Annotated in this window: 45 protein-coding genes (1 of these 45 running past the window's edge); 8 read left to right on the top strand and 37 right to left on the bottom strand. The window is 70.1% G+C overall.

The annotated features are described in order from the left end of the window. A protein-coding gene (locus ACWTSU_RS04955) for a glycoside hydrolase family 3 N-terminal domain-containing protein (protein ID WP_455138772.1) crosses the window boundary here: on the bottom strand, positions 1–103 show its start. It extends 2372 nt beyond the left edge of the window; 103 of the gene's 2475 nt are visible here — the first part of the coding sequence; its start codon is at positions 101–103; its stop codon lies off the left edge, out of view. An 87-nt stretch (positions 104–190) separates the two neighbouring features. Further along, on the bottom strand, positions 191–649 hold the full coding sequence (locus ACWTSU_RS04950; RefSeq protein WP_455138771.1) for a hypothetical protein: 459 nt from the start codon (positions 647–649) through the stop codon (positions 191–193). A 451-nt stretch (positions 650–1100) separates the two neighbouring features. Between ACWTSU_RS04950 and ACWTSU_RS04945 the strand changes: the two genes are divergently transcribed. Together ACWTSU_RS04945 and ACWTSU_RS04940 are read left to right on the top strand one after the other, a co-directional pair. Next, complete coding sequence (locus ACWTSU_RS04945; protein WP_455138770.1) at positions 1101–1811, top strand: LytR/AlgR family response regulator transcription factor; 711 nt, start codon at positions 1101–1103, stop codon at positions 1809–1811. After that, entirely contained in the window at positions 1808–3127 is a 1320-nt protein-coding gene (locus tag ACWTSU_RS04940) for an ATP-binding protein (protein ID WP_455138769.1), read from the top strand. Before ACWTSU_RS04945 ends, ACWTSU_RS04940 begins: the two co-directional genes overlap by 4 nt. A gap of 1 nt (position 3128) precedes the next feature. Here ACWTSU_RS04940 and ACWTSU_RS04935 read toward each other — a convergent pair whose 3' ends face one another. The 3 genes from ACWTSU_RS04935 to ACWTSU_RS04925 form a co-directional block, all read right to left on the bottom strand. Further along, a complete protein-coding gene (locus ACWTSU_RS04935) occupies positions 3129–4502 on the bottom strand; it encodes an ATP-binding protein (protein WP_455138768.1) in 1374 nt (457 codons plus the stop codon). A gap of 81 nt (positions 4503–4583) precedes the next feature. After that, positions 4584–5084 (bottom strand): GtrA family protein, encoded by a 501-nt coding sequence (locus ACWTSU_RS04930; protein WP_455138767.1) that lies wholly within the window; start codon positions 5082–5084, stop codon positions 4584–4586. A 1-nt stretch (position 5085) separates the two neighbouring features. Next, entirely contained in the window at positions 5086–7548 is a 2463-nt protein-coding gene (locus tag ACWTSU_RS04925; RefSeq protein ID WP_455138766.1) for a glycoside hydrolase family 3 C-terminal domain-containing protein, read from the bottom strand. 248 nt (positions 7549–7796) lie between these two features. Between ACWTSU_RS04925 and ACWTSU_RS04920 the strand changes: the two genes are divergently transcribed. Beyond that, positions 7797–9032 carry an MFS transporter gene (locus ACWTSU_RS04920; RefSeq protein WP_455138765.1) on the top strand — a complete coding sequence of 412 codons (1236 nt, stop codon included), beginning with the start codon at positions 7797–7799 and terminating at the stop codon, positions 9030–9032. A gap of 243 nt (positions 9033–9275) precedes the next feature. Here ACWTSU_RS04920 and ACWTSU_RS04915 read toward each other — a convergent pair whose 3' ends face one another. From ACWTSU_RS04915 to dnaE, 14 genes are all read right to left on the bottom strand, one after another. Next, positions 9276–10322 (bottom strand): hypothetical protein, encoded by a 1047-nt coding sequence (locus ACWTSU_RS04915; RefSeq protein ID WP_455138764.1) that lies wholly within the window; start codon positions 10320–10322, stop codon positions 9276–9278. Positions 10323–10864: 542 nt separating this feature from the next. Then, positions 10865–12157 (bottom strand): acetylornithine/succinylornithine family transaminase, encoded by a 1293-nt coding sequence (locus tag ACWTSU_RS04910; protein WP_455138763.1) that lies wholly within the window; start codon positions 12155–12157, stop codon positions 10865–10867. 22 nt (positions 12158–12179) lie between these two features. Further along, complete coding sequence (gene argB / locus ACWTSU_RS04905) at positions 12180–13055, bottom strand: acetylglutamate kinase (protein ID WP_455138762.1); 876 nt, start codon at positions 13053–13055, stop codon at positions 12180–12182. Positions 13056–13288: 233 nt separating this feature from the next. Further along, entirely contained in the window at positions 13289–14575 is a 1287-nt protein-coding gene (gene argJ, locus ACWTSU_RS04900) for a bifunctional glutamate N-acetyltransferase/amino-acid acetyltransferase ArgJ (RefSeq protein WP_455138761.1), read from the bottom strand. A gap of 54 nt (positions 14576–14629) precedes the next feature. Next, positions 14630–15706, bottom strand: coding sequence for an N-acetyl-gamma-glutamyl-phosphate reductase (gene argC / locus ACWTSU_RS04895; protein WP_455138760.1), 1077 nt, complete (start codon positions 15704–15706; stop codon positions 14630–14632). A gap of 382 nt (positions 15707–16088) precedes the next feature. Then, entirely contained in the window at positions 16089–17270 is a 1182-nt protein-coding gene (locus tag ACWTSU_RS04890) for a hypothetical protein (protein WP_455138759.1), read from the bottom strand. A 278-nt stretch (positions 17271–17548) separates the two neighbouring features. After that, positions 17549–18148 carry a DJ-1 family glyoxalase III gene (locus ACWTSU_RS04885; protein ID WP_455138758.1) on the bottom strand — a complete coding sequence of 200 codons (600 nt, stop codon included), beginning with the start codon at positions 18146–18148 and terminating at the stop codon, positions 17549–17551. A 75-nt stretch (positions 18149–18223) separates the two neighbouring features. Next, positions 18224–18682, bottom strand: a complete 459-nt coding sequence (locus ACWTSU_RS04880) for a fructose PTS transporter subunit IIA (RefSeq protein WP_455138757.1) — start codon at positions 18680–18682, stop codon at positions 18224–18226. Positions 18683–18807: 125 nt separating this feature from the next. Continuing rightward, positions 18808–19863, bottom strand: coding sequence for a Holliday junction branch migration DNA helicase RuvB (gene ruvB, locus ACWTSU_RS04875; protein ID WP_455138756.1), 1056 nt, complete (start codon positions 19861–19863; stop codon positions 18808–18810). Next, entirely contained in the window at positions 19863–20495 is a 633-nt protein-coding gene (ruvA, locus tag ACWTSU_RS04870) for a Holliday junction branch migration protein RuvA (protein WP_455138755.1), read from the bottom strand. The genes ruvB and ruvA overlap by 1 nt, the downstream gene beginning before the upstream one ends. Further along, on the bottom strand, positions 20492–20998 hold the full coding sequence (ruvC, locus tag ACWTSU_RS04865) for a crossover junction endodeoxyribonuclease RuvC (protein ID WP_455138754.1): 507 nt from the start codon (positions 20996–20998) through the stop codon (positions 20492–20494). The genes ruvA and ruvC overlap by 4 nt, the downstream gene beginning before the upstream one ends. A gap of 67 nt (positions 20999–21065) precedes the next feature. Beyond that, complete coding sequence (locus tag ACWTSU_RS04860; protein ID WP_455138753.1) at positions 21066–22868, bottom strand: nitrilase-related carbon-nitrogen hydrolase; 1803 nt, start codon at positions 22866–22868, stop codon at positions 21066–21068. Positions 22869–23300: 432 nt separating this feature from the next. After that, on the bottom strand, positions 23301–23681 hold the full coding sequence (locus ACWTSU_RS04855) for a desulfoferrodoxin (protein ID WP_455138752.1): 381 nt from the start codon (positions 23679–23681) through the stop codon (positions 23301–23303). Between the two features lie 180 nt (positions 23682–23861). After that, positions 23862–27692, bottom strand: coding sequence for a DNA polymerase III subunit alpha (gene dnaE / locus ACWTSU_RS04850; RefSeq protein ID WP_455138751.1), 3831 nt, complete (start codon positions 27690–27692; stop codon positions 23862–23864). Between the two features lie 440 nt (positions 27693–28132). Here dnaE and ACWTSU_RS04845 point away from each other — a divergent pair, with 440 nt between their 5' ends. After that, positions 28133–28981 carry a histidinol-phosphatase HisJ family protein gene (locus ACWTSU_RS04845; protein WP_455138750.1) on the top strand — a complete coding sequence of 283 codons (849 nt, stop codon included), beginning with the start codon at positions 28133–28135 and terminating at the stop codon, positions 28979–28981. Positions 28982–29095: 114 nt separating this feature from the next. Here ACWTSU_RS04845 and ACWTSU_RS04840 read toward each other — a convergent pair whose 3' ends face one another. The 3 genes from ACWTSU_RS04840 to ACWTSU_RS04830 form a co-directional block, all read right to left on the bottom strand. Then, entirely contained in the window at positions 29096–29971 is an 876-nt protein-coding gene (locus ACWTSU_RS04840) for a MurR/RpiR family transcriptional regulator (protein ID WP_455138749.1), read from the bottom strand. A gap of 46 nt (positions 29972–30017) precedes the next feature. Continuing rightward, a complete protein-coding gene (ligA, locus tag ACWTSU_RS04835) occupies positions 30018–32192 on the bottom strand; it encodes an NAD-dependent DNA ligase LigA (protein WP_455138748.1) in 2175 nt (724 codons plus the stop codon). 280 nt (positions 32193–32472) lie between these two features. After that, positions 32473–33690 (bottom strand): MFS transporter, encoded by a 1218-nt coding sequence (locus ACWTSU_RS04830; RefSeq protein WP_455138747.1) that lies wholly within the window; start codon positions 33688–33690, stop codon positions 32473–32475. A 286-nt stretch (positions 33691–33976) separates the two neighbouring features. Between ACWTSU_RS04830 and ACWTSU_RS04825 the strand changes: the two genes are divergently transcribed. Together ACWTSU_RS04825 and ACWTSU_RS04820 are read left to right on the top strand one after the other, a co-directional pair. Continuing rightward, positions 33977–34282 (top strand): type II toxin-antitoxin system RelB/DinJ family antitoxin, encoded by a 306-nt coding sequence (locus tag ACWTSU_RS04825; protein ID WP_455138746.1) that lies wholly within the window; start codon positions 33977–33979, stop codon positions 34280–34282. Further along, on the top strand, positions 34272–34712 hold the full coding sequence (locus tag ACWTSU_RS04820) for a type II toxin-antitoxin system VapC family toxin (RefSeq protein WP_455138745.1): 441 nt from the start codon (positions 34272–34274) through the stop codon (positions 34710–34712). Before ACWTSU_RS04825 ends, ACWTSU_RS04820 begins: the two co-directional genes overlap by 11 nt. A 107-nt stretch (positions 34713–34819) precedes the next feature. Here the strand turns inward: ACWTSU_RS04820 and brnA are convergent, their stop codons facing one another. The 8 genes from brnA to ACWTSU_RS04780 all read right to left on the bottom strand — a co-directional run bounded on the left by brnA (position 34820) and on the right by ACWTSU_RS04780 (position 45789). Beyond that, positions 34820–35074, bottom strand: coding sequence for a type II toxin-antitoxin system BrnA family antitoxin (gene brnA, locus ACWTSU_RS04815; protein ID WP_455138744.1), 255 nt, complete (start codon positions 35072–35074; stop codon positions 34820–34822). A 13-nt stretch (positions 35075–35087) separates the two neighbouring features. After that, positions 35088–35354, bottom strand: a complete 267-nt coding sequence (locus tag ACWTSU_RS04810) for a BrnT family toxin (protein ID WP_455138743.1) — start codon at positions 35352–35354, stop codon at positions 35088–35090. A gap of 141 nt (positions 35355–35495) precedes the next feature. Continuing rightward, positions 35496–36563, bottom strand: a complete 1068-nt coding sequence (locus tag ACWTSU_RS04805; protein ID WP_455138742.1) for an LPXTG cell wall anchor domain-containing protein — start codon at positions 36561–36563, stop codon at positions 35496–35498. A gap of 82 nt (positions 36564–36645) precedes the next feature. Then, complete coding sequence (locus ACWTSU_RS04800; protein ID WP_455138741.1) at positions 36646–38538, bottom strand: InlB B-repeat-containing protein; 1893 nt, start codon at positions 38536–38538, stop codon at positions 36646–36648. A 378-nt stretch (positions 38539–38916) separates the two neighbouring features. After that, positions 38917–40287 carry an ATP-binding protein gene (locus ACWTSU_RS04795; RefSeq protein WP_455138740.1) on the bottom strand — a complete coding sequence of 457 codons (1371 nt, stop codon included), beginning with the start codon at positions 40285–40287 and terminating at the stop codon, positions 38917–38919. A 211-nt stretch (positions 40288–40498) separates the two neighbouring features. After that, positions 40499–43105, bottom strand: a complete 2607-nt coding sequence (locus tag ACWTSU_RS04790) for a heavy metal translocating P-type ATPase (protein ID WP_455138739.1) — start codon at positions 43103–43105, stop codon at positions 40499–40501. Between the two features lie 49 nt (positions 43106–43154). After that, positions 43155–43478, bottom strand: coding sequence for a metal-sensing transcriptional repressor (locus tag ACWTSU_RS04785; RefSeq protein ID WP_455138738.1), 324 nt, complete (start codon positions 43476–43478; stop codon positions 43155–43157). 163 nt (positions 43479–43641) lie between these two features. Next, positions 43642–45789, bottom strand: a complete 2148-nt coding sequence (locus ACWTSU_RS04780; protein WP_455138737.1) for a zinc ribbon domain-containing protein — start codon at positions 45787–45789, stop codon at positions 43642–43644. A gap of 268 nt (positions 45790–46057) precedes the next feature. Here ACWTSU_RS04780 and ACWTSU_RS04775 point away from each other — a divergent pair, with 268 nt between their 5' ends. Continuing rightward, positions 46058–47356 (top strand): L-cysteine desulfidase family protein, encoded by a 1299-nt coding sequence (locus ACWTSU_RS04775; RefSeq protein WP_455138736.1) that lies wholly within the window; start codon positions 46058–46060, stop codon positions 47354–47356. A 22-nt stretch (positions 47357–47378) separates the two neighbouring features. On the opposite strand, the gene ACWTSU_RS04770 is transcribed toward ACWTSU_RS04775, so the two are convergent. From ACWTSU_RS04770 to ACWTSU_RS04745, 6 genes are all read right to left on the bottom strand, one after another. After that, the gene (locus tag ACWTSU_RS04770; RefSeq protein WP_455138735.1) at positions 47379–48371 is read right to left on the bottom strand and encodes a VanZ family protein; all 993 of its coding nucleotides are present in this window, start codon (positions 48369–48371) and stop codon (positions 47379–47381) included. After that, positions 48372–48500, bottom strand: coding sequence for a hypothetical protein (locus ACWTSU_RS04765; protein WP_455138734.1), 129 nt, complete (start codon positions 48498–48500; stop codon positions 48372–48374). A 198-nt stretch (positions 48501–48698) separates the two neighbouring features. Beyond that, complete coding sequence (locus ACWTSU_RS04760) at positions 48699–49493, bottom strand: LOG family protein (RefSeq protein ID WP_455138733.1); 795 nt, start codon at positions 49491–49493, stop codon at positions 48699–48701. A gap of 295 nt (positions 49494–49788) precedes the next feature. Then, positions 49789–52149: a ferrous iron transport protein B gene (feoB, locus tag ACWTSU_RS04755; protein WP_455138732.1), complete on the bottom strand. Its 2361-nt coding sequence runs from the start codon at positions 52147–52149 to the stop codon at positions 49789–49791. Positions 52150–52553: 404 nt separating this feature from the next. Continuing rightward, complete coding sequence (locus ACWTSU_RS04750) at positions 52554–52931, bottom strand: hypothetical protein (RefSeq protein ID WP_455138731.1); 378 nt, start codon at positions 52929–52931, stop codon at positions 52554–52556. A 111-nt stretch (positions 52932–53042) separates the two neighbouring features. Continuing rightward, positions 53043–53897, bottom strand: a complete 855-nt coding sequence (locus ACWTSU_RS04745; RefSeq protein ID WP_455138730.1) for a DegV family protein — start codon at positions 53895–53897, stop codon at positions 53043–53045. A gap of 195 nt (positions 53898–54092) precedes the next feature. Here ACWTSU_RS04745 and ACWTSU_RS04740 point away from each other — a divergent pair, with 195 nt between their 5' ends. Further along, complete coding sequence (locus ACWTSU_RS04740; RefSeq protein WP_455138729.1) at positions 54093–55892, top strand: 1-deoxy-D-xylulose-5-phosphate synthase; 1800 nt, start codon at positions 54093–54095, stop codon at positions 55890–55892. Between the two features lie 5 nt (positions 55893–55897). On the opposite strand, the gene ACWTSU_RS04735 is transcribed toward ACWTSU_RS04740, so the two are convergent. Continuing rightward, positions 55898–57358, bottom strand: coding sequence for a DUF2130 domain-containing protein (locus tag ACWTSU_RS04735; protein ID WP_455138728.1), 1461 nt, complete (start codon positions 57356–57358; stop codon positions 55898–55900). Positions 57359–57671: the final 313 nt, after the last annotated feature.

Genomic DNA, 57671 nt, shown 5'->3' with positions numbered 1-57671 from the left:
CGCTCCCCGACGGGGCGCCCTGTTCGCTGCAGCCCGCGAGGCCCATGAGTCCCGCCGCGACGGCTGACGTGGCCAAAAAGCCCCTGCGTGTGATACCTCTCATGACTCCTCCTCTGTATTGCGCTCTCTGGGGACGGGGCGCGGCCGTCCGGAGGGCCGCGACGAGGCCCGCCCCCGCTGTCTCATCTCGCTAGCCGTAGAAGTCGAACTGGATGGTGTCGAAGTCGGCGATGCCAAAGTCTGCGGCGTTGCCCTCGAGAGTCGCCTGGTCAACGACCGTAAGTGCAATGTCACCGCTTGAGAGGTGCAGCGTGATCTCAGACTCCGTGCCCTCCCAGGTGCCCTCGTCCGAGGGCAGGTCGGCATGGGCCTCGAGCGGCTCCACGGTGCAGGTGCCGTCCTGCTCGAGGTTGATGTCGAGCATCTGCTCCTTGGCAGACGTGTTCCCATAGATCGTGTTCCCCGTCGTCGAGACCGAGCCACGCCACTGTCCCCAGTAGGCGGCAAACGCGTCGAATCCGCCCGACTGCGAGGTGGTGGCGTCGTCACCCGTGGTGTTCGGTGTGGCCGCCTGGCCACCGTCGCAGCCGATCAGCGGCGCGCTCAGTGCGCATGCAAGGGCGCCGACCACAAGGAACTGCTTCTTCATGACTTCTCCTCCCTGGGCATGCCCGCCGATATCGGACGAGCCCTCTTGTCGTGGCTCCATTCAAGTACGGTCCCGCCCCGGACCGGGAACTTTGACCTGAAACGTCCGCGGCGTGTCCTGTGTGGTCACGGGCGGGCGCCGAGCGACGGTAGTATCCCCGAGTCAGCTCCCGCAAGCGCACACATGAGGTACATATGGACTAACATCATGCTTGAACTACACGTCTGAGCTGCGGTTGGTTTAGATATCCCAGGCACATCAACCGGGAGCTGCCGCGACGCGAGGCGCCCCGCCCCACGTCCTGAAGTGTCATCAGCCCGTCCTGTCCGGTCGTCGGTCGACCCTCTTGGCCGTCCCCCGCACCGGCAGACGGTCATGTCGGGGCCGTAGGCGCGAAACGGTATGATCGAGAGGGGATGCTGGGGCCACAGGACCACGGGAAGAGACCGGGATGATTCACACGCTCATCGTCGAGGACGAGGCGGAGGAGGCAGAGCGCCTCATCAGCTACGTGCGTCGCTACGGAGAGGCCCACAACGAGACCTTCCAGGTCACCTGGCTCAGGTCTGCCATGGACATGCTCTCCGAGAAAGCGCGCTACGACCTCGTCCTGCTTGACATCAACCTGCCCGGAATCAACGGCATGGAAGCTGCGCAGCTCATGCGCCTCTTCGACGAGGTGACACCGATCGTCTTCGTGACCAACCTCGCCCAGTACGCGGTCAAGGGCTACGAGGTCGGCGCCACCGGTTTCATCGTCAAACCCGTGACCTGGGGCAACCTCTCGCTCAACCTCGACCGGGTGATGCGCTCGATCCGCCAGAACGCTGGTCGCTCCGTCATGGTACCCACCGAGGACGGGCTTCGCGTGGTCCCCCTCAGTTCAATCGTCTACGTGGAGGTAACGGGACACCGTCTCACCTACCATCTCGAGAGCGACGCGCAGCTCGAGACGCGCGGGTCTCTCGGCCAGCTCGAGGAGGAACTCGCCGGCGCGCCCGTCGTGCGCGTGGCCAAGAGTTGCATCGCCAACATGGACAAGGTCTCGCTCGTGCGCGGACAGGGCCTCCAAATGTCGAACGGCGAGGTGCTGCGCATATCACGATCTCGCAAACGCGAGGTATTGGACGCCGTAACGGACTACCTGGGTGGTCGCAGGTGAACACGTTTCTTGCGCAGTGGTGGTCACTCGAGCCGCTCGTGCAGCTGCTGGTGCCGCTGGTCCTTCTCTGTCTGCGATTGCCGAGACGCTCGCGCACCGCCCTACGCGCGGGTGCCGTGCTCGTCGCGCTGCTCGCCCTGACGGTCGCTCCGCTCGCGACAGGAGCCGTTACGGGACTGGGGACGCTTGAGTCCTTCGTGGTCTTCTCGGCGCTGCTCGCCGTCTTCGTTGGCGCGGTCCTCTTCGTCTTCGACGTGCGCCCGTGGACGGCGCTGTTCTGCGCCACCGCGGCCTACACGTTGCAGAACATCGCGAGCGGCGTCCTGCTGCTGACGAAGATGCTCGTCACTGGCCGAGCGCTCGCGATACCCGACGAGCCGGTCGCGAGCCTCATCACCGTCGGTGTGCCGCTCGCAGTCTACCTGGGCGGCTACTGGCTCTTCGTCCGTCGTGTCACCGTAAAGGGCCTGCTCGACGTCGAGAACCGCCTTATGCTCTCTATGTTCGCCGTCGTGGTCGTCACGGTCATCGGATTCGACATCCTCATCAAGAGCGTCACCCTCGTGGGCATCCCCTTCCGCTACCTCGTGCTGCTGCGCCTCGTGCACCCCATCGTCTGCGTGTTCGTACTCTTCGCCGAGTACGAGCTGCTCTACGCCAAGCACGCGGACGACGAGCGCGCCGAGACCGAGCGGCTGCTCGCCGAGCGCGAGCGCCAGTACCGCCTCTCCCGCGAGAACATCGAGGCCATCAACATCAAGTGCCACGACATCCGCCACCAGATCCGCCAGCTCGCCGACGGCGGCGCGGCCGTGGACGGCGCCGTGCTCGCCGACATCGCGCGCGAGGTTGACGTCTACGACTCGTCCGTCGAGACCGGCAACGAGGCTCTGGACACCATCCTCACCGAGAAGGGCCTCACCTGCTCGGGCGAGGGCATCGTGCTCACGGTGGTGGCCGACGGCGCGGCGCTCGGCTTCATGGCGCCGGCCGACATCTACGCGCTCTTTGGCAACGCGCTCGACAACGCGATCGAGGCCGCGCGCGCCGTGGCCGACCCGGAGCGGCGCGCCATCTCGATCTCGGTGCGGCGGCGCGGCAACATGGTGGCCGTGAGCGTGGAGAACTGCTGCGCCGCCGAGCCGCGCTTCTCCGCCGAGGGGCTGCCGCTCACCACCAAGGCCGACACGGCCAACCACGGCTTCGGCGTGCGCTCCATGCGCGCGATCGCGCGGCGCTACGGCGGCTCGCTGCACGCCGGGGCGCAGGACGGCGTCTTCTACCTCAACGTCCTTCTCGCCGACCCGCGCGCGTGAGTCAGCGGCACAGGCTCCATTTCCAGGCGGGAACCACATGCACGCGCCGACCGGAACCCAAGTCGACCTCCCCCTCCTCACGCAGCGAGATCACCGTGCCCTCGCTGAGCCCCGTTCGCTCCATCGCGGCCCCGAGCGATCCGAGCTCGCGATTGCGCGTCCTGGGAGACCCCATGCCCGCTGTTACCTGTATGAGCTCATAGGGCTCCGAAGCGAGGGCATCGCCAACGAGAAAGTCAACCTTCTCGCGACGTGCACCGGGCACCGTGTAGGACGTGACCGTCTCGGCCCTTCCCGATCCCGTCCTGCGAAGAAGCTCCGCGAAGACCGCCGTCTCGAGACGCTTTCCCAGATCCTGCTGGTTGGCTCGCGAGCAGGCGTACGCCATGCCCGCATCGACCGCATAGACCTTGCTCGCGGCCGTCGTGCTGGGCGCGAGCGACGTGGCGTACTCGGGTAGGAGCGTGAGCAGGTGGGCCTGGCAGAAGAGGCGCACCGTCTCGCTGACCGTCTCCCACGACGTCCGGTAGCCGACCGCCCGTAATGAGTCGACGAGGTTGTTGACGGACAGCTCGCAACCCGTGTTGCGAAGACCGAAGAGCGCGATCTGGTTGGCGAGCGCGATGCCCACCCGCTCGTAGCGCTCGACGACGTCCCGCGCCGTCACGTCGCGCAGATACGACTGAAGGAGCGCGATGCGTTCCCCCGCGCTCATGCGCTGAACGCCGGGAAAGCCTCCGATGACGAGGTAGCGGTCATAGGCGGCCTCGAGCTCGACCCGCACTTGCGGCGAGACCGCGCCCACGCGCGCGAGCTCGTCCGACGGAGGGGCCTCGACACCCTGGAAGGCGCAGAACTCCCGAAACGAGAGCGGGCCCAGCGGGTGCTCGAGCGAACGGCCGCGGAAGCGAGACGCGATCTCGTCAGCCGAGAGCTTCGAGGACGAACCCGTGATGACGAGCGTCACGCGCTCGTGCTCCGCGACACGCTGGCAGAAGCCCTGCCAGTCATCGGCCTCCTGGACCTCGTCGAGGAAGAGGTAGCAGCCCTCGCGACGCGCGACCGGCACCTGTCGCCACCACTCCTCGACCACGTCGGAAAGCAGCGTGGACGGGGCCGGGCGGAGCCTGTCGTCGGCAAAGTTGAAGTAGAGAATGCGATCGCGAGAGACCCCGGCGGCGAGCAGCCGATTGATGAGCTGAAACGCGAGGAACGTCTTGCCGCAGCGACGAATGCCGGTGATGATGTGGACGAGATTGAAGGGCGCGGGTTCGGGCAGGCTCCCCACCACGTCCGTGCGCTCGACGGTCTCGGGGATGACAAAGGCGCGCGCCTCCTGAACGAGGGCGGCGTAGTCCTGACTTGTCGGGGACATACGGCCTCCAAACTTCTCGTCGTTGACGAGAAGTTTAGCAGATTACTTCTCGCCATTGGCGAGAAGTTCGTGGAAGCGCGCCTACCTCGACGGCATCACCCAGAACTTGAGCAGCGGGTAGCTCACCACCACGGCGAGCAGCGTGTTCACCACGCTCGCCACCGTGGCCGCCACGCCCGCGTCCAGGCCCCAGCCCTGGCACAGCGCCGTCACGCGCCCGGGCAGCACGAGGTTCACCACCACGATGACCACGGCCAGCGCGACGAAGCGCGGCGCGGCGGTCGAGAAGGACGCGTCGCTCCGGAACACCCAGCGCTTCTGCACCACGAAGTTGACCGCCTGCGCGAGCACCTCGGCCACGAGGAAGGTGAGGAAGGCGCCAAGCCCGCCGGAGCCGGGCGCGCTGTAGTCAAACAGCAGCAGCGAGAAGGGCTCAGTGATCCCAAGCGCCCCCACGAACACGGCCGTGCCCACCCACGTGGCCACGAGGCGCGTGATGGTCGAGACGTTGGACAAGACGTTGAACAGCACGAACTCCCAGAGGTCCGGGTGGCGCTCGCGCCAGCTCCCGAAGACTCCCATGCTAGGCCCTCCCCTCGTCGCCGTCCTGCCGGGCGAGAAGCGCGCGCAGCCGCGCGGAGCGCACGGCGTAGGCCGCGGCGGCGCCGACGAGGCGCACGAGGCCCACCACCCAGAAGCCGCGCAGCTCGCAGACGATGGCGTCGACCATCCCCATGCTCACGCGCCCGCCCGTCATCTTGGCTATGGCCCGCAGCGGCATGCCGTGGACGAACGCCACGTTGAGGTCGGGCCGGCCGCTCGCGAGGCTGCGCCGCCAGAGGCCGCGCACCACGGCGCCGATGGCCCAGCCGATCGGGCTTCTCCCGTGGCCGAGCTCGCCGAGCGTCAGGTTGCGGTCGACGCGCACGCGCCCGTCGGGCGGCTCGTGGCCGAGCAGCGCCGCGAAGGGGCCGTCTCCCACCGAGCGCACCTTGCCCGTGTGGTAGGGCCCGAGGTCGAGCCCTCGGTACGGGTCGGGCGCCCCGGTGCCGGCGAGCTCAATCGCGCGCACGAGGCGCACGTCGCGGCTCGAGGCCCCCGCGCGCAGCTCCCAGCGGCCGCCCTCGACCTCCCAGCGCCCGGTCCGGACGTTCCAGTGCTCGAAGGCGCGCCGGTCCACGCGCACCGTGACGCGCACCGACTCCCCGGGATCCAGCTCGACGCGAGCGAAGCCGGCGAGCTGCTGCAGCGGGCCGAACACCGCCCGGTCGCGCCGCGCCACGTAGAGCTGGACGACCTCGGCCCCGCGGACGGAGCCGTCGTTGGCGACCGTGAGGCTGACCTCGGACGGGATGCCGTCGTCGCCCAGCTCGCCGAGCTCGAGGCCGGGCCCGGGATACGAGAAGCTCGCGTACGAGAGGCCGAAGCCGAACGGGAACGCCACCGGCTCGCCCACGGTGTCGAAGTAGCGGTAGCCCACGTACGGTCCCTCGCGGTACTCGGCCACGCGGCCGCGCGCAGGGTAGCGCTCCGCGCCCGGCACGTCCTCGTAGCGCACCGGCCAGGTCTCGGCCAGGCGCCCGGAGGGGCACACCCGCCCCGTGAGCACGTCGAGCGCGGCCGCCCCGCCCGCCTGGCCGCCGAGGCCCAGCAGCACGAGCGCGGCCGCGTCGTCCAGCCAGGGCACCTCGACCGGGGCGCCCGCCGAGAGCAGCACCACCGTGCGCGGGTTGGCGCGCGCCACCTCGGCGAGAAGCGCGACCTGGTTGTCGTTCAGGCGCATGTCGAGCCGGTCCACGCCCTCGCTCTCCTGGGCCTCGGTGAGCCCCAGGCAGACCACGGCCACGTCGGCGCGTGCCGCGAGGCGGGCCGCGTCGGCCGCGAGCGCCGCGTCGGGGACGCCGTCGCGGCGGTACCCCGGCTCGAAGCCCACGAGTTCGAGGTCCGTCTCGCCGATCGCGTCGAGCACGGACTCCACGCGCGTCGCATTGACGGCCGACGAGCCGGCGCCCTGGTAGCGCGGGGTGCGCGCGAGGTCGCCGATCGCGGCCACGCGCGCGCGGGCGGCGAGCGGCAGCAGGTCGCCCTCGTTCTTGAGCAGCACCGCGCAGCGCGCCGCGGCCTCGCGCGCGAGGGCGTGGTGGGCCTCGGCGTCGAAGGTGGTGCCGGCATGCGCGGCTGGGTCGGTCGCGAGAATCAGCTCGAGCGCCTCGTCCACGCGCGCGTCGAGCACGTCCTCGGGAAGGCGCCCGTCGCGCACGGCGGCCGCGAGCTCGAGCACCGAGTCGGCGCCGGGGTTGGGCATCTCGAACGTGGAGCCGGCCGCGACGCCGGCCACGTGGTCGTTGGAGCCGCCCCAGTCGGTGACCACCGCGCCGTCGAAGCCCCACTCGTCGCGCAGGACGTCCTGGAGCAGATGGCGGTTCTCGTTGGCGTAGGTGCCGTTGACCAGGTTGTAGGAGGTCATGATCGTGCGGGGCCGCGCCTCGCGCACCACGCGCTCGAAGCCCGAGAGGTAGAGCTCGCGCAGCGTGCGCTCGTCGAGGACCGAGTCGCTCGTCATGCGGTTGGTCTCCTGGCTGTTGGCGGCGAAGTGCTTGGGGCAGGCGGCCACGCCGCGACTCTGCACGCCCCGCACGAACCCCGTCGCCAGCGCGCCCGACAGCAGCGGGTCCTCGGAGTAGTACTCGAAGTTGCGGCCGCACAGCGGGTTGCGCTTGGTGTTGAGGCCGGGGCCGAGCAGGACGTTCACGCCCTGGGCGGCGGCCTCCTCCCCCATCGCGGCGCCCTCACGCTCCAGCAGGGCCGGGTCCCAGCTCTGCGCCATCGTGGCGGAGGTGGGGAAGCACGTGGCGGGCTCCGACGGGTTGAGGCCCAGGTGGTCGGCCGCGCCCGCCTGCTTGCGCAGGCCCGAGGGGCCGTCGGAGAAGCGCAGCGCGGGGATGCCGAGCGCGGGGTAGGCGCGCGTGGTGAACTCGGTCTCGCCCGAGAGCAGCGCGCACTTCTGCTCGAGCGTCATGCGGGCGATGAGGTCGGCGTGTCTCATGGCACCTCCGTGGCCGATGGGTTCGCTACCCTGAACGGTAGCAGCGCGGGCGCCGCGGCGGGGCGGGGCGGCGCGAACCGCGCGCCCGCCGGCGCCTCCGGTCGGGCCGGACGGCGGGCGGTGGGGCTCGCGGCCTTCTCGCCCTTCTCGCCGCGGCGACCCTGACCCACTCCTTACCTCGCGCGCTCCCGCCACGCGGCCCGGACGCCTAGAATTGAGGAGTTGTGCGGAATCGAGGAAGGTGTGCCATGTCCCAGCAGAAGCTGACGCGCGCCGAGAAGAGCTGGATCGTCTACGACGTGGGCAACTCCGCCCTGGTCCTTCTCGCCACGAGCGTCATCCCCATCTACTTCAACTACCTCGCCGAGCGCGAGGGCGGCGGCTCGGTGGTCGTTGCCTGGAGCTACGCCGAGACCGTGGCGTCGCTGATCATCGCGCTGCTCATGCCCGTGCTCGGCTCGATCGCCGACATGCAGGGCATGAAGAAGCGCTTCATTGCCGGGTGCGTGGGCACGGGCGCGGTGGCGTGCGTGGCCATGGGCCTCGTGCAGACGGCGCTGGCGTTCCTCGTCATCTACGTGATCTCGTCGGTGGCGCTCAACTCCTCGATGGTCTTCTACGACGCGCTGCTGGTGGACACCACCACCGACGAGCGCATGGACGAGGTCTCCAGCCAGGGCTACGCGTGGGGATACGTGGGCAGCTGCGTGCCGTTCATCGCGTGTCTGGGCGTGGTGCTGGGCGCCGACGCGCTGGGCATCACCATGCAGACCGCGATGCTCATCGCCTTCGTGATCACGGCGGCCTGGTGGGTGGCCTTCACGGTGCCACTGATGCGCAACGTGCGGCAGGTGCACTACAAGCCGCGCGCGCCGCACGCCGTGAGCCGCGCGCTCTCGGGCCTGGGCGCCACCGTGCGCGAGATCTGGGCCAACAAGGCCGTGCGCTACTACATGATCGCGTACTTCTTCTACATCGACGGCGTGCACACGATCATCAAGCTGTCCACGAGCTACGGCACCGACCTGGGGATCGACTCCACGCAGCTGGTGCTGGCGCTTCTGGTGACGCAGTTCGTGGCGTTCCCGAGCGCGATCATCTACGGGCGGCTGTCCACGCGCTTCGGCACGCGGCGGATGCTCCTGGTGGCCATCGCGGCGTACTTCGGGATCACGCTGTTCGCGGCGTTCTTCCTGCGCTCGGCCGTCGAGTTCTGGTTCCTGGCCATCCTGGTGGGCATGTTCCAGGGCGGCATCCAGGCGCTCAGCCGCAGCGAGTTCGGCAAGCTGGCGCCCAAGGAGCGCGCCAACGAGTACTTCGGGTTCTTCGACATCTTCGGCAAGTACGCGGCCATCATGGGCACGTTTCTGGTGGGCACGCTCACGGCGCTCACCGGCAACGCGAGCCTGGGCGTGCTGTCGATCTCGCTGCTGTTCGTGGTCGGCTTCGTGGTGATGCTGCGCGTGCCGGAGCGCACGGCGTAGCGGCGGCGGGCGGGCGACGGGCTTCTCGGCCACGCGCTTCTCGGCCTCGTTTTTCTCGCCGTGCGGCTTTATGACACTCTGGGACGAGAAAACCGTCAGGTTCCCGCATCTCGTTCAAAGAGGTGCGGGAACCTGACGGTTTTCTCGTCCCGTCTGTCAGGACGCCGCGCATCAAACGTGAGCGTGCGGCGTCCTGACGAAATGACCCCACAGACCGTCCGTATCCCGCATGTCAATGCCACATCACCTCCTCCGCAGCGCCGCCCAGTCAGGAAGCCGCCGCACCCCGTCCGGCAGCGCGAGCGCCGACCCCCGCCGCGGAACCCCGTACTCGTCGAGAAGGGCCGCGAACGCTGCCGGATCCTCCGTCAGAGAAAAACCAAAGCGAACCAGCGCCACGTCATAGAGCGTGAAGCGCGAGCCGCGCACGTTCTCGTCGGAGAGCACCTCCCCGAGGCTCCGCCCGCCCATGAGGTCCTCCTCCACGTACTTCCCCGTCCCGTCCAGCTCGCCCAGGATGACCGAGCCGTCCGCGCGCACCCAGCAAAAGTCGGCCCGATACGGGGCGCCGCACTCGACCACGCGTGGCACCTCCACTTGCAGCTCCGGCCGCGCGAACCCCAGGCTGAGCATGCGACCGCGCGCGATGGACTCGCCCCCGTTCTCGCTGCGCGGGTCGGCCCACGAGAGCGCGGACCGGGCGACGTCCATGCCGCGCGGCCGGGCGCCCGCGGCGGTGAGAAACGCCTCGAGCTCCACGCGTTGCGCGAGCCCCGTCCGCAGCGCCGAGTCCATGACCCCCAGGGCCCGCGGGAAGTCCGCCCAGCGCGCCGTGTCGAGGACCGTCTGCAGCGGCGGCGTCACGCGAAGACCGGCGGCGACCTCGATGCCACCGCCGTCCGACCGGAGCACGCCGTGCCGGAGCACGATCGACTCGTCCGAGCCGCAACGGGACGGCAGCACGGCAACGTGGACGCGCTCCAGCAGCGCGAACGAGACGTCCAGCCCATACGCCACCGCGGCCGTGGGACCGCAGAACACCCAGTCCGGGTGCCGGTCCTGAAGGGAGCGCGCCACGAGCAGGGTCTGCGCGTCCTCCTTGAGGCCCGCCCAGACGCACGCCGAGACGAACAGCCCGCGAGCCGGCGAGACCACCGTTCCCGTCTCCACCCGGCGCAGCAGGGCGCGACGCACGCGCTCGGAGTCCTCGCCCGCGGGAGCGTAGCAACGGCCCTGCTCCGCCGCCTGGGCGAGCAGACCCGCGACCTTCTCGTCAACAAGCGCGCTCATGGGCCTCCCGTCCTCGAGGGCGTCCATTCTCCCCCATGGCGCCGGTTCGCGGGAGCGGTGCGCGGTGTGCGCGGGCGGGACGAATCGGTGCGATTCCGGGACGGGTCGGTTGGTCCACAGGTCAGGATCGCAACATGCAGGCGCGCAGGATCGTCGGCGCGCATCGCGCAGCGACAGCCGATCCGCGAGCGGACGCATGGGACGCGCCACCGGCAGTTGCGGGCCGGCGGTAAGCGCGGTTTTAGAGGGTTACCGTTAGCTGACCCGTAGCTGCCTGATGCCGCGACGCATCTCTGGCGGCTCGGGGTCTGCGGGCGTCGGAACCGTCAGGAAGCCGCACCTGTCCTTCTTTGGGGCGCGGCTTCCTGACACTCTAAGGCCCGAAACCGTCAGCTTCCCGCACCTCGACAAAACACGTGCGGCTTCCTGACGGTCTGAGCGTCAAAACCGTCAGGAAGCCGCACGTTAATCAGACGAGATGATAAGAGCGAGGCGCGGGGCGAGAAGGACGAGCGGCCCGTCGCGGCGTCACGACGCCGCGCCTACGCCAGGCGGTCGATCAGGCGCGCGAGGCGGTCGCAGGCCTCGTCGACCTCGTCGCGGGTAATGACCAGCGGCGGCAGGAAGCGCAGGATCGAGTCGCCGATGTGGTTGAGCACGAGCCCCTCGGCCAGGCCCTCCTCCACCACCGCGGTCGCCACCGGCACGTCGAGCTCCGCGCCGCGCATGAGGCCGTGGCCGCGCACCTCGACCACGTGGTCCATCGCGGCCAGGCGGTGGCGCAGGTGCCGGCCCACGGAGAGCACGTGCTCGCCGATCTGCTCGTCGATCATCTCGTGCACGCAGGCCAGGCCCGCCGCGCATGCCAGCGCATTGCCGCCGAACGTGGAGCCGTGGTCGCCGGGTCCCAGGAGGTCGGCCACCTCGTCGCGCGCGGACACGGCGCCCATCGGGAAGCCGTCGGCGATGCCCTTGGCCATGCTCACCACGTCGGGCTCGATGCCCGAGCGCTGGAAGCAGAAGGGCGACCCGCAGCGGAAGAAGCCGGTCTGCACCTCGTCGCAGATCAACAGCACGCCCTTCTCGTCGCAAAGCTCGCGCACGTCGCGCAGGTAGTCGTAGTTGGCGTTCCAGACGCCGCCCTCCCCCTGCACGCACTCGAGCATCACGGCGCAGACCCCGCCGCGCTCCAGGCGCTCGCGCAGGGCGTAGATGTCGTTCAGCGGCACCGAGACGAACCCCTCGGGCAGCGGCCGGAAGCTCGCGTGGAACTTCTCCTGGCCGGTGGCCGCCAGCATCGCGAGCGTGCGGCCGTGGAAGCTCTGGCGCGCGGTCACGATCACGGACGCGCCGTCCAGCCGCTGCTCGCCCCAGCGGCGCGCCAGCTTGAGGGCGCCCTCGTTGGCCTCGGCGCCCGAGTTGGCGAAGAACGTCTTCCAGTGCGTGCCCGTGGAGCCGACCTCGTGGCCGCCCTCGTCGCAGGCGGTGGACAGAAGGCCCGACAGCGCCGCCGCCAGCTCGCCGCGGTGCTCGACGTAGTAGTAGTTGCCCACCTGCCAGAGGCGGTCGACCTGCTCCTTGAGCGCGGCGGCCACCGCGGGGCTGGCGTGGCCCATGCTCGCGCAGCCGATGCCAGCGAGAAGGTCGATGTACTCGTTGCCGGCGGCGTCCACGAGCGTGGCGCCGTGCCCGCTCACGAACTCGACCGGCAGGCGGCCGTAGGTCCCCATCACGAAGGCGTCGTCGAGGCGCCTCTCGTCGGCGGAGACGGCGGGGCGGTCGCCCGCGGCGGCGGTGGCGGCGGAAACGGGGTGGTCCTCGGGTGTGGCGGACATGGTCGGGCTCCCTTCGCGCGAGCTAGTCTCTGGTGAACATCGTACCGCAGCCGGCGTCGGTGAAGATCTCCAGCAGCAGCGAGTGGGGGAAGGTTCCGTTCAGGATGACGACCTCGGCGACGCCCCCGTCGAGCGCCTCGGATATGGAGCGGATCTTGGGCAGCATGCCGCCGTCGAGCTGGCCGGACTCCAGAAGCTCGCGCGTCTCTGCGCGCGTGAGGGTCTGGATGAGCGAGTCCTCGTCGCGCACGTCGCGGTACAGGCCGTCCACGTCGGTCAGGTAGATGAGCTTGTCGGCGCCCATGGCCTCGGCGATCTTGCCGGCGGCCACGTCAGCGTTGATGTTGTAGAAGCCGTCGGCGGCGCAGCCCACGGTGGCCACCACCGGGATGTAGCCGTCGCTGAGGATGGTCTCGATCAGGCTCGGGTCCACCTCGCGGATGCGGCCCACGCGGCCGAGCGCGGGGTCCATCGGCTCGGCCTTGAGCGTCTTGCCGTCGGCGCCCGAGATGCCCACGGCGTTGTGGCCGTACTCGTTGAGGGCCCAGACCAGGCGCTGGTTGACCTTGCCCACGAGCACCTCCTGCACGGCCTCCATCGTGGCGTCATCGGTCACGCGCAGCCCCCGCTCGAAGCGAACCGGGATCTGCAGGGCCTTGAGCTGGGCGTTGATGGCCTTGCCGCCGCCGTGGACCACCACGATGCGGATGCCCATGAGCTTGAGCAGCTCGATGTCGGCCACCACCTGGCGGCAGAGCTCGTCGTTCTCCATGGCCGCGCCGCCGTACTTGATGACGAACGTCTTGCCGCGCATCCGGTTGATCCACGGCAGGGCCTCCATCAGGACGTCGACCTTCGAGGCCGCCGCCTCCCGCTGCTGCCGGTCGCGCTGTTGCATGTGTGCCTCCTTCGCATGCGTCCGGGGCGGAACGGGGAGGCCCCGGCACTCAAACAGCTTGCCGAGAAGGACGCTCGGCAAGAACTCGCGGCGGGACCTCCCCGTCCCGCCCCTGCGGAAACGACGTCGCGGCAGGCGCGGCGAGAAGGTCCGCCGCGAGTTCCGCAGCCGCGCGCCCTGTGCGCGGCGAGGACTGTCCGAGCGCCGGACTCTCTCGTCCCGCCAGCCCTCGGCTACGTGCGGTAGTCGCCGTTGATGGTGACGTAGTCGTGGGTGAGGTCGCAGGTCCAGACGCGGGTGCAGGCGTCGCCGGCGTGCAGGTCCACCGTGATCGCGACCTCGGGCTCGTCGAAGCGGCGCAGCATGTCGTCCTCGTCCATCGGCACGGTGAGGCCGGCGCGGCACACCGGCACGCCGAGCAGGTCGATGTCAACGCGCTCCTGGTCGAAGGCCACGCCGCACTTGCCCGCCGCCATGGCCACGCGGCCCCAGTTTGCGTCGTGCCCGAAGATGGCGGTCTTGACGAGCGGCGAGTTGGCGATCGCGCGGGCCACGGTGTCGGCGTCGGCGTCGCTCGCCGCGCCCATGACCGTGACGGTGACGAGCTTGGTGGCGCCCTCGCCGTCAGCGGCGATCTGGCGCGCGAGCTCGGAGCACGCGGCGCGCAGGGCGCCGACCACCGCCGGGTAGGCCGGCGAGTCGCACCCGATCCTCTCGCCGCCCGCCGCACCGGTGGCGAGCAGGAAGCACGAGTCGTTGGTCGAGGTGTCGGAGTCCACGGTCACCTTGTTGAAGCTCTCCCCCACCGCGGCGCGCAGGGCCGCGGCGGCGGCCTCGGCCGTGAGCGGCGCGTCGGTGGCGAGCACGGCGAGCATCGTGGCCATGTTGGGCTGGATCATGCCCGAGCCCTTGACGAAGCCGCCCACGTGGACCGTGACCTCACCGCCGCGCCCGTCCGGCACGCGCCCGGCGAGCGCGACCTCCTTGGGGTGGGTGTCGGTGGTCATCACGGCGCAGGCGGCGTCGTGGGCGCCCGCGGCGTCCGCGGAGAGCGCCGCGACGGCGGCGGGCACGCCGGCCGCGTACGGCGCCGTGTCGAGCAGCACGCCGATGACGCCCGTGGAGGCCACGAGCACGTCGTCCGCGTCGCAGCCCAGCTCGGCGGCCACGGCGTCGCAGGCCGCGCGCGCCGCGGCGAGGCCCGGCTCGCCGGTGGCGGCGTTGGCGTTGCCGGAGTTGAGCACGATCGCGCGGGCGTGGCCGTCGGCCACGTGGGCGCGGCTCACCGTGACGGGCGCGGCGCAGAAGCGGTTGGTGGTGAAGGTGGCAGCGGCCACGCAGGGCTCGTCGGCGACGACGAGCGCCAGGTCAAGACGGTTGGGGTTCTTGCGGAACCCCGCCGAGACGCCGGCGGCGCGCACGCCGGCGGCGGCGCACACGCCTCCCTCGCACGGCGCGAACCCAAAGGCGGCGGCATCATCGGGCGCGACGGGCACCCGAAGCGGCTCGAAGCTGGTCATGATTGTCTCCTTGGTTGGGGCGCCCACGGCGCCCGGGCGGTCCTTCTCGTCCGCTCAGACGAGCGGGGCGGGGGCGAGAAGCCCCTCGGTCTCGGGAAGGCCGAGCACCACGTTGGCGCACTGGACGGCCTGGGCGGCCGCGCCCTTCCCGAGGTTGTCGATCGCGCACGACGCGACGATCGTGCGTCGTCGTCGGTCGTCGAGTGCGACGCCCACCTGGGCGCGGGCGGTGGCGGCAACGGAGGAGGTGGCGGGCATGCTCCCGGCCGGCAGCAGCGTGACGAGCGGTTCGTCGGCGTAGGCGCGCTCGTAGGCCGCGCGCACGTCGTCGGCGGTGGCGTCGGGCGCCGCCTCCAGGTACACGGTGGCGAGAAGCCCGCGGGTGAGCGGGGCCAGGTGCGGGGTGAAAACCACCGACATCGCGCGGCCCGCCACGTCGGTGAGGGTCTGCTCGATCTCGGGGGTGTGGCGGTGGCTGCCCACGCCGTAGGCCTCCACGGACTCGTTGGCGTGGCAGTAGTGGGTGCGCGCGGTGGCGCCGCGCCCGGCGCCCGAGACGCCGGAGACGCAGTCGGAGATCACGAGGTCGCCGACGGCCACGCCCGCGGACAGCGCCGGCGCGGCGGCGAGCGCGGTGGCCGTGGGGTAGCAGCCCGGGCAGGCCACGAGCACGGCCTCGCCGGCGGCGCGGCGCTCGGCCAGGCGCGCGAGGCCCGCGCGGTTGAGCTCGGGCAGGCCGTAGACGGTCTGGGAGAGCAGCTCGGGGCTCGTGTGCGGCGTGTTGTACCAGGCCTCGTAGGTCTTTGGGTCGCGCAGGCGGTAGTCGGCCGAGAGGTCGATGACGGTGACGCCGCGCTCGAGCAGCGCCGGCGTGAGGTCGAGGCTCGCGGTGTGAGGGACAGCGAGGAAGGCCACGTCGGCCGCGGCGGCGATGGCGTCGGGCTCGGGCAGGCTGAGCGCGAGGTCACAGGCGCCCGCCATCTGCGGGTACACGGCGTCGAGGCGCTCGCCGGCCTGCTTGCGGTCCGTGGCCATGGTCAGCTCGAGGGCGGGGTGCGCGAGCACCAGGCGGCAGGCCTCGATGCCCGCGTAGCCCGTCGCGCCCACCACACACGCCCTGATGCTTCCCATGCCCGATGACCTCCCGTGTCGCGAGACGTTAACGGGTTGACAATGGCACGCCGGCGGGCGGCCGTCAAGCGCGCGGCCCCATCTGGTCACGCGCTTGTCACACGCACCGCCGCGCGGGACCCGACGTTTCTCGCCGACCACGCCGCCCTTCTCGCCCGTCGCCCTTCTCGCCCGCCGACCTTCTCGCCCGTCGCCCTTCTCGCCTGCCTCGCTGCTTCCCCTCTCACTGAGTGCACGAAATTATTGATACATGTCTCTCTCCCCTGCCGTTCTCACTCATAAAACCGCAGGTCATAAGTAAACCTAATCTCACAAATTGCCCTGAATATCAATAATTTCGTGCACTCGATGCTGAAAGGTCCACACTCGAATCCTCGAAGCCCTAGCGATACGCGACCGAACCCCAATCGGAGAGCACCGTTCGGCGCAGCTCGTGGCGACGCGCGAGAAACTCGGGCGTCGGCTCGGGAAGCCCGATGCCAAGCCGCTCAGCGACCATGGAGGCGAGCGCGTCGAAGCGATGCTCGCTCGCCAGCTGCGCATGGGTGACATGCATGACCTCGATGCCCATGCTCTGCAGGGCGAGCGCTCGGTTCGCGTCCGACAGCGCGCGGCCCTCCCCCTCATGAAAGTCCGCGCTGTGGCACTCCACGTCAAGGGCGCGTCGCGGACCGTCCGAGGACCAGAGCAGGTCGCAGTAGCAGACGCTCTGTCCGGACAGGGACCGCCCGCGCGCGTCGAGCACGACCCTCGCGTTGAACGAGAAGCCCCCGAGGCCCATGCCGCCGTTCTCCGCCCCCAGTCCCAGCAGAATCCCCGTCCGCGCCTCGAGCGGCGACGCGGCACCGGGGACCACCAGCCCCGCAACGCGCCCGAGTCGACGACACCCTCGCCGGCCCGCCGCCGACACGGCAAGCTCAGCCAGCTCTCGAGGCGTGGTGAGAGCCGGACGCGACCAGAGGTCAGTGAGCGACCCGTCCGCGGCGAAGCTCGGCCTCCAGCCGCCCGCGCTCGGGGTCACGCCGCCAGCGTGAAGTTCCTCGAGCAGCCGTGCCACGCACGGCTGCGCGCGGTACACCGCGAACGTCCCGCAGAGCTCGGTGGCCACCATGAGCAGACGCGCCTCGTCCAGGCATCCCGCCAGCATCAGCAGCGTGAGCGCCGGCGACGTCACCGAGAGGCCCTCTCGAACCGCGACAACGCGCCCCTCGAGCAGCTCGGGATCCATCACCGTCGGCCGCAGGAATCTGGAGGCGCGGCGGCGCGCGGGGCCAGTCACGGCAACGTCCACGGGAAGCTCGAGGCAGGGAGCGATCTCGTAGGCGGCGCGCCTCAGTTGGACCAGATCGGGCGAGCTGACGGGCCGGCCCGCGTCACGGTCGGGTCCGAGCAGCTCGAGGCAGATGGGGGCCTTACGCAGCTCACGGCTAACGCCGCTCAGGCGAAGTCGGTCGGCGGGGACAGCGCGGACGTCGCAGCGCACGATGGCCGACATGAGCGGCGGCATGCGCCAATATCGCAGCGCGGACGCCCCGCCGATGACCGTGCCCCAATCCCCCGTCATGTCGCCGCCTTCCAACGCGCGTGCCTTCCGTCCTGCAGGCACCGTTTATCGAGTGCACGAAATTATTTATATCGTAGGCTCCTCCGGGCCTCTCGGGCTGACAAAACCGCAGGTCGCGTTGAGCTTGACTCCACGAACTTCGCGTCTATATCAATAGTTTCGTGCACTCGATGAAGGGGCGAGAAGGACGTGGGGCGGAGTCGGGGCGAGAAGGACGCGGGACGGGGCCAGGGGGCCGGACGTTGCGGCGAGCGCGGCCGACGCCTCCCGGGCGCGCCCTACTCGGCCGCGGGCCAGTCGCGCAGGACCACGCCGGCGCGGACGCGCTCGACGGCCTCGTCGCCTAGGAAGTGGCGCACGATCTCGAGCCCGAACGCCATCGCCGTGCCCGCGCCCTGGCTCGTGATGAGGTTGCCGTCCACGACCACCGGCTCGTCGGGGCGGACGTCGGCGCCGTGCTCGGCGAGCACGTGCTGGAAGCCGGGGTTGGACGTCGCGCGGCGCCGCTCGAGGATCCCAAGCTCGGCCAGGATCGACGGCGCCGCGCAGATGGCGGCCAGCGGCCGGCCCGCCGCGGCGAACGACGTCAGCGCCGCGCAGAGGGGCTCGCAGGCGCGCAGGTTAGGGGTGCCGGGAATGCCGCCCGGCAGCACCAGCATGTCGTAGTCGTCGAACGAGAAGCCCTCGTCGGCGATGCTCCGGTCGCAGACGATGGTCACCTCGTGCGAGGACGTGACCCGCCGCTCGGGCGTGACGGCCACGGTGTCGCACGGTACGCCCGCGCGAAAGAGCACGTCGACGACCGTGAGGCCCTCGATCTCCTCCAGACCCGACGCCACGAAGACGGCCACGCGCGCGTCGCTCGCTTGCTTGAACATGAGGATCCCCTCCCTATGAGCGGGCCCCGCCGGCGCGGTGCCGACGGGGCCACGAAAGTCCGGTGCGACCTGACGCTACTCCTCGTCGATGCCCTTGTTGATGGCGGCGGCGATGGCGGCCTTGTCGTCGGTGGTGTGCAGCAGGTTCTTGAACTCGTCGTTCATGAGCAGCACGGCGGTCTTGGAGAGCAGGCGGATGTGGGTGGTGCCGGCCTCGCCGTCGGGGACGAGCAGCGCGATGGCCACGTCAACGGGCTTCTCGTCGAAGCTCGGCCACTCGAGGGCGTGGTCGTTCTTGACCACGATCACGGCGGCGTCCTTGATGGCGGCGGACTTGGCGTGCGGCACGGCGAAGCCGTCGGTCATGCCGGTCTCGCCCATCTCCTCGCGGGCGAGGAAGGCGTCGTAGACGGCGTCGGCGTCATCGGTGACGCCGAGCGCGGCCGCCTGGTCGGAGACAAAACGCAGCAGGGCCTCACGCGACTCCATGCTCTGGTTGACAAAGACGTTGGCTTCCTTGACGAACTCGCTCACGATGCTCTCCTTGCCATCGGTTGGGACGCCGACCGGCGTCATGCTTACCACAGCCATAATAGCCTTACTGGACGCCGGCGCGAGGCTCGCGCGCCGTCGTTTTTTCGTGCGGAAACGTAGGGCCACTACCGCGCGGGCGGCTCGATGCCCAGATGGTCGAAGGCCGCGAGCGTGGCCTGGCGGCCCTGCGGCGTGCGCACCATGAGCCCGCGCTGCAGAAGGTACGGCTCGTAGACGTCCTCCAGGGTGGAGGGGTCCTCCGAGACCGCGCTCGCCACCGTGGTGAGGCCCACCGGCCGGCCGCGGAAGGTGCGGCAGAGCGCCGTGAGGATGCGCACGTCCATGGTGTCGAGGCCCAGGGCGTCTATCTCGAAGAACTCGAGCGCCTCGGAGGCCACCTCGGCGGTGATGCGCCCCTCGCGCTTGACCTGGGCGTAGTCGCGCACGCGCTTGAGCAGGCGATTGGCCAGGCGCGGCGTGCCGCGCGAGCGCGAGGCAATCTCGGCGGCGCCCTGGGCGTCGATCTCCACGCCGAGGATGTTGGCCGAGCGGGTCACGATGACGGCGAGCTCCTCGGTGGTGTAGTAGTCCAGCCGGTACGAGATGCCAAAGCGGTCGCGCAGGGGCCCGGTGAGAAGCCCGGTGCGCGTGGTGGCGCCGATGAGCGTGAAGCGCGGCACGTCGATGCGGATGGAGCGCGCCGCCGGCCCCTTGCCGATGACGATGTCGAGGAAGAAGTCCTCCATCGCGGGATAGAGGATCTCCTCGATCTGGTGGTTGAGGCGGTGGATCTCGTCCACGAAGAGGACGTCGCCCGCCTCGAGGTTGGTGAGGATGGCCGCGAGGTCGCCGGCGCGCTCGATGGCGGGGCCGGAGGTGGTGTGCATCTTGGCGCCCATCTCGTTGGCCACGATGCCGGCGAGCGTGGTCTTGCCCAGGCCCGGCGGGCCCGAGAAGATCACGTGGTCGAGCGCCTCGCCGCGGTCGCGCGCGGCCTGGATGAGCACGCGCAGGTTCTCGCGGACGCGCTCCTGGCCGATGTACTCGTCGAGCGTGCGCGGCCGGAGCGTGCGGTCCTGGTCCAGGTCCTCGGCTGTGAGCTCGCCCGAGACGTCGCGCGGGCCCTGCGGGCGGGCCGGCGCCGGCGCGGCGAAGAGGTCCTTCTCGTCAGCCTCCCACATCAGCGACCACTCCCCAGGCGCCGCAGCGCGTAGGCGAGGACCTTCTCGACCGGGGCGGCCTCGTCGGCGCCCTCGAGCGCGAGCGCGGCCTCCTGCGAGGTGAAGCCCATGGACAGCAGGGCCTCGGTGGCCTCGCCGAGCGCGTTGCCGCCGGCGGCCGCGGAGGTGAGCGGGAGCTCGCCGGCATCCGGCTCGGAGAGCCCGACCAGACCCCTGAGCTCGGCGTTCTTGGAGAAGACGTCCGAGAGCTCCACGATGAGGCGACTCGCCTTCTTGCGGCCCACGCCCGGGACCTGCGCCATGCGCCCGGCGTCCTGCGCGATGACCACCTGGGCGAGCGCGGCGGGCGAGAACGTGGAGAGCACCGACAGCGCCAGGCGCGGTCCCACGCCCGAGATGGCGCGCAGCTGGTCGAAGAGCGCGCGCTCCTCGCGCGAGGCGAAGCCGTAGAGCTCCATGGCATCCTCGCGCACGATCATGCGCGTGAGCACCGTGACGCCGGCCTCGCCCGCGTGCGGCAGCGACGCGGCCGTGGTGGACGAGACGCCCAGCTCGTAGCCCACGCCGCCCACGTCGAGCACCACGCGCGAGGGCGTGACCTCCAGAAGCGTTCCGGTCAGCTGCACGATCACGAGACGGCCCTCCTTGCCTCCCCCAGGCGCCTGGTCCTGGCCACGTTAGCATGGCACACGGCGGCGGCCAGCGCGTCGGCCGCGTGGTCCGGGCGCGGGTCATGGTCGAGCGCGAGGATGGTGCGCACCATGTAGGTAACCTGGCGCTTGTCCGCAGCGCCCGTACCCACCACGGCCTGCTTGATCTGCATGGGCGTATACTCCCCCACCGTGAGCCCGGCGGCCGAGCACGCCACGATGGCCGCGCCGCGCGCCTGGGCGGTGGCGATGGCCGACTTGGTGTTCTCGCCGAAATAGATGCTCTCTATGGCGAGCTCGGTGGGGCCGTAGCGCTCGATCACGGAGGTGAGCTCGCGGCAGATGCGCCCCAGGCGCACGTCGATGGGCTCGCCCGCCGCGGTGGCCACGCAGCCGTAGGCCCGCGCGCGGCACACCGTCCCGCGCGTCTCCACGACGCCCCAGCCCGTGTGGGCCAGACCCGGGTCTATGCCGAGGATGACCATGCGCCCCCCTGCTCAGATGCGAACGTTCGTTCCATGGTAGCCGAACGCGGGGCGCGGGCGCAAGGCCTCAGTTCTCCGAGAAGGGGCCGTCCCAGAGGCCGGGCGCGTCGGGGGCCTGACCCTGGTGCCTGCCGGGTCCCGGCGCCGAGCCCCCCAGCGACGAGAAGCCCCCGCCCAGCGAGAAGTCCCGCAGGTAGCCGAGAAGGTCGCGCACGTCGCGCTCGTGGCTCGCACGGGAGGGCACGGGGGCGTCGGGGGCCGCGGGCTCGGTCTCCCCGGCGGCGCCCACGAGCTCGGCGAGGCGCGCGGCCAGGCGTTCCGCGTCGGCGCGCGGGTGGTCGCGCCAGGCCAGGCCGCGCGGGCCGCGGGCCTCGGCGAGGGTGCGCGACGACACCGTGAGCGCGCGGACGGGGTCCGTGCGCGCGGGCTCCAGCTCGCGCAGGCGCGCGACCACGGCGCTGACGAGCTCGGCGTGGCCGCGCTCGGAGACGATGTCGGAGAGGGGCAGCTCCCACTCGAGGTAGCCCGAGAGCACGAGGTCCACGAACTCCAGGCGCGTCTCGTCGGACGGGAGGTCGGCGAGGGGGGCGCCCAGGTCGGGCACGCGCACCGACGAGAGCGCGGCGCGCGCGATCACCGGCGAGATCGTGTTGCGCATCCGCGCGAGGGCCACGAGGTCGGAGCGATAGAGGTCGGCGAGCGGCTCTATGGCGTCCACACGCAGCGCGCCGGCGGGCTCGAGGGCGAGCCCGGTCTTGTCGAGCGAGCCCACCGCCGCGCGCCCGGTCTCGCGCGCCAGCCCCGCGAGGCGCGCGAGCGCCAGGTCACGGGCCGAGGCGGCGTCCAGGGCGGTGGAGACGTCAACGCGCGCGACCGCGTCGGGCGGCAGGCGCAGGGCGGCGGCCAGCTCGAGCGCCGCGCGCTCGGCAGCCGCGTCGGACCCTTGGGGCACGAGAGCGGTCACGCGCAGGGGGCCGAGCGCGTCCACGCAGAGCGTGAGCGCGAGCAGCGAGGCCAAATCGGAGCCGTCCACGAGCGCGCACGCGCCGGCGTCGCCCGCGGACTCGGCGAGCCCCATGACGAGCGCCTCCCAGGTCATGAGCGGCGCGTCGTAGACCTCGGGGGTGAGAGGCGCCTCGAGCGGGCCCTCGGCGGAGGGGTCCACGTCGCACACGAGCAGCGCCTCCTCGAGGGCGGGCGCGGCCGCCGCGAGCTCGCCCCACGGGGCCAGCACGAAGCTCGAGCCGCAGAAGAGCTGCGCGTCGTAGCAGCCGAGCGAGCCCACGCCCACGATCCAGGCGCCGGTGGCCTCGGCGTCGGCGGGGAAACGTCCCTCGCCGAGCGAGCTGCCGAGCGCGCTCGAGGGGTCGTCCGTGGCGAAGCCGTAGCCCGAGAGGAACACGATCACGTCGACGTCGTAGTCGTAGTCGTCATACTCGTCGAGGTCCTCGTAGGTGAAGGCCACGCCGAGCCGCGCGCCGGCCACCTCGAGCTCGGGCAGCGCGCCGCTCCCCTCTCCGCCCGCGCGGTCGGGCGAGCCGAGCCGCGCGGCGAGGCCGACCGGGGTGATGTCGCCGTCGGAGAGCAAGAGCGCGTCGGGCGCGCTCACGCCGTCGACGTCGGTGAGCACCGGCACGAGGCAGGCGCAGGCGAGCTCGTCCACGAGCCCGGAGAGCGCGGAGGCCACGTCGAGCAGGAAGCCCTCGCGGTCCGGCGACGGCACGGGCGTGACGCCGCACAGCGCGGCCGCGGGAAAGACGAGCAGGTCGACGCCCTGCTCGGCCGCCCTTCTCGACTGCTCCGCCATGCGGCGGGCCGTTGCCTCGAAGTCGCCCGCCCGCGTCCTCATCTGTGCGATGCCGATCCTCATGCGCGCTCCTCTCGCCCCTCTCGATTCTGACACAAGCGCGTCCGCGCGAACGGGGCCGCACCGCACGGGCCTCTCTTCAGACGCCCCGCCGCGACCTCAGCCGCCCCACGTCGGGCCCGCCACGGCCTCGACCGCCCCTCCCGGCAGGTCCTACCCGCCGCCCCGCGGGCCTTCAGGTTGCTTGAGATGGTCGAAAATCGACAAAAGTTGGCCTCTGGAGTGCGGTTTTGTCGATTTTCGACCATCTCAAGGTCTCTGAAAGCGTGTTGGGAGGAGCAACGAGGGGAACCGAGGACGTGAGGCACCGAGAAGGGCCGGGCGGACCGTCGAGAAGAGCCGAAGGATGCAGGACCGCCGCCGGACCCCGCACGCAAGCGACCCGCCGGCCGAACGTGGGCCGACGGGTCGGGTCGCACGCGCGCGAAATGGGTCCTACGCCTCGGCCTTCCAGAGGCCGTGGAGGTTGCAGTAGGCGTAGACGGTGCCGCCGCCGTCGCAGCAGGCGCCGAACGTGGCGGCGGGCTCGTCGCCGGGCTTGAGCTGCTTGATGCAGAGCTTGCCGTCGCGCGCCAGGGCGATCCACTCGATGTAGTGCTCCTCGGTCATCGGGTGGTCGACCTCGCCTACGCGCACGCGCAGGTGCTTGCCGTCGCGCGTGACCACCGGCACGTGCTTCTCGGCGGCGCCGTCGGAGATGCCGGCCTCGAGCAGCTCCATCGGCTCGCCGCAGCAGCTGGGCGTCACGCCCCCGTCCTTGACCACCGCCACGATGTTGCCGCAGTGGTTGCAGCGGTAGAACTTGACCTCGGCCATGAGCGCTCCTCTCGTTGAGCGCCGCCCCCTGGCGACGCGGGTACCCTACTCATACCCATCCGCGGCCCCTCCCACACCGTGCGTCCCGCAGGCGGCGCCCGCTCTGGCGAGAAGGGCCGCGGGCGGACGCCCGTGACGGGCCGGGGGCCGCGCCAAGACCCGGCCGCGGGCCGCCCGCGCCTACGCCACGAGCACCTTGCCCGTGCGGCCCACGAGGTCGGTCATCTCGGCGAGCAGTACCATGTTGCGCGCGTCGATGCGGCACGGCAGCTCCATGCGCATGACGTCGCCGGCCGACGACTCCACGCGCAGCTCCACGTGGTCGAGGCCCGGGTAGCGCCCGAGGATCGAGCCGAGCGTGTCCATGTAGGGCCGCGTGAGCAGGCTGGCCGGGATGTTGACCTCGAGTACCTTGGGTCGGTTGCTCTTCTCGTCCAGGATCAGCGGCTCCACGGACATGCAGATGATCTGGTTGCCGCGGTCGGAGCGCTCGAGCTTGCCCTCCACCTTCACGAAGACGTCGCCCTGGGTCTCGCCGGTCTCCTCGTCCACCTGGCCGGCCAGCACCGGGGCGCACTTCTTGTAGAGCTTGGGGAAGATCACGAGCGTGACCTCGCCCTCCATGTCCTCCAGCGTGACGATGGCCATGGAGTCGCCCTTCTTGGTGGTCTTCTTCTGCACGGCGCCGAGCATGCCCGCCAGGCGGATGACCTTGCCCTCGGGCACCTTGAAGCGCTCGTGCACCGCGCCGGTGGCGTCGACGGCCTCCTCGGAGACCTCGATGTCGGAGACCTTGTAGTCGCGGGCCTTGGCCAGGGCGTACTCGTACGGGCGCAGCGGGTGGTCCGAGACGTACAGGCCCAGCACCTCGTGCTCCTTGGCGAGCTTGACCGAGCGGTCCCACTCCACGCCGTCCGGCTCGGGGACGGTGCTCTCGAAACCGGAGCCCGCCACGTCGCCGAAGAGGTCGAACATCGAGAACTGCCCGGCGGCGCGCTCCTTCTGGCGGCGCGCGGCGGCGTCGATGATGTTCTCGGGGTTGGCCTTGTCCACGAAGCGCATCAGCTGCATGCGCGTGTAGCCGGTGGAGTCGAACGCGCCGGCGCAGATGAGCGCCTCCACCACGCGGCGGTTGGCCTGGCCGGAGTCCATGCGGTCCACGAAGTCGTGGAGGTTCTTGAACGGGCCGCCCTTCTCGCGCTCCTCCATGATGGCCTCGCCCACGCCCTCGCCCACGCCGCGGATGCCGGCGAAGCCGAAGCGCACGCCCTCGGGCACGGCCGTGAAGTCGCGGCCGGACTCGTTGATGTCGGGCGGCAGGATGGCCACGCCCTCGTGGCGGTAGGCGGTGACGTAGTGGACGATCTTCTCGGTCTTGCCCATGTAGGACGTGAGGACCGAGGCCATGTACTCCTTGGGGTAGTGGGCCTTGAGCCAGGCGGTCTGCATGACCAGGATCGCGTAGCCGGCCGAGTGCGACTTGTTGAACGCGTAGGACGCGAACTCCAGGACGTCGTCCCAGATGCGCTGGGCGATCTCCTTCGTGTAGCCGTTCTTGACCGCGCCGTTCATCCAGTGGTCGTAGGTGGTCTCGTCCTTGCCGTCCTCCCAGTGGAAGACCGTGCTGGTCAGGAGCTTGATCTTCTTCTTGGCCACGGGCTTGCGGATGCGGCTGTCCGACTCGCCGGCCGAGAAGCCCGACATCTTCATCGAGATGCGCATGACCTGCTCCTGGTAGACCATCGTGCCGTAGGTCTCGCCCAGGATGTCGTCGAGGCGCGGGTCGTAGGAGACGGCCTCCTCGCGCCCGTTCATGCGGTTGATGTAACTCGTGACCATGCCCGCACCCAGAGGGCCGGGGCGGTAGAGGGCGATGAGAGCCACGACCTGCTTGTACTCGGTGGGTCGCATGTTCTTGATCGTGGAGGTCATGCCCGCGGACTCGATCTGGAAGACACCGGCGGTGCGGCCCTCGCGCATGAGCTTGAAGATCTCCGGGTCGTCGAAGGGGATCTCGTCCACGTTGATGTCGATGCCGTAGTTGGCCTTGATGTTGGCGAGCGCCTTGGAGATGACCGTGAGCGTGCGCAGGCCCAGGAAGTCCATCTTGAGCAGGCCCATGTCCGCCACCGAGTGGCCCTCGAACTGCGTGATCTCCACGCCGCCCTTGGTGTCGACCTTGGTGGGCACGTGGTCGTTGACCGGCGTGGGCGTGATGAGCACGGCGCAGGCGTGGACGCCCTCGCCGCGGTGCAGGCCCTCGATGGCCAGCGCCGAGTCGATGATGCTGCGCGCCTCCGGGTCCTTCTCGTAGGCCTCGGCGAAGTCCGGCGAGAACTGGTCGGGGGCCTTCTCGGACTTGTGCAGGGCGTGGTCGAGCGTGAGCTTGGGGTCGTTGGAGAGCATCTTGGAGAGCTTCTGGCCCTGCCAGACGGGGAACCCCAGCACGCGCGCGGCGTCGTTGATGGCCTGCTTGGCCTTGATCGTGGAGTAGGTGATGACGTGGCAGACGCGCTCGGGGCCGTAGAGCTGGCGGACGTGCTCCACCACCTCGAGGCGCCGCTCGTCGTCGAAGTCCATGTCGATATCGGGCATCTCGGAGCGCTGCGGCGAGAGGAAGCGCTCGAACATCAGGCCGTTCTCGAGCGGGTCGAACGTGGTGATGTCCATCGCGTAGGCCACGATGGCGCCCGCCGCCGAGCCGCGGCCGGGACCGACGCCGATGCCATTGCGCTTGGCCCAGCGCACGTACTCCTGCACGATGAGGAAGTAGTCCGCGAAGCCCTTCTCGCAGATGACCTTGTACTCGTACTCGAAGCGGTCGAGGACCTTCTCGCCGCCGACCTCGCGGGTGCGCCAGTCGGGGCCGTAGCGCCGCGCGAGGCCCTCCTCGCACTCCTTGCGGAAGCGCTCCTCGGAGGTCTCGCCGGGATCCAGGTCCGGGAACTTGGGCAGGTACATGTGCGTCCAGTCGAGCTCGTAGGAGCACTTGTCGGCCACCTCGAGGGTGTTGTCGATGACCTCGGGCGCCCACGAGAAGAGCTCGCGCATCTCGGCCTCGCTCTTGAGGTAGAACTCGGTGCCCGTCATGCGCTTGCGGTTGGCGTCGTCGAGCTTGGAGGCGGTGCCGATGCAGCTGAGGATGTCCTGGGTGGGGGCGTCCTCGCGCGTGAGGTAGTGGTTGTCGTTGGTGGCGATGACCTTGATGCCCAGCTCGCGACCCAGCCGCACGATCTGCTCCGAGAGGGTGCGGTCGGTGAAGCCGCCCCAGTTGGGGTCCGACAGGCCGTGGTCCTGGACCTCGAGGTAGAAGTCGTCGCCGAAGATCTCCTTGTACGTGAGGGCCCAGCGGCGCGCCTCGTCCGGGCGGCCCTCGAAGTACATGCGCGGGATGATGCCCGAGACGCACGCCGACGAGCAGATGATGCCCTCGTGGTAGCGGCGCAGCATGTCGAGCGTGGTGCGCGGGTAGTAGTAGAACATCTCGGAGCTGGCCGCCTCGCTCATCATCTTCATGAGGTTGACGTAGCCGGTCTCGTTCTTGGCGAGAAGGATCAGGTGGTAGCGGTGCTGCCGGGTGCCCTTCTCGATGCAGTCGTCCGTGATGAAGTAGGCCTCGCAGCCGAAGATCGGCTTGATGGTGGGGCTGGGCTTGTTGGCGCGGACGGCCTCGAGGTCGTGGGTGCGCTCCCAGCTGGCCACGTCGCGCTCCCACTGGGCGTGGACGCGGTCGTGCGGCGCGGCGTCCGCGGCGTCGGGCTCCGGCTCCTCGAGCTCCCAGCCCTTCTCGAAGCACTCGAGGTCGTGCCGCCACTGGTGCATGTCCTTCTGGGCGTCGTTGTACTTGCGGCACTCGAGGTCGAAGTCGGGCACGCCGAACATGTAGCCGTGGTCGGTGAGGGCCAGCGCCGGCATGCCGAGGTCCACGGCGCGCTTGACCATGTCGGACACGCGCGTGGCGGCGTCGAGAATCGAGAAGTCTGAGTGGTTGTGCAGGTGGACGAATGCCATGGGGCTCCCGTCTGTGGGGTGGAAGGTGCGCGCGGGCCCCGTGCGGGCCCCGCGTCAGTCTAGGATAGCCGAGACACCGGACACGGGGCGTCGGCGCGCCGCGCCCGCGAGCTGCGGCGCGTTTCGTTTGTGCAGGTGACGGGACCAGATTTTCTCCGCAAACGGGAGGCGAGGGGCGGGGCGCGAGTGCGGGGCGGGCGTCGGACGGCCTCCCGACGATTCTGGCGAGAAGGGCGTCCGCCCGCCACGTGGCGGCGGCCCCGCGCCCTTCTCGCCGCGCGGAATCAGGCCGGGTGGGGCGCGCCCGGCTTCCCACCCGCCCCCGTGAGAGGTTCTTCTCGCCCAACGCGGCCGGGCGGGCGCGACGGCGAGAAGAACGTCCGGGTTTGGCGCGCGCCGACGCCCCAACGCTAAGCTTGGCTTGTCGAAGGGAGACGCGCATGCTTGCCGACTATCACGTTCACACGGGCTTCTCGGACGACTCGACCTATCCCCTGGAGCGGGTGGCGCGCGACGCCGTGCGCCTCAACCTCGACGAGGTGTGCTTCACCGAGCACGTCGACTACGGCGTCAAGCCGGAGTGGAACCGCCCGGACGGCGCGCGCTTCGACTGCGGCCACCCGGTCACCAACTGTCCCTACTACCCCTACCTCGAGGAGCTCGAGCGCGTGCGCGGTGAGCTCGGCGACCAAATCTGCCTGCGCGCGGGCCTTGAGCTGGGCGTCCAGACGGACACGGTGCACGAGAACCGCGCGCTCGTGCGGACGCTGTCGGGGCGGCTCGACTTTGTGATCTGCTCCGTCCACCAGGTGCGCAACCTCGAGTTCTGGAACGGGGCCTTCCAGGAGGGCCGCACCCAGGACGAGATCCACCGCGCCTACTACGAGGAGCTGCTCGGCGTGGTCGAGAGCTTCCGCGACTACGACGTGCTCGGGCACCTGGACCTCATCCGCCGCTACGACCCCTTCGCGCGCGAGGCCGGCGCGTATCCCTTCGAGAGGGTACGCGACGTGGTGGCGGAGATCCTGCGGCGCGTGATCGCCGACGGGCACGGCATCGAGGTCAACACGTCCGGCATCCGCTACGGCGTGGGCGACTTCCAGCCGTCGCGTGAGGTGCTGACGCTCTACCGCGACCTCGGCGGGGAGGTCGTGACCGTGGGCTCCGACTCGCACAAGCCGGAGCACCTGGGCTCCTACCTGCGCCTGGCCTATCGAGAGCTGGAGGAGCTGGGCTTTGCGGGCGTATGGACCTTCGAGCGGCGCGAGGGCACGCTGCGGCGCTGGTAGAGAGCGGCGAGAAGGGCGCGGGCCGATAAGGGGGCGGCGCGGGACGGCGCACGCCCTTCTCGCCGCCGGACCTTCTCGCCGGATCTTCTTGACCGCCGGACCTTCTCGCCTCCCCTACCGCCGTCCGCCGGAGCAGCCGCCGAGGCTGACGATGCCCTCGTAGTAGGCGAGCCGCCGCGCGAGGTTGGCGTCGAAGTCCTCCACGAAGCAGCGCGCGAAGAGCGCGTCCAGCACGAAGAGCAGCGAGAGGCCTGTGGCGAACGGCGACACCTTGCGCGCGTGGTTCTCCTGCGGCGAGAGGGCCAGCTTGACCCGGGCGTACTCGTCGAGCGGGGTCGGCTCGGCGGAGGCCACGAGCACCACGGGCACCCCGCGCTCCGCGAGCGAGCGGGCCGCCGGGCGGGCGATGGCGCCGCGCCCGCCGAAGGAGACGAGCACCACTGCGTGCGTGGGGTCGGCCGACGCCACGGCGAGGCGCTGCTCGTACTCGTCTACGGGGACGTTGACCGCGCGGCCGACCTCGGCCATCTGGAAGCGGAAGTTCTGCGCGAAGGCGACGTTTCCCGCCGTGGCGAGCACGTCCACACGCTCCGCGGCCAGCACGAGCTCGGCGGCGCGGTCGAGCGCGGCGGCGTCGAGCACGTTGGCCGTGGCGGCGAGCGTCTGGGCGAGGTCGCGCGCGAGGCCGTCGATCACCGCGCGGCCGTCCTGGCCGGGCCCCACGGGGAAGTTGACGTCTACGCCGGCGTTCTCGTGACGGAAGGACTCGAGCGCGCCCGCCAGGCGCACGCGCAGGTCCGCCAGACCCGTGCAGCCGAGCTTCTCGCAGAGGCGGTAGACCGTGGCCTGCGAGACGAGCGCGCGGGCGGCGAGCTGCTTGGCGCCATCCGTGAGGCAGCGCGCCGGGTCCGTCAGGATGACGTCGGCGAGCGCGCGCTCCGCCTCGGTGAGGCCGCCGCGCTCGAGGCGCAGCCGCGTGAGGATGTTCATGGGGGCTCCTTACCTGACGTGGAAAAGGGACTGTCCCTTTTCCACGTCACACGGGCGGCTCGCCGGTCTCGAGCACGCGCTCGAGCGCCGCCTCGTCGAGCACGGGGACGCCGAGCGACTCGGCCTTGGCGAGCTTGGAGCCCGCCGCCGCGCCGGCCACCACGTAGCTCGTCTTCTTTGAGACCGAGCCCGTGACCTTGGCGCCGAGGGCCTGCAGCGCTGCCTTGGCCTCGTCGCGCGTGCGCCGCTCGAGCGTGCCCGTGAGCACGAACGTGAGGCCGGCCAGCGTCTGCGGCCGCTCGGGCTCGGCGCGCTCCTCCTCCAGCGCCACGCCCGCCGCGCGCAGGCGCTCCACCACGGCCACGTTGCGCGGCACCGAGAAGAACTCGCGCACGCTCGCCGCGATCTTGGGGCCCACGCCGTCCACCTGCGCGATGTCCTCCTCGCCGGCCGTCGCGAGCGCCGCCATGCTCCCGAAGTGCGCCGCGAGCTGGCGCGCCACCGTGGCGCCCACGTGGCGGATGCCCAGGCCGAAGAGGACGCGCGCCAGGCCGCGGCCCCTGGACTCCGCGACCTGCGCCATGATCTTGGCCGCGATCACCGGCCCCACCACGATGTCGTCGCCGTCCACGGTCTGCCGGCCGGTCCAGACCTCGGCGAGGTCCTTCTCGGTGAGCCGGTCGTAGAAGTCGGCCACGTCCGAGAGCAGGCCCTGCTCGACCATGCGGCCCACGAGCTCGTCGCCGAGGCCGTCGATGTCCATGGCGTTGCGGCTGCCCCAGTGGATGAGGCGCTCGACGGCCTGCGCCGGGCAGTCGATGGAGACGCAGCGGTAGGCGACCTCGCCCTCCTCGCGTACCACGGGGCTGCCGCAGGAGGGGCAGGTCTCGGGCATGCGGAACTCGGGCGCGCCGGCCGGGCGCAGCTCCAGGACCGGCCCCACGACCTCGGGGATCACGTCGCCGGCCTTGTGGACCACGATCGTGTCGCCCACGCGGACGTTCTTGCGCTCGATCTCGTCGACGTTGTGCAGCGTGGCGCGCGCGATCGTGGAGCCGGCCACCGTGACCGGGTCGAACTCGGCCACCGGCGTGAGGACGCCGGTGCGGCCCACCTGCACGCGAATCTCGCGCAGGACGGTGCGCTTCTCCTCGGGCGGGAACTTGAACGCGATGGCCCAGCGCGGCGCGCGCGCCGTGAAGCCGAGCGCCGCCTGGCTCGCGAAGGAGTCCACCTTCACGACCACGCCGTCGATGTCGTAGTCCAGCTCGTCGCGACGCGCGAGGGCGGCCTCGCAGTAGGCGCGCACCTCCGCGGCGCTCGCGCAGCGCGCGTAGTGCGGGTTCACCGAGAAGCCGCAGTCGGAGAGCCAGCTCAGGAAGTCGTGCTGGGTGGCCACGTCGATCGGGGCCTCGTCGGCCACCGCGTAGATGAAGGTCTCGAGGTCGCGATGGGCCGTGACCTTGGGGTCCTTCTGGCGAAGGCTGCCCGCCGCGGCGTTGCGCGGGTTGGCGAAGGGCTGGGTGCCGGCGGCGTCGGCGTCCTCGTTCAGGCGCTGGAACGAGTGGCGCGGCATGTAGACCTCGCCGCGGACCTCCACCGTGCGGCCGAGCCCGCCGTCGGCCAGGCGCGCGAGGCCGGCCGGTGCCAGCGCGCGGGGGACGTCCGCGATCGTGAGCACGTTGGCGGTGACGTTCTCCCCGGTGGTGCCGTCGCCGCGCGTGGCGGCGCGCACGAGCTGGGCGTCGCGGTAGGTGAGCGCCACGCCCAGGCCGTCGATCTTGAGCTCGCAGGTGTAGGCCACCGGGCGCTCCGGCGTGGCGCCGAGGGCCTCGTCGGTGCGCGCGAGCCACTCGTCGAGCTCGTCGAGGTCCATCGCGTCGTCCATCGAGTACATGCGCGCGGCGTGGGTCACCGGCTCGAACTGCTCCGAGACGTAGCCGCCCACGCGCTGCGTGTAGGAGTCGGGCGTGACCAGCTCGGGATGCGCGGCCTCGAGGGCGAGAAGCTCCTGGAGGGTGCGGTCGAACTCGGCGTCGGACATCTCGGGTCGGTCGAGTGCGTAGTAGGCGTAGGCCGCGTGGCTGAGGACGCGGTTGAGCTCGGCGGCGCGGGCGCGCGGCGTGGGCGCGGGGACGGGCTTTGGCGCGGCGGCGTCGGACGCGGGCGGCTCCCCGAAGAGCGTTCCCTGCTGCGGCTGCGCGTGCTTCTCGTCTGCCATGTGGCTCCCTCCGCGGTCGTTTAGGCCCACCCATGGTAGCGCAGGGGCCGGACGGGGCGCCTCGGGCGCGCGGGGCGGGCCCGTCTCGCCAAACGAAGGCGGCACCGGCGCCGGGTATGTACACCCGTTCCGGGTATGTACACCCACCCCGGGCTATCGCCTACTTTGAGGTTATATATTCCCAGCTCAACGGGTCGGCGAGAAGGCCCTTGTGCCGCGGGCACTGTACATACCCGGAACCGGTGTACATAGTCGTCAGCTCATCCGCGGCGGAGGCCCCTCAGCGCGCGACCAGGCGCCGCTCGGCCGCCAGCGCGCGCCCGCCGAACGCGACCTGCGCGAGCATCAGCGCCCCCGCCGCGACCCAGAGCGCCGGATAGCCGCCGGCCGCCACGAGCGGCGCGCCCACGGCCGAGCCCACGCCGCCTCCGGCGAAGACGCCCAGCCCGATGAGGCCGGTGCAGAGCCCGGACTGCGCGGGGTCGGCGTCCATGGAAAGCGAGACCAGCGTCGGCTGCACGAGGATGTAGCCCAACCCCAGCGCCCCGGCGGCGAGAAGCGCCGGCGGCCAGGCGCCCGTCGCGCTCACCGCCGCGAGCGCGAGCACCGCCACCAGCCCGGACGCCTCGCCCACCCGGATGACGCCGAGCGCGCCGCGAGCCATCCCGATGCGCCCGGAGACGGCGCCGCCCACCAGACACATCACGCCGTAGAGCATCATGACCAGGCCGGCCTGCGTGGACGTGAGGCCGCAGCGCTCGGCGAGGAAGGTCCCCATGAAGCTGTAGACGCCGAGAAACGCCACGCCCGTGGTGCACGCCACCAGGAAGACGGCGCGATGCGGGCCGAGGAAGACGCGCGCGGCGCGCACGAGGAACGGTGCGGACGGCGCGCCCTTCTCGCCCGCCACGCTGGTCTCCCCCGCCGCCGGCCGCTCCGGCAGGCGCAGCCGCCACAGCAACGCAAGCGCCACGAGCGCCAGCGCGCCGAAGCACGCGAAGGCCGCCCGCCAGCTCACGAGGTCGCAGATGATGCCGCCGAGGCCCGACGACAGCCCCTGGCCCGTGAACGTGACGCCCATGAGCACGCCCACGGCGGCGCCCCGGCACTCGGGCCCCACCACGTCGCCGACGAGCGCCTGCGAGACCGCGATGATCCCGGCCGCGAAGCACCCCGTGACCACGCGCGCGGCCACGAGCAGCTCGAGCGTGGGCGCCACGGCGCACAGAAACGTCCCGACGGCCAGGCCCGCCACGATCACGTGGAGCACGCGCAGCCGGCCGAAGCGGTCGCCGATGGTGCCGGCCACGGGCTGGAGCAGGCCGTAGGGCACCAGGTAGGCGGTGAGCACGATCGCCGTGGCCGAGGCCGCGACGCCCAGACCGTTCGCGATCGCGGGCAGGGCCGGCGAGACGAACCAGTTGTCGGCGGCCGAGACGAGGCCGCAGAAGCCGAGCGTGAGAACGACGCGGCGCTGCGCCGGGGTGAGCTGACCCATGGGATTCCCTTCGTTGAGCGGTGCCGAACCATTGTAGGCCGGCACGGCACACGACGCGCCGGGTGCCAGGGAGGGCGCCCGCGCCCCGCCCGCGGCCGCGCGCACGCCGCTCACCGAGAGGCCCACGTCACGATGGAGTCAGACTGCCCTTCTCACCTGCAACGTCAGATATCGGTCAGCCTCCGGGAAGGCAGGGGCTCGCAATCGTCGCTACCCTTGCCCTCCAAGGAGGTGTCGTATGGGTACACTGTCTACAGTAAACGCTTCTTCAACGATAGGCAGTCTCATGGCAACGAGTCTCGTGTCGGGCAGGGTCAGCGAAGAATGCAAGGAGCGCGCGGCGTTCTTCATCCGACGCGCGGGCCTCACCACCTCTGACGTCATTCGAATCGTCTGGGAGAACATCGCCAGGACCGGCGAGGTGCCGAAGCCCGTCGAGGAATCCGCAGCCGGTGACCAGTCGCTTGAAACCGTCGATAATCCGCTCATGCGCCGGTTTCTCGAACTTCGGGCAACGACTCCCAGCTCAGACTTCCTCAGAAACCTGACTCCCGAGGGCTTGAAAGAGGAGCTGGCAAGCCGTGACATATAAATTATTTCTTGACACGAACATCCTGCTGGACCAGATGATAGATGATCGTCCAGGATCAGACGACGCCTTGCGGCTCACTGGGATGGCCACGAGGGGCAACGTGCTCTGCACCATCTCGACCACGTCCTTGAGCGACGTCTACTACATCTCGCGCCGGACGGTTCCCGAGCGGAAGCGCCGGGCCTGGCTCGAGTTCTTTCTCGATGCTTTCGAGGCCGTGGCTCCCGACACGAACACCTGTCGCACGGCGCTGGCGTCCGACGAGCCCGACTACGAGGACGGCGTCGTTCGCGCGCTTGCCGAGAGGTGCCATGCCGACTATATCATCTCCCGTGATGAGCGCGCGTTTGCAGGATCAGGCGTTCCCCGACTCTCTGCAGCGGAGTTTCTTGAGGTCGCGGGACTAGGCGGCACTCACGTAACGCGCTAACGGCTACGACCTTTGCACAGCGCGCGGAAGACCCTCTATGGCAAGCGAGGCGCCCCCGGCTCCGCTGAGGGAGTCGGGGGCGCAGACGCTGGTCAGGCGAGAAGAACCTAGGCGGTTGCCCGGCCCGCCTCCCTCTGGGCCGCGCGCTCGTCTTCTTGGTCCATTCGCTCAACGAGCCAGACCTTGATAAGGGACTGGCGCGTCACCCCGTAGCGGGAGGCAAAGGCGTCCAGACGCGCGATCGTCCCGTCGGACATGTCGAGGGCGACCCGCCTAGACGGCTCGCGTCCGGGCTTGCGGAGCGTTGACATATCCGCATATTCGAGGACGCTCTCCTCCCCCTTGTCAAAGACGCGCTCCATCTCGGATTCGCTGCTAAAGGTTTTCATCGTATGCCCTCTCTTCGTCCTTATGAGAGCGTCGAACCGAGATGATCCTTGTTCGGCCCTCACGGTAGGTCACAATCGCTGTCCAATGACGGTTCCCCATCAAACCAATAACCGCATAGCGCGGTTCATCTGGATACCGAAGCCTAACCTCAATCCTCTCTGGATCTGCAAAGAGCTCGCGGGCCTGTTCAAAGCTGACCCCATGCTTCTTTGCATTGGACGCGCTTTTTTCTGGGTCCCACTCAAACTCCATGCCATCATCCCCTTCTTGGCTTGAATTGTACCTTTTTCGTACTATTTAAGTACATATCACTATATCGACAAAAACACCCCCGGCTCCGCTGAGGGAGCCGGGGGCGCAGACGCTAATCAGGTGAGAAGAACGCGCGACTGACTAGTGACGACGCTTCAGGAAGGCGCCGAGACCGGCAACGGCGGTGCCGAGCGCGGCGATGCCGGAGACCGCCATCGTGGCGTCGCCCGTGGAGGGCAGGGCGTCCTTCTTGGCCGACTTGGTGTCGTCAGACTTCTTGGCAGTATCGTCGGACTTGTCGGTGGTGTCCGTCGTCTGGTCGCCAGCGTCAGTGGCGTCGTCAGCCGGGGTCTCGGCGTCGGTGTTGTCGTCGCCCGGGATCCCGGTGTCGTCACCGGGCTCCTCAGTGCCGGGCTGCTCGCCGCCGGGCTCCTCAGTACCGGGGTTCTCACCCTCGCCGGGCTCCTCGGTCCCAGGCTCCTCGGTCTCGCCACCAGGCTCCTCGGTACCCGGGTTCTCGCCCTCGCCGGGGTTCTCAGGCTCCTCGGTGCCGCTGCCCGGCTCCTCGGTCTCCGCCTTGTGCTCGTAGACGTTGACAACGTGGCTGCCCGCGCCGCCAATCAGATCGCTAGACAGGACTTCGTCGGCGTTGTCGAAGTTGGTCCAGTACCAGGTGATTCCATCGTACTGGTCGTCAAGCTCGTCAACGAACGTCTGGAAGGCGACCTGCTGGCCAACGGGCGTCTCAACGTTGATCGTGGTCACGGTGCCATCGGCAAAGTGGAAGATGACCGTCAGAGTCTCCTGCTGCTCGGTCTCGCCGCCCTCGCCGGGCTCCTCGGTGCCGCCGCCCTGGCCGGGCTTGTCACAGCCGGGCTTGCCAATCCAGCCCCAGCAGATGTCGCAGAACCCGTCGTGGTTTCGGTCAACCACGGGGTGCTTCACATGCGCCAGCCACCAGTTTCCATAGTGCCACTCACCCTTGAACCAGTTCCAGTCAGTGGCACAGAAAGACGTGGGGTCAGGAGTCTCGGCATTGGAGGCGGCGTCGGTGGTCTCCGTATCAACGGTCTGCTCGACGGCGGTGGTCTCGTCCGGGGTCGCCTCGTCAGCGAGCGCGGTGGCCAGCGGGCCGGCGACGGGACTCAGGGCCAGCACGGCCGTGAGGCCGGCGGTCACCGCGATGTTCCTCTTGGTGCTCTTGTTCATGTGGAGCTGCTCCTCTCCAAAAATGCGAGAAGGTCGGGCGGGAGGCACGTTGCCTCGCGCACCCGACCGTTGCTCGCTTTGACTAGTGACGACGCTTCAGGAAGGCGCCAAGGCCCGCGACGGCGGTGCCCAGCGCGCCGAGGCCGGAGACGGCCATGGTGGCGTCACCCGTGCTCGGAAGAGTGCTCTTGTCGGAAGCGGTCTTGTCCGAGGCGGTCTTGTCCGCGCCCTTGTCCGGGGCGAGCGGGGTCTTGGTGTCGTCCGTGACGCCCGCGCCGTCAACGCCGTTCTTGCTCCACTTGGCCCAGAGGGTCATGTCCTCGGTGACGGGCGTGGAGAAGTCCCAGGCCTGGGTGAGGTTGGTGTCGGAGTACCAGCCCTCGAACGTGTAACCCTCGCACTTGGGGTCTGCCGGCTTGGCCACGGTCTTGCCGTCCTCGACCTCGACGACCGCGTTCTCGGTGCTGGCGAGGCAGTCATCGAAGGTGACCTTGTGAATCTCGGCGGCAGGGGTCTCGGTGCCGGGCTCCTCGGTGCCGGTGCCGGGGGTCTCGGTGCCGGTGCCGGGGGTCTCCGGGGTCTCGGTACCCTCGCCGGGCTCCTCGGTGCCGGTGCCAGGCTGCTCAGTGCCCTCGCCGGGCTGCTCGGGCTCAGTCGTCTCCTCGTCCTGGATCCACTTGGCGTAAAGGGTCATGTCACCGGTGACGGGCGTCGCGAAGTCGTAGGGCTGGGTGCACTCGGCGTCGGTGTACCAGCCGGCGAAGTCGTAACCCTCGCGCGTCGGGTCAGCGGGCTTGGACACGGTCTTGCCAGTGTCGACAACCTGCCTGGTGTCATCAATGCCCGCATCGCCATAGTTAAAGGTGACGGTTGCAAGCTTCACGCACTTCACCGTGATAGTGGTGTCACCCTTGATCTCATAGCTAGTGATGTCATCAATAGGCGACCCCTCACCGTCAGCGTAGCCGTCGACCCGATATCCCTCGGGAGCGCGCCGCGCATCAGCGTAGTCAAAAAGGTTGACGGACTCGGGGGTGGTGGTATCCAGCGTCTTACCACTTTCGTCGACGAACTCGTACGTCACCGTCGGCTGGCGGTCGAACTTAGCGTAAAGCGACTTGTCCTCAGTAATCTTGCTGCCGGGTGCAACCGGAGAATAACGGACGGTATATTCCGGATCGGTAAACCAACCGTCAAGCTTATAACCCTCTGGAATTAGAGGCTTAAGGGCTTGATATGCGTCTGCAACGGTAGCACTACCGCTGTACTCAACCTGCTCAGAATAGAAAGGCGTATCCTGATCAGGGCTGAGATAGTAACTCACCGTCGGCTTCTCAACCCACTTGGCATACAAGTTCATATCATCTGGAAAAGCACCGAAGTCAGTGATCTTCTTCGTGAATTCTTTATCGGTATACCAGCCGTCAAACGAATAGCCCTCCGCCGGCGCATGGGCTTTCATCTCTTCGGAAGAAGGAAGCGTAATCGCTGAGTTGGTCTGGTTCCTAGTTGTCGTCTCCTCCTTATATGGGGAGAGCTCATCCATATCGTCATAGGAGAGCGCATTCCAAAACTTTATCGTGACCGTCTTTGACCCCCACTTGGCATAGAGGTCAAGATCTGTGTACTGAGGTTTGTTGGAAGAGAAGTAGTACTCGTTTTCGCAATCGGGATCTGTGTACCAGCCGACAATCATCATGCCTTCGGGTGCAAGATAGCTTTTTAAAGTTATGTCCTTAATCGTTGCGCCATAGGCGTACTCTTCGGTCACATCTTGATTGAGAGTGCTGTTGAAATGCCATCTAATCGTAATCGTAGAAGGTTGATCTTCTGTTTTTGACTCATTCGCGACGTCCGTCACGGGTGTGGCATCGTCTGCAAGCGCCGTCACGACCGGGCCCGCAACCGGGCTCAGTGCCAGCACCGCGGTGAGCCCCGCGGTCACAGCGAGGTTCCTCTTGGTCCCCTTGTCCATTCCCAACGTTCCCTTCTCCTAGCCAAGCGACGCTCCCGGGCGAAAACGTGCCAGAGGGTCGGCCCGAGAATCGCTTAGATGCTAGTCGAGGTTCACGTCACTAATCGTTTCTTCTTTTTGTTATCGGGGGTATTAAACTCATAGCAAGGACACACGTGTATTGGGAGGGACCATCATTGCTGATACGCTCCAAATTGACACCGTCTCACATTGTTTTCGCAGGTACCCGGCTTCCAATCCCTACGCCGATTCGAGGGGTGGGGGCACCGTTGGAACCCCTTGAGCAATTGTTGCTCCCCTTACAATCGAAAGCACGCTAACCAAGCCATCGCCGGAACGGGCCGGCATCGGAATGCCCCGGGTGCTTCTCTTCAGACTCTACGCGTCGGCCCGAACGAGACCCTCCTCCAGGCAGTAAGCCGCATAGAGCGGAAGGCACCTGATCTCCTCGCCCCGCTCGCCTCGCTCGACGTCGAAGTTCCGCTCGGAGAACACGACCGCATACGGCGCGCGCGAGCGCGTCATGAACGTCGAGAGGGTCCTGGCCCGCACGTTGCGCGCCGACTTGACCTCGACGGGGATGACGCGCGCACGGTCATCCTGGAGCAGGAAGTCAAGCTCGCCGCGCGCTCCCCAGGACGCGGGAGGAGTCCAATAGTAGGTCTGGAGGTCGTTTGAGGCGAGCGCCTGCATCACGGAGTTCTCCGCGAGCGCGCCGCGGAAGTCCGACGAGACGGGCGCCGTGCCCTGGGACTCAAGCCAGAGCCGTGGGTTGACCGCGAGCTTGTAGAACATGAGGCCCGTGTCCGCCAGGTAGACCTTGAAGAAGCTGCCCTCGTCGGCGTCGTAGGGAACGAGCGGTGCCTCGACGCACTCGGTGAGGCCGTTGATGCTCACCATTCCGGCTCCCTCGAGCCAGTCGAGCGGCTCGAGCAGCTTTGCGCGTCTGCCGCCGCGCTCGACCTCGGCATACTTGAACTTCTTCGTCGACGCCCTCAGGAGCTGAGCGGGAATGCTGCGCCAGAGCTTGCGGGCCGCGAGCGCGCTGATGCCGTTGTCCGGATCCGTCATGTCGGCCGTATAGATCTGGTCGACCTCCCGCTGCTGGACGCGCGCCTCGTCGACCTGGCCCGTTCGCACGTAGGCGTCCACGGCCGCAGGGAGCCCGCCGACAACCTGATAGACCCTGAACAGCTCGTTCGCGCGCTCGTGAGCCGCATAGGGCTCGAGGGTCCGCGCATGGACACGGATCGCCTCGGCCATCTGCTCTTCGCCAACGGCCCAAAGGAACTCCTCGAACGTCATGGGGTGCAGGGTCACCTGCCGGACCCCGCTGGGGAACGGCAGGTTCCTGCGGCGCGTGGCCACGCCGAGCTGGCTGCCCGTGGCGGCGACGCGCCAACCGGAGCCGGAGAAGAACCTCAACGAGTTCAGCGCGCGCTCACAGAGCTGCACTTCGTCGAAGAGGACAAAGGCACTCTCGCGGTCGAGACGGACGCGCTTGTAGTCCGCCACGCGACGCATGATGGCGTCCACGTCATCGGTCGGCCCGTCAAAGAGCGGGGCGATGAGGTCGAGATCCGTCTGGAAATCCAGCTTGACGAAGGCCTCTCCCGCAAGGCGGCGGCCGACCTCCTCGACCACATAGGTCTTGCCGACGCGACGCGCCCCGCGCACGAGAAGGGGGCACTCATAGCGCTCGGTTGCCCAGCCCTCGATGAGATGTTCTATGCTCCGGCGCAGTGGCATGCCACACCCCTTGGGTCTTCCTGTTAGGAAATCGTGTATTTAGGATACACGCTTTTGCTAGAAATCGTGTATCTCAGATACACAAAATTACGAGAAATCGTGTATTCGGAGTACACGAAAACATGCCTGCGGGAGGAGAGCCCCCATACAGCGAGAAGGGCCCCGCACGCCGCAGGGCCCTTCTCGCCGAGCGAATGTGCCGGGGCTTCGGCTACGCCACCTTCGCCTCGTAGCCGGCGTCGGCGACGGCCGCCACGAGCGCGTCGTCGGAGACGGCGTCGGTGACGTCGCAGGTGGCGGTGCCGTCATCGAGCGAGACGGCCACGTTGGAGACGCCGTCAACGCCCTCGAGCGCCTTCGTCACGTGCTTGACGCAGTTCTGGCACATCATGCCGGTCACGTTGAGCTTCTTGGTCATGGTAGGTTCCTCCCTCTTGGTTGCGGACACGGTCTCGGGCGCGGGGTCCCCGGCGGGGGCCTCGACGCGCTCCACGGTCACGGCCAGGTCGCTGGCCGGGGCTGCCTCGGCGGCGCACTCGCGCGGCTTCCAGGTGCGCAGACGCAGCGCGTTGCTCACCACGAAGACCGACGAGAAGCCCATCGCGGCGGCGCCGATCATCGGGTTGAGGTTAACTCCCCAGGCGGAGAAGACGCCCGCCGCCACGGGGATGCAGATGGCGTTGTAGAACAGCGCCCAGAAGAGGTTCTGCTTGATGTTGCGCATCGTGGCGCGGCTGAGCTCCATCGCGGTGGCCACGTCGGCCGGGTCGGAGTGCATGAGCACCATGTCGGCCGAGCTGATGGCCACGTCGGTGCCGGCGCCGATCGCGATGCCCACGTCGGCGCGGGCGAGCGCGGGGGCGTCGTTGATGCCGTCGCCCACCATCGCCACCTTGTGCCCGGCCTGCTGCAGCGCGCGGACCCTCTCCTCCTTCTGCGCGGGCAGCACGCCGGCGATGACCTCGTCGACGCCCACCTGGCGCGCCACGGCGGCCGCGGTGCGCTCCTGGTCGCCGGTCAGAAGGACCGTGCGGGCGCCCATCGAGCGCAGGCGGGCGATGGCCGTCGCGGCGGTGGGCTTGACGGGGTCGGCCACGCAGATCATGCCGAGCGCGCGACCGCCTGCCGAGAAGAACAGCGCCGTCTTGCCCTCGTCGGACAGGCGCGTCGCCTCGTCGGCGAGCTCGCCCAGCTCGACGCCGTGGGCGGCCATGAGCCGGGCGTTGCCGGCGAGCGCCTCCCGACCGTCGACCGCGGCGACGAGGCCGCCGCCCGCGACCTGCTGGAACTTCTCGACGCGGGCGTCGGCGTCCGCGCCGGCGTGGCTCTCATCCACCCAGCCGCAGACGGCCGATGCCAGCGGGTGCTCGCTCTTGCGCTCGAGCGCGCCCGCCACGCGGGCGAGCTCGTCCTCCGTGGCGCCGGCGGCCAGGACCACGTCGGTCACGCTGGGCTTGCCGGCGGTGACGGTGCCGGTCTTGTCGAGCACCACGGCGTCGATGTCGCAGGCGCCTTCGAGGGCCTCGGCGGACTTGATGAGGATGCCGTTGGCGGCGCCGCGGCCGGTGCCCACCATGATGGCCGTGGGCGTGGCCAGGCCAAGCGCGCACGGGCAGCTGATCACGAGGACCGAGATCGCGTGGCTGAGCGCGGTGGCGAAGTCGCCGGAGACGACGAGCCACACGACGAGCGTCACGGCGGCGATGGCCATGACCACCGGCACGAAGACGCCGGCGATCCTGTCGGCCATGCGCTCGATGGGGGCCTTGGAGCCGGTGGCCTCGTCCACCAGGCGGATGATGCCGGCGAGCGCGGTGTCGTCGCCCACGGCACGGGCCTCCATCGCGAACCAGCCGGTGGTGGAGACGGTGGCGCCCGTCACGGGGTCGCCCACGCCCTTCTCCACGGGCACCGACTCGCCGGTGATGGCCGACTCGTCGACCGCGGCCGAGCCCTCGACCACCACGCCGTCCACCGGCACCGACTCGCCGGCGCGCACGACCACGCGGTCGCCCACGACCACCTGCTCGGTGGGCACCTCGACCTCGCGGCCGTCGCGCACGACGGTGGCCGTCTTGGGCGCGAGGTCCATGAGCGCGGTGATGGCGTCGGTGGTGCGGCCCTTGGCGCGGGCCTCGAAGTACTTGCCCAGCGAGATGAGCGTGAGGATCGTGCCGGCCGAGTCGAGGTAGAGGCTGTGGGTCGCGGCGTGGGCGGCGGCCATGTCGCCGACGCCCAGCGCGAGCGCCGCGATGTAGAGCTGCACGACGCTCCAGGCCGCCGACGCCGCCGAGCCGATGGCGATCAGCGAGTCCATGTTGGGCGCGCCGTGGAGAAGCGACTTGAAGCCGCCCACGAAGTAGTGGCGGTTGACGAAGAGGATGGGCACGCACAACAAGAGCTCCGTGAGGCCGAGCGCCATCATGCCCGCCTCGCCGGTGAGCGCCGGGGGCTGCGGCCAGCCGAGCATCGGGCCCATCGCGACGTAGAACAGCGGCACCGTGAAGATCGCCGAGACGATCAGCTGGTGCAGCCGCTGCTCGACGTCGCGGCGCGCCGCCGCGCCGGGCTCCTCGCGGGGCGCGGCCGCGGTCGTGCCGCCCGCCGGCGCGAAGCGCGGGGCGCCGTAGCCGGCGTGGTCGATGGCGGCGCACACGGCGGCGGCCGTCTCGGGCGAGCCGTCGTAGTCGAGCTCCATCGAGTTCTTGAGCAGGTTGACGTTGGCGTCCGTGACGCCCGCCACGCCGGCCGCCGCCTTCTGCACGTGCGTGGCGCAGGCGGCGCACGTCATGCCCTGTATGTCAAAGGTCTCCGTCATCCGTGAAGCACCTCCCCTCGTGGAAAAGGGACTGTCCCTTTTCCACGCGTCACATGAACTTCTTGAAGAGGCCCATGACCTCGTCGACGACCTCGGTGTCGCCCGCCTGGACGCGCTCGACCACGCAGGTCTCCAGGTGGTCGCGCATCACCTCGCGCGAGATGGCCTTCACGGCCGACTCAACGGCGGCGAGCTGCGTGAGGACGTCGCCGCAGTAGCGGTCGTCCTCCACCATCTGCCTGATGCCGTTCAGCTGGCCGACGGCGCGGTTGATGCGGGTCGTGACGTCGCGCTTGAGCTCGGGCGAGCGCGGCGTGTGCTTCTGCGTCCCGCACCGCGGGCAGGCGTCGTCCGCACGGTCCTTCTCGGTCATGGGTCCCCTCTCTCGCAGATACCCCCATGGGGTTCCTGTCGCGATGAGCTTATACCCCCATGGGGTACGTGTCAAACACACGAAGCGGCAATAGGGGGCAGTGGCAGACGGCGGGCGAGGTGCGCCCCCGGCATGGGGGGCGGCTCGCGCGCCGGGGCGGCCGCTAGTTGAAGGCGTGCTCCGCGGTGACGTCGGTGCCGGCAGCGGTTCCGTCGGTGCTCCACGCCACGAGCTCGTGCGTCCCGTAGGCGTACGCATAGAAGGAGTAGTCGCCGAGAAACACCGTGATGCCGTGGTTCGTGAGGAGGTACGGGTCCGCGGTGCCGCTCACGTACGACGCGGCGTTCGCGCGGATGGTGGCCTCGTCGGTGCCGTTCGCCCCCTCGGGGTGCGACGTCACGTACGAGACGATCGCATCGACCGCCGCGGCGTCGAGGTCCGCACGGCTCACGCCGAGGGCCTCCCACGGCTCGACCTCCTCGCCCGTGGCCATGTCAAAGACGAAGCCCTCGAGGTAGTTGTCGCCGTGCGCGCCCCAGAAGGTGGCGTAGCTGCTCACGCGCACGCCCACGTACTGCCCGACCTGCGCGTCCATCGAGGAGCGTCGGTCCGTGATCTCGGGGGCGGAGCTGTCGAAGGTCCAGGACTCGGACTGCGCGACGTCGGCCTCGTAGTCGGCGCGCAGCCGCTCATTGACGGCGTCCACGGCCGAGCCCTCCCCGCTCGCCTCGAGCCTGAGGCAGCCCCACTCGCTCTGCATGGTGCCGCTCTGCGCGTCGGGGCCGCTCTCCCACATCGGCAGCGTCACGGTCTCGAGCTCCTCGGTGCCCGTGTAGGTGAGCGACGCGGGGTCGGCAGCGGGCTCGTCCTGCCCCGCGTCCGCTCCGGCGTCGGCCGCCTCCCGGGCGTCGAGAAGGTCGCCGGCCAGCGACTCGAGCTGTGCCACGGTGTCGCGCGTCTGCTCCGCGGTCTTCTCGGCCTCCCCGGACGTGGAGAACTCGTCCTCGGTGAGCAGGGCGGAGGTGGCCTTGTCGGCGTCGATGCCGAGGAGCTCGTCGGCGTCCAGGGAGGTCTGGCCGTCGATCGGCTGGCCGTCGACAAGGATCGTGTAGCCGTCCGGGGCGCCGTCGGAGCCGACGTTCATCTGAAACTCGACGGTGTGGGCCAGGCCGAACGAGCCGTCGTCGCAGATGCCCACGTAGTTGATCCCCGAATCTGAGAGGTCCTGCTCGAGGTAGGTACGCGAGCCGTCGGTCGTGGGGACCAGCGTCACGAACGCGTACCCGCCGTTGGAGTAGCCGTGGTGTCCCGACCACACCTTGGTGGCGGCGTCGGACGCCTCGTCGTACTGCCAGACCTCCACGGTGTAGGAGTCGGTCGAGGTGGGGAAGCTTGTCGAGACGGACGGGTCGGAGGCGTAGGCCACCACGAGCCGCTCCGTGCCGTCCCCGAAGTCGACGAGCCGCGCGTAGCAGAGACCGTCGAGCCAGGAGAGGGCAACCTCCCCCGAGTCGCTCACGATCGACACCTCGCCGTAGGTTGCCTGGAGGTCGCGGACCACCTGGAGGTAGGCGCCGTAGCGGCCGAGGCGCACGGGCGCGGCCTGGGCGCCCTGGTCGGCGGACGGCGTCACGACGATCTGCTCGGGGAGCTGCTCGTCCGAGGCGCCGCCGTCGGGCTCGGCGCCCTCGTCGGCCACGGTCACGGGGGGCACGAACTGGGGCACACCGCCCTCGGGCGTGACGGTCACCTCGTAGGTGCCGGCGGCGAGCTCGCCGAAGTCGCTCATGGCGAAGCCGTTGGTGCCGTCGACGTCGAGCTGCGGCAGGGCGCTCACGTCGATGGCGCGGCCGTCGGGGCCGTCCGCCTCGCGCACGCGCACCACGTAGCGCGCGATCGGCGCGCCCGACGAGTCCTGCGGCACGATGCGGGTCACGCGCGACACGCGGACCGCCTCGCGCGAGCCGAAGGCGACCGTCGTCGCGCCCGGGCCGCCCCAGAGGCCCATCTGGTGCGTGACGAGGGCGGCCCCGGCGGCGAGGGCGACGAGCAGCACGACGACGATGGCCGCCACGAGGCCGCGGCGGCGCTTGGGGCACGCGGGCGGCTCCGGGGCCGGCGCGGGCGCGGGCTCCGGGTCGGGTGCCGGCGCCGGGGCTGGGGCGGGTGCCGGGTCGGAATCGGGCGCGGGCGGCTCCGGGGCCGGCGCGGGCGCGGACTCCGGGGCGGGTCGCGCCGTGACCGGTGCCCCGCACGAGGTGCAGAACTTGGAGCCTTCGGGAATCTCGGACCCGCACGCGGTGCAGAACATGGGCGCCCCCTGTCACTTGGCCGACGATACGGAAAAGTATGCCACACGGGCGCGGAGCCGGCGCGAGCCGCGGCCGACCGGAAGCTCCCGCTCAAACGTTCGGATGCGCAGGAGCTTCTCGCCAGCTCCCGAGCAGACGAACGCTTTGGCGAGAAGAACGCGCGCGGCCGGGAGCTTCTCGCCAACCCACGGGCAGGCGAACGCCGGCGGCCCCAGCCGGGCCCATCCCCTATCATGGACGGACCGCCAGCCCACGTCGGAGGACCCCATGGACGACCGCACCTACCGCACCCTCTGCTCGATCCTGCGCGAGGAGCTCGTGTGCGCCCTCGGCTGCACCGAGCCCATCGCCGTGGCCTACGCCGCCGCCCTCGCGCGCCGCACGCTCGGCGCGGAGCCCGAGCGCATGACGGTGGCCTGCTCCGGCAACATCGTCAAGAATGTGAAGAGCGTCACGGTCCCCAACTCGGGCGGCATGCGCGGCGTGGAGGCGGCCGCCGCGCTCGGCGCCGTGGGCGGCTCGGCCGACAGCGCCCTCGAAGTGCTCGAGAGCGTCACGCCCGCCCACGTCGCGCACGCGCGCGAGCTTCTCGCCACGCCCGACTACTGCACCGTCGAGCTGGCCGAAGGCGTGCCCAACCTCTACATCGACGTCACCGCCGAGGCCGCGGGCCACACGGCGCGCGTGGTCATCGCCGAGCACCACACCGACATCACCCTGATCGAGCTCGACGGCCGCACGCTGCGACGCGCCGACGACGGCCGCCCGGACGCGCCGGACGCCGAGAAGGCCGACCGCTCCGGCATCACCGTCGAGGCGATCCTCGACTTCGCCGAGACCGCAGACCTGGACGACGTGCGCGACGTGCTCGAGCGCCAGCTCACCCTCAACGACGCCATCTCGCGCGAGGGTCTCGACAACGCGTGGGGTGCCGAGGTGGGCCGCACGCTCATGGAGGCCCGCCCGCACGACGTGGCCACCCGCGCCCGCGCCCGCGCCGCGGCCGGCTCCGACGCGCGCATGAACGGCTGCTCGATGCCCGTGGTCATCAACTGCGGCTCGGGCAACCAGGGCATCACCTGCTCGATGCCGGTGCTCGAGTACGCCGAGACCTGGGGCGTGGACCGCGACCGGCTGCTGCGCGCGCTGATCGTCTCCGACCTCACGGCGGCGCACCTCAAGAGCTACATCGGCAGCCTGTCGGCGTTCTGCGGCGTGGTCTGCGCAGCCGCCGGCGCGGGCGCGGCCATCTGCTGGATGGGCGGCGGCACGCGCGACCAGGTGGGCGAGACGATCGTCAACACCCTGGGCAACGTGGGCGGCATCGTGTGCGACGGCGCCAAGTCCAGCTGCGCGGCCAAGATCTCGGCGGCTGTGGACGCCGCCACGCTCGGCTACGAGATGGCCGTGGCGGGGCGCGGGTTCCGCGGCGGCGAGGGCCTCGTGCAGGACCGCCTCGAGGACACGATCCGCGGCATGGGCTACGTGGGCCGCGTGGGCATGCGCGACACCGACGTGGAGATCCTGAACATCATGATCGGCAAGACCGACGTGAGCCGCTGCTGACGCGGCGCGGGCGCCGACGCCGTCACACGAGGTCGTAGGGCATGCGGCGCGCAACGAGCCACGAGAGCGCGCAGAAGGGCCACGTCAGCGGCACGAGGGCCAGGCACGCGAGCCTGAGCAGGTAGAAGAGCGCGCGGCGAAGGCCCGAGCGCGGGCGCGTCTCGCAGGTCATCCGCACGAAGCCGCCGCCCGGGGTCTCTCCCCCGCGCAGCCACGGCACCACGCCCTCGACCACGAGGAACACCGCGGCGAGCACGGCCGTCTCCAACGGGGCGAGAAGCTCCTCGACGCGCGCGTCAAGCCCGAGCGCCGCGAGCGCGAGGCGCGCCAGCGAGCCCACGAGGACCCACGCGCCGCCCACGAGCGCCATGTCGAGGCACCACGCCACGCCGCGACGCACGAGGCCCGGCTCCGTGGTGGGCGCGCCGTCGCGCTCGGGGCCGGCGAGCGGCAGGACCCGCTCCACCAGCCGCGCGAGCCCCCAGCCGACCATCGCGCCCCCGACGTTCCAGGCGAGGTCGTCCACGTCGAAGGTGCGGTACGCGTGCGGGTAGATCCCAAAGAGGCCCGTGAGCTGGGCCGTCTCGATGGTGAACGACGCCATGAGCGCGAGCGCGGCGGTGCGGGGCGCGCCCCATCCGGGACCGCGGCGCGCGATCACGCCGAACGGCACGAAGAACGCCACGTTGGCCAGGATCTGCGGCACCGCCGAGACGCCGTCCCGGGCGAGGTCGGCCAGAAACCCGAGCGGGTTCAGCTGCGGCGGCACGCCGTAGGTGATGCCGGGCCCCGACGTGCCCTCGGGCAGCGGATAGAGCGTGAAGCACACGAGCGAGAGCGCGTACAGCACCGACAGGTACGCGCCCACGGCCGACCACGCGCGCAGCCGGCCGTCGCGATGGTAGAGCAGCGCCAGGATCGGCAGCGTCAGCGCGAGCGAGGCGAGCGGCCACAGCGCCAGCGCCAGGGCGAAGCTGTCGCTGAAGGAGCCGAGGAAGCGCGAGAGGAGCCCCATCTAGCGCCGCGCCCTTCTCGCCACCAGGGCGAGCGCCGCCGCCATGACCGCGATGACCGCCTGATAGGCCACGAGCTCGCCGGCCGCCCTGATCAGGCCGGCCAGTCCGCGATGACGTCCGTGCTCCATGGTGCCTCCCCGCGTGCGGGGTCGCCCCCGCGTCGTCCTGACGTGCTCCCGTCGGGCGCGGCGCGCGAGTCGCCGGCGGCGCCGCGCCCCGGGTGGCCTCGATTGTGCGCGAGACCCGCGCGCGGGGCCATCGATTGGCCTTACGCCCACGTGACGCTTTGGTAAGGTTGCGCGGAGCCGGGCCGGGCGGCGCGGGCGTCAGCCGCGGGAGGCGCGCGGCAGCGCGCTCATGGCCACGCGGACCGCCTCGTCCTCGTCGTCGGTGACGACCATGAGCTCGGGGTCAAGCGGCGAGATGTTGCCCGCCTCCGTGACCGTGCCCTCGAGCCAGTCCATGAGGCCACGCCAGTAGTCGGTGCCGAAGAGCACCACCGGCGTGCGCGTGACCTTGTGCGTCTGCACGAGCGTGAGCAGCTCGAACGCCTCGTCGAGGGTGCCGAAGCCGCCCGGGAACACGATCGCGCCGCTCGAGTATTTCACGAACATCGTCTTGCGCACGAAGAAGTAGCGGAAGGTCATCCCCAGGTTGACCCACTTGTTGATGCCCTGCTCGTGCGGGAGCTCGATGCCCAAGCCCACGGACTTGCCGCCCGCGCGCGCCGCGCCGCAGTTGACGGCCTCCATGATGCCGGGGCCGCCGCCCGTGATCACGGCCACGCCGGCCTGAGCGAGCTTGCGCCCCACGTGGCGCGCGGCGCGGTACATCGGGTCGGTGCGCGGCGTGCGCGCCGAGCCGAAGCAGGTCACGGCCGGCCCGAGCTCCGCGAGCGCGCCGAAGCCGTCCACGAACTCGGCCTGGATGCGCAGGACGCGCCAGGGGTCCATGTGCAGCCAGTCGGTGGACTCCTCGGGGGCGAGCAGGTTGCCGGTGGTGGTGTCGGAGGGGATCATCGGCCCGCGCATGATCACGGGGCCGCGGTGGTAGGTGGTGTCGAACGGGGTCTCCTCGGCGCCGGTCGCGCCGGTCCTCTCGTCGGTCTTCTCGTCTGCCATGGTGCTCCTTTCGTCAGGCGTCCCACGCTACGCGCGCCGCGTCAGGGACGGGTAAGCGAGCCATACCGGTTGTGTACCCAGTCGCGGAGGCGCGGGCTTCTCGGCTTGCGGCGCTTCTCGCCCCGCGGGCTTCTCGGCCCGCCGCCCTTCTCGGTCCATTAACCCGCAAAAAATGATTTCATAATCATATAATTGCAGGAAAGAAAAACGTACTTGTCAGATTATGCGTGTTAATGGAGGGCGACGAGGGTAGCGATGCGCCTGGCGAGAAGGACGCGCGAGCGCGGCCGCGACCCTACGCCAGCCCGAGCGCCACGCCCGCCACGTGCGCCGCGAACGTGACGACCCACGCCACCACGCACTGCGTAACCACCACCACGGCGGCGTAGCGCCCGCCCAGCTCGTTCTTCACCGCGCTGATCGCGGCCACGCACGGCGTGTAGAGCAGCACGAACACCAAGAAGCAGAAGGCCGTGAACGGCGTGAACAGGCCGGTCAGCGCCGCCGTGGAGCCGCCCAGCAGCACCGTGAGCGTGGCCACGACGTTCTCCTTGGCGCCGAAGCCCGCCACCAGCGCCGCCACCACGACCCAGTTGCCAAAGCCCAACGGCGCGAACACCGGCGAGACGAGCGCGCCGATCTGCGCGAGCAGGCTCTGGGACTGGTCAGCCACCACGTTGAGGCGCACGTCGAAGGTCTGCAGGAACCAGATGACCACGCTCGCCACGAAGATGATCGTGAACGCGCGCGTGATGAAGTCCTTGGCCTTGTCCCAGGCCAGGCGCATCGTGGTCGTGAGGCTCGGCATGCGGTAGTTGGGCAGCTCCATCACGAAGGGCACCGGGTCGCCCCTGAACGCCGTGCGCTTGAGCACGAGCGCGGCCAGCACGCCGACACCTAAGCCGAGCACGTAGAGCCCCACCATCACGAGCGGCGCGCAGCCCGGGAAGAAGAGCGCCGTGAACAGGGCGTACACCGGCAGCTTGGCCGAGCAGCTCATGAACGGCGTGAGCAGGACCGTCATCTTGCGGTCGTGCTCGGAGGGCAGCGTGCGCGTGGCCATGATCGCCGGCACCGAGCAGCCGAAGCCGATGAGCATCGGCACGAAGCTGCGCCCCGACAGGCCGATCTTGCGCAGCAGCTTGTCCATCACGAAGGCCACGCGCGCCATGTAGCCGGAGTCCTCGAGCACGGACAGCAGCACGAAGAGCACCACGATGATCGGCATGAAGGTGAGGACCGTCCCCACGCCCGCGAAGACGCCGTCGATCACGAGCGAGTGCACCACGGGGTTGACGCCCCACGCGGTGAGCCCCGCGTCCACCATGCCGGTGAGCCAGTCGATCGCCAGCTGCATGAGGTCCGAGAGCCGCTGGCCCACCAGGTCGAACGTGACCCAGAACACGAGCGCCATGATGGCGATGAAGACGGGCAGCGCGGTGTAGCGGCCCGTGAGCACGCGGTCGATCGCCACCGAGCGGGCGTGCTCGCGGCTCTCGCGCGGCTTGACCACGCACGCGCCGCAGACGGCCTCGATGAAGCCGAAGCGCATGTCCGCGAGCGCCGCCATGCGGTCGGTGCCGGCCTCGTCCTCCATCTGCGAGATGATGTGCTCGATGGCGTCGAGCTCGTTCTGGTCGAGCCCGAGCGCGTCGATGACCAGGTGGTCGCCCTCGATGAGCTTGGTCGCCGCGAAGCGCACCGGGATGCGGGCCGCCTCGGCGTGGTCGGCCACGAGGTGCGCGATGCCGTGGATGCAGCGGTGCAGGGCGCCGCCGTCGGGGCCGTCCGGCGCGCAGAAGTCGATGCGGCCCGGGCGCTCGTGGTGGCGCGCCACGTGCAGCAGGTGGTCCACGAGCTCCGAGATGCCCTCGTTCTTGGCGGCCGAGATCGGCACCACCGGGATGCCGAGAAGCCCCTCGAGCCGGTTGACGTCCACGGTGCCGCCGTTCTCGGTGAGCTCGTCCATCATGTTGAGCGCGAGCACCATCGGCCGGTCGAGCTCGATGAGCTGCAGCGTCAGGTAGAGGTTGCGCTCGATGTTGGTGGCGTCAACGATGTCGATGATCGCGTCGGGCTCGGTCTGGAGGATGAACTGGCGGCTCACCACCTCCTCGCTCGTGTACGGGCTGAGCGAGTAGATGCCGGGCAGGTCGGTGACCGTGACCTCGTCGTGGCCGCGCACCTCGCCGGACTTCTGGTCCACCTTGACGCCGGGGAAGTTGCCCACGTGCTGGTTGGAGCCCGTGAGCTGGTTGAAGAGGGTGGTCTTGCCGCAGTTCTGGTTGCCCGCCAGGGCCACCGAGAGCGGCGCGCCTTCGGGCGTGGGCCGCTCGTCTCCGCGCGGGCGGTAGGTCCCCTCGCCGAGGGCGGGGTGGGCCGTCGAGGACGAGCCCGTGGGGTTGGCGCGCGGCGTGTTGTGCGCGTCGTGGACGTTCTCGAGCGCGATGCGGGCGGCGTCGGCGCGGCGCAGCGTGAGCTCGTAGCCGCGCAGGCGGATCTCCAGCGGGTCACCCATCGGGGCGACCTTGACCATCGTGACCTCGGTGCCGGGCGTGAGCCCCATGTCCAGGATGTGCTGGCGCAGCGACGCCTCGTCGCAGTCCACCGACGCCACCACGGCGTCCTTGCCTATCTCCAGCTCGTCAAGCGTCATGCCAAAGCCCCCTCATGCTCCGTTCGGACGCCATTCTAGCGCGGGGGCGCGGCACGTGCCCGAGGAGCGGAGCGCGGCGGGGGCGGGCGAGGGAGGGGCGCGACCGAGGGCCGGGGGCCGCGCTCCGGGGAACCCGTGGCCGGGCGGCCCCGCGCCCCCTTCGGCCCACAAATCGGCCATCTGTGTTTTGCCGGCCCACAAATGACGCATCTGTGTGCCGGCCGTCCAGCGAGAGGGACACAGATGTCGAGAAACCCGTCATCTGGGTGGCTCGGACGTACAAATCCGGCTCCGAAAGCCTGTCCTTCTCGCCCGCCGGCCCACAGATAGGGCATTTGTGGGCCACGAATACACAGATGCGGTCAAACCTGTCAGGCGCCCCGGATACGGGCCGCGGCGCGGAATCAGAGCCGACCGGCGATCGCGTGGGCCACCACGAGGACGAGGCCGGCCACAAACAGCGCCACGTGCCAGGCGAGCGGTCGGGCCAGGCGAGGGCGCACGGGAGCGAGCATGCAGGCCCCGGAGGCGAGAAACGCCGCGACGGCAGCCCATCCGAGCGCGTAGGCCGCCGGGTGCGCGCCAGAGCCGTAGGCCATTGCCGCGACGCCGTGCACGACGGCCGCGACGCACAGCACCACCGAGGCGCGCACGTGGGCCGCCCCGCCCGAGCGCTCGCCGCGCCGTCCGGCGTGCGTTCGCACGAGATGGACAACCAGGTAGATCAGGGCGACGAGCGCCACGAGGGCGCTCACGATCTCAACGAGAAGCACGGGCGTCACGGCTGGACTCCTTCTGCGCGGGGGCCTTTCGGCGGGACGGCAGAGTAAGTTAGCCGAAGATTACTTTGTTCGCAAGCGCGGAAATCGTGGCCGCGCGCGCTTCTCGCTGACCTACGCCCGCGCGAGCAGGGCCACGCCGAGGGCGCCCGGGCCGCAGTGCGAGGTGATGACGTTGCCGGTGTCGTACCACTCCACGCGCTCGAAGCCCAGGTCGCGCGCGTGGGCCTCGGCCGCGTCGCGCACCTGGTCGGGCAGGCCGGGGCTCCGCACGAACGTGATGACCGACGGGTCGAACTCCTCGCGCAGCGCGAGGTAGTCAATCAGCGTGACGGCCGCCGACGCCATGGAGCCGCGCAGCTTCTTGGTGGCCACGAGCCGGCCGTCCACGAGCTCCACCACCGGCTTGATCTTGAGCAGCGTCGCCCCGAGGAAGGCCACGTTGGACAGGCGCCCGCCCGCGCGCAGGTAGCCGAGGTCGCCGGGGAGAAACGCCATCCGCACGCGCGCGGCCAGTGCCGCTGCGGCATCGCGCGCCTCGTCGACGCCCGCGCCCGGGTGCTCGCGCAGCCACGCGGCGGTGCCGCGCACGACGAGCCCCTGCCCCACCGTGACGTGCTTGGTGTCGAGCGTCTCCACGTAGTCGCGCCCCTCGGCCGCCGCGAGCGCGGAGTCGAGCGAGCAGGTGGTCGCCGCCGAGTACGCGAGGTGCAGGATCCGCGCGTCGGGGTCGGCCGCGTGGATGCGGTCGAAGGCCGCCTGGAAGTCGGCCGGCACGCAGCCGCTCGTGCGCGGCAGCACGCCGAGCTGCCGGCACCGCTCGAGCATCTCGGAGGGCGAGATCGTCCCGTCGTCGATGGTCCGCTCGCCAATGGAGACGTGCATCGGGACGAGCTCGATGCCCAGCTCGGCCGCCTCGTCGGCGGGGACGTCGCACCCGGTCTCGGCCGTTATGATCACGCGCGCCATGTCGCTCCTCTCGTCGCTGCCGCGGCCGTGCGCCGCGCACGCACATTGTACGGGCGCCGCTCCCCCGCCGTCCCTCCCCCTCCCACTCGCATCGGCGACCGCGCTTTTCGCAGACGACACACAACTTCCGGCGCCGGATGTGAGATGCTGTAGAGTCGCATAAAGAGGAGAGGGGCCACGTCGGGAGGGGGCGCCGTGTACCTTGAGCACATAGGTTCGCCGGCCGACGTGCGGGCGCTCCCCGCGGAGGCGGTTCCGAGGTTGTGCGCCGAGATTCGCGAGGCCATCGTCTCGAGCTGCGCGGCGCGCGGCGGCCACGTGGCCTCCAACCTGGCCGTCGTGGAGCTCACGGTGGCGCTGCACCGCGTCTTCGAGACCCCGCGCGACAAGGTGGTCTTCGACGTCTCGCACCAGACGTACGCCCACAAGATGCTCACCGGCCGGGCCGCCGCCTTCACCGACCCGGCGCGCCTCGGCGAGGTCTCGGGCTTCTCGTGCCCCGGCGAGTCCAAGCACGACCTGTTTGCCACGGGCCACACCTCGACCTCGGTGAGCCTGGCCTGCGGGCTGGCCCACGCGCGCGACCTCGCCGGCGAGACGTACGACGTGGTAGCCGTCATCGGCGACGGCGCGCTCTCGGGCGGGCTGGCCTTCGAGGGGCTCGACAACGCCGCCGAGCTGGGCAGCGGCCTCATCGTCGTGGTCAACGACAACGAGTGGTCCATCGCGCCCAACCACGGCGGCATCTACCGCGACCTCGCCGAGCTGCGCGCCACCCGCGGCGCCAGCGAGCACAACGTCTTCCGCGCCCTCGGGCTCGACTACCGCTACGTCGAGAACGGCCACGACGAGGCGGCCCTCGAGGCGGCCCTCGCCGAGCTGCGCGGGTGCGACCACCCGGTGGTCCTGCACGTGCACACCGAGAAGGGCCACGGCTACGCGCCGGCCGCCGCCGACCCCGAGCGCTGGCACCACGCCGCGCCGTTCGACCCGGCGAGCGGTGCCGTCGAGGCGCCCGCGCGCCCGGCCGGCGCCCCGGCCGACCCCGCCGCCACCGAGGAGACCTACGCGAGCGTCACCGGCGCCCTGCTCATGGACTGGATGCGCACCGACCCGCGCGTCGTGGCGGTGAGCGCGGCCACGCCCTACATCATGGGCTTCACGCCCGAGCTCCGCGCGCGGGCGGGGGCGCATTTCGTGGACGTGGGCATCGCCGAAGAGCACGCCGTGAGCTACGTGACGGGGCTCGCCCGCGCGGGCGCCCGGCCGGTCCTGGGCATCTACGCCACCTTCCTGCAGCGCGCCTACGACCAGCTCTGGCACGACCTGTGCCTCAACGGCGCGGCGGCCACCATCCTGGTCTTCGGGGCGTCGGCGCTCGGCAACACCGACGCCACCCACCTGGGCTTCTTCGACGTCCCGATGCTCGGGGCGCTGCCGGGCCTCACCTACCTCGCGCCCACGTGCATCGAGGAGTACCTCGACATGGTCTCGTGGTCGATCGCGCTCGAGGGCGGTCCCGTGGCCATCCGCGTGCCCGTGGCGGGCGGCGTGGTGTCGCGCCCGGGCTTCGAGCGCCCGGAGGACGGCTACGAGCGCGGCTGGGAGGTCGCGCGGGACGGCGAGGGTGTGGCGGTCCTCGCGCTGGGCGACGCCTTCCCGCTCGGCGAGCGCGTCGCCGACGAGCTGGGGCGCCGCCTCAACGTGCGCGCGACGCTTGTGAACCCCCGGCGCGCCACCTCCGTGGACGAGGGCCCGCTCATGGACCTCGCCGAGCGCCACCGCCTCGTGGTCACGATCGAGGACGGCGTGCTCGAGGGCGGCTTCGGCGAGCGGGTCGCCCGCGTGCTCGCGCGCCGCGGCGACGTGCGCGTGCTCGCCCACGGGCTGCCGCGCGCCTTCGTGGACCGCTACGACCCCGCCGAGCTTCTCGCCGGCTGCGGGCTCACCGTGGACGGCATCGTGACCGACGTGGCCGCCGCCCTGCGCGCGTAGCCCCCCTACTCCACGCCGTCGGGCTCCACGGCCTCGGCGGCGTCCCCGATGTCGGCCGCGGCCTCCTCGCGCGCGGCGCGGGCCTCCGCGAACTTCTCGCGCATCGTGGGGTTCTTCCAGGTGAGCTTGCGGATGGTGAGCTCGTCGGCCTTCTTGTTGGCCAGGCGCAGCTGGTTCTCGGACGAGGTGAGGTTCTCCTTGACCTTCTGCAGGCGCGCGATGGCCTTGTCGATCTCCTCGATCGCGGCGCCGAACTTGCGGCTGGCCGTCTCGTAGTTCTTGCCGAACTTGTCCTTGAAGTCCTCGAGCGCGTCCTCGAAGTGCGTGATGTCGATGTTTTGCTGACGCACCTCGGCGAGTTCGCGGCGATAGGCGTGGGCGTTCTCGGCGGCGTTTCTCAGCAGCGTGATCATGGGGATGAAGAACTGCGGGCGGATCACGTACATCTTCTCGTACTCGTAGGAGACGTCCACGATGCCGGCGTTGTAGAGGTCGCTCTCGGGCTCGAGCATGGAGACGAGCACCGCGTACTCGCAGCTCTTGTTGCGCCGGTCCTGGTCGAGCTTCTTGAAGAAGTCGGCGTTCTTGTGACGGTTGGCGGCGGCCGAGGCGTCGTCCTCGTTCTTCATCTCGAACATGATGGAGACCAGCTCCACGCCGTCGGGGTCCGTCTCGCGGAAGACGTAGTCGCCCTTGGAGCCGCCCACGACGTCGTTGTCCTTGTGGAACTCGGCGTTGCGGAAGGCGGTGGCGCGCCAGCGGTTGAACTCGGCCTCGCAGTGCTGCTCGAGCGTCTCGCCGATGAGCTTGGTCGAGAGGCGGGCGCGCTGGTTGCGCAGGCGCTCGATCTCGTCCTCGCGGTCGCGGATGGTCTGGTCCTTGTGGCTGGCCTGCTCGGCCATCTGCTGCCTGAGGGAGGCCTCCACCTGCTCGCGCTCGGAGCGGGCGGCGCGCAGGTCGCCCTCCCGGCGGGCGATGCGCTGGCACTGCTCCCCGGTGGCCTGGCTCACGGCGAGGGCCTTCTCGGTGGAGAAGGCCTGCTCGCGGGCCTTGAGCCGGGCCTCGAGCTCCGCCGCGCGGCGCTCCGAGGCGGCCAGGCGCTCGGCGAGGTCGCGCTCGGCGGCGGCACGCTGGTCCGAGAGGCTCTTCTCGGCCTCGGCGCGCTGCTGCGCGAGGTCCTTCTCGGCCTGGGCGCGGGCGAGGGCCAGCGCGTCCTCGCCCCGCTTGACCTGGGCCTCCAGCTGCGCGATACGCGTGTCCCTCTGGGCGGCGGCGCCCTGCGCCTCCTGGCGAGCCCGGGCCACGGCCGCCTCGACGGCGCTCGCCCGCTCGCGCTCGGCCATCGCCTCGCGGGCCTCGACCTCGCGCTTGAACTCCGCGTCGCGCACCTGCCGCACGATCTGCGCGTACTCGGACTCGTCCACCTGGAAGACCTCGCCGCAGTGCGGGCACCTGATCTCTGCCATCGCTCCCCCGTTCGCCGTGACGTGGCCTCTAGGGTAGCCGTTCGCCCGGACAAAAGCCCGCGCCTGGGACGCCGCGTCACAAGTTGGGCGGTTTTTGGCGGACCCTCTGGGTAGCCCGATGTGACAAGCTTGCAAAATGCCTGGTAGAGAGATGGCACCTCACAGGTGATACTTGAGACGACCCCGTAAAACCGCCCAACTTGTGAATCGCGGCGCCCTCACGCCCGCCGCGGCCGAAAAAAGGGCCCCGGGGGGGGGTTCCAGGCGCTGAAGAGGGGGCCGACTGCCCCCCTCCCCCTTGTGTTCGTCTCAC

The organism is Thermophilibacter sp., from assembly GCF_966187215.1.
The sequence above is the reverse complement of the archived record's forward strand: the minus strand, read 5'-3'. Positions and strand labels throughout refer to the sequence as shown.

Excerpts from the sequence above, each read along its gene's own strand:
- ACWTSU_RS04950 (WP_455138771.1), bottom strand. The coding sequence starts at position 649 with ATGAAGAAGCAGTTCCTTGTGGTCGGCGCCCTTGCATGCGCACTGAGC.
- ACWTSU_RS04945 (WP_455138770.1), top strand. The coding sequence starts at position 1,101 with ATGATTCACACGCTCATCGTCGAGGACGAGGCGGAGGAGGCAGAGCGC.
- ACWTSU_RS04935 (WP_455138768.1), bottom strand. The coding sequence starts at position 4,502 with ATGTCCCCGACAAGTCAGGACTACGCCGCCCTCGTTCAGGAGGCGCGC.
- ACWTSU_RS04930 (WP_455138767.1), bottom strand. The coding sequence starts at position 5,084 with ATGGGAGTCTTCGGGAGCTGGCGCGAGCGCCACCCGGACCTCTGGGAG.
- ACWTSU_RS04925 (WP_455138766.1), bottom strand. The coding sequence starts at position 7,548 with ATGAGACACGCCGACCTCATCGCCCGCATGACGCTCGAGCAGAAGTGC.
- ACWTSU_RS04920 (WP_455138765.1), top strand. The coding sequence starts at position 7,797 with ATGTCCCAGCAGAAGCTGACGCGCGCCGAGAAGAGCTGGATCGTCTAC.
- ACWTSU_RS04915 (WP_455138764.1), bottom strand. The coding sequence starts at position 10,322 with ATGAGCGCGCTTGTTGACGAGAAGGTCGCGGGTCTGCTCGCCCAGGCG.
- ACWTSU_RS04910 (WP_455138763.1), bottom strand. The coding sequence starts at position 12,157 with ATGTCCGCCACACCCGAGGACCACCCCGTTTCCGCCGCCACCGCCGCC.
- argB (WP_455138762.1), bottom strand. The coding sequence starts at position 13,055 with ATGCAACAGCGCGACCGGCAGCAGCGGGAGGCGGCGGCCTCGAAGGTC.
- argJ (WP_455138761.1), bottom strand. The coding sequence starts at position 14,575 with ATGACCAGCTTCGAGCCGCTTCGGGTGCCCGTCGCGCCCGATGATGCC.
- argC (WP_455138760.1), bottom strand. The coding sequence starts at position 15,706 with ATGGGAAGCATCAGGGCGTGTGTGGTGGGCGCGACGGGCTACGCGGGC.
- ACWTSU_RS04890 (WP_455138759.1), bottom strand. The coding sequence starts at position 17,270 with ATGACGGGGGATTGGGGCACGGTCATCGGCGGGGCGTCCGCGCTGCGA.
- ACWTSU_RS04885 (WP_455138758.1), bottom strand. The coding sequence starts at position 18,148 with ATGTTCAAGCAAGCGAGCGACGCGCGCGTGGCCGTCTTCGTGGCGTCG.
- ruvB (WP_455138756.1), bottom strand. The coding sequence starts at position 19,863 with ATGTGGGAGGCTGACGAGAAGGACCTCTTCGCCGCGCCGGCGCCGGCC.
- ruvC (WP_455138754.1), bottom strand. The coding sequence starts at position 20,998 with ATGGTCATCCTCGGCATAGACCCGGGTCTGGCCCACACGGGCTGGGGC.
- ACWTSU_RS04860 (WP_455138753.1), bottom strand. The coding sequence starts at position 22,868 with ATGAGGATCGGCATCGCACAGATGAGGACGCGGGCGGGCGACTTCGAG.
- ACWTSU_RS04855 (WP_455138752.1), bottom strand. The coding sequence starts at position 23,681 with ATGGCCGAGGTCAAGTTCTACCGCTGCAACCACTGCGGCAACATCGTG.
- dnaE (WP_455138751.1), bottom strand. The coding sequence starts at position 27,692 with ATGGCATTCGTCCACCTGCACAACCACTCAGACTTCTCGATTCTCGAC.
- ACWTSU_RS04845 (WP_455138750.1), top strand. The coding sequence starts at position 28,133 with ATGCTTGCCGACTATCACGTTCACACGGGCTTCTCGGACGACTCGACC.
- ACWTSU_RS04840 (WP_455138749.1), bottom strand. The coding sequence starts at position 29,971 with ATGAACATCCTCACGCGGCTGCGCCTCGAGCGCGGCGGCCTCACCGAG.
- ligA (WP_455138748.1), bottom strand. The coding sequence starts at position 32,192 with ATGGCAGACGAGAAGCACGCGCAGCCGCAGCAGGGAACGCTCTTCGGG.
- ACWTSU_RS04830 (WP_455138747.1), bottom strand. The coding sequence starts at position 33,690 with ATGGGTCAGCTCACCCCGGCGCAGCGCCGCGTCGTTCTCACGCTCGGC.
- ACWTSU_RS04825 (WP_455138746.1), top strand. The coding sequence starts at position 33,977 with ATGGCAACGAGTCTCGTGTCGGGCAGGGTCAGCGAAGAATGCAAGGAG.
- brnA (WP_455138744.1), bottom strand. The coding sequence starts at position 35,074 with ATGGAGCGCGTCTTTGACAAGGGGGAGGAGAGCGTCCTCGAATATGCG.
- ACWTSU_RS04810 (WP_455138743.1), bottom strand. The coding sequence starts at position 35,354 with ATGGAGTTTGAGTGGGACCCAGAAAAAAGCGCGTCCAATGCAAAGAAG.
- ACWTSU_RS04805 (WP_455138742.1), bottom strand. The coding sequence starts at position 36,563 with ATGAACAAGAGCACCAAGAGGAACATCGCGGTGACCGCCGGCCTCACG.
- ACWTSU_RS04800 (WP_455138741.1), bottom strand. The coding sequence starts at position 38,538 with ATGGACAAGGGGACCAAGAGGAACCTCGCTGTGACCGCGGGGCTCACC.
- ACWTSU_RS04795 (WP_455138740.1), bottom strand. The coding sequence starts at position 40,287 with ATGCCACTGCGCCGGAGCATAGAACATCTCATCGAGGGCTGGGCAACC.
- ACWTSU_RS04790 (WP_455138739.1), bottom strand. The coding sequence starts at position 43,105 with ATGACGGAGACCTTTGACATACAGGGCATGACGTGCGCCGCCTGCGCC.
- ACWTSU_RS04785 (WP_455138738.1), bottom strand. The coding sequence starts at position 43,478 with ATGACCGAGAAGGACCGTGCGGACGACGCCTGCCCGCGGTGCGGGACG.
- ACWTSU_RS04780 (WP_455138737.1), bottom strand. The coding sequence starts at position 45,789 with ATGTTCTGCACCGCGTGCGGGTCCGAGATTCCCGAAGGCTCCAAGTTC.
- ACWTSU_RS04775 (WP_455138736.1), top strand. The coding sequence starts at position 46,058 with ATGGACGACCGCACCTACCGCACCCTCTGCTCGATCCTGCGCGAGGAG.
- ACWTSU_RS04770 (WP_455138735.1), bottom strand. The coding sequence starts at position 48,371 with ATGGGGCTCCTCTCGCGCTTCCTCGGCTCCTTCAGCGACAGCTTCGCC.
- ACWTSU_RS04765 (WP_455138734.1), bottom strand. The coding sequence starts at position 48,500 with ATGGAGCACGGACGTCATCGCGGACTGGCCGGCCTGATCAGGGCGGCC.
- ACWTSU_RS04760 (WP_455138733.1), bottom strand. The coding sequence starts at position 49,493 with ATGGCAGACGAGAAGACCGACGAGAGGACCGGCGCGACCGGCGCCGAG.
- feoB (WP_455138732.1), bottom strand. The coding sequence starts at position 52,149 with ATGACGCTTGACGAGCTGGAGATAGGCAAGGACGCCGTGGTGGCGTCG.
- ACWTSU_RS04745 (WP_455138730.1), bottom strand. The coding sequence starts at position 53,897 with ATGGCGCGCGTGATCATAACGGCCGAGACCGGGTGCGACGTCCCCGCC.
- ACWTSU_RS04735 (WP_455138728.1), bottom strand. The coding sequence starts at position 57,358 with ATGGCAGAGATCAGGTGCCCGCACTGCGGCGAGGTCTTCCAGGTGGAC.